The following is a 57,671-nucleotide window of genomic DNA, read 5'->3' on the forward strand; positions in this document are numbered from 1 at the left end:
ACAGACAGAGAATCATCTACATTAAGATTTTTATCTTGTAATAAAAAACTAATCGCTGCACGATTAATATTATTACGCGCTTGTAGTAAGTTAGCCCAGCTTTCATCTAGACGCTCACGTTGATCCTGTATTGTTAGTGTTTTATTCAGGTCATTCCTTGTCTCAACGATATTTGAGTAAAAAACACCCCCTGAGACAAATTGCAAAACACCAAACAACAGAAGAATGGATAATAATCCAGTCACTATTTTCATTCGGCTAAACATAGTTTCCCTTTTTATAATAAATGGTAATGAGCAAGTTATCGGCAGACTTAAGAGAAACTTTATAGGTCTCATTTCGTCTTAGTCATGTTTTTGCCCCATTAAAAAGCGGTGGTAATACTGTTTTTAATTAAAATTATAAGTATAAAAAACTTTAAAGTTATTTCCGTCAGTAGAAAAATATTATAGCTAGGTGATAGCTACTTATAAGTTAATAAATAATAAAATAGAACTTAACTAAAATTATTAGTTCTTTTTTATCTTTTAATTTTACTTAAAGTTAATTTGATGCTTTAGCACTCGCTAATAAAATAAAAAAGATAGAAATAGCTATTCCGGCAAAATTACCGGAACAGTATTTAGATTATTTTTTAAAAAATAAAAACTTATTTAGCTTGAATTGTTGCGCTATCGACTAATTCCATTTCTTCACTGTTGAGTAATTTTTCAATATCCACAAGAATAAGCATTCTTTCATCTAAAGTACCTAAACCTGTTAAATACTCAGTAGACATTGTGACCGCAAACTCTGGCGCGGGGCAGATCTGCTCTGGTTTTAGCGTAAGAACATCAGAAACGCCATCAACAACAATTCCTACAATTCGATTTAATAAGTTAACCACAATAACAACAGTATTGTCATTATAAGTTATACTTTCTTGTGAAAATTTAATACGCAGATCAACTATCGGAACAATAACGCCCCGTAAATTAGTTACGCCTTTAATAAAGCTAGGTGAATTAGCAATACGTGTAACTTGGTCATATCCGCGAATTTCTTGAACCTTTAAAATATCAATTCCATATTCTTCATCGCCCAGCGTAAAAATTAGAAATCCTTGTCCAACAGTTTCACCGGATAATTTCTCGAAATGTTCCGAAGCCATAATCTTATTTTATCCTCACTATTAAATGACTGCGCTTGCAGTTGTATTCTTTTTCTTATTCGTCATTTGTGTATGACTTAAACGTTGCAATTCTGGTACATCAAGAATTAAAGCCACACTACCGTCGCCCATAATTGTTGCAGCAGATATACCAGGAACTTTTCGGTAATTGCTTTCTATATTTTTAACAACAACTTGATGCTGGCCAACTAATTGATCTACCAATAAAGCATAACGACGTCCGGCACTCTGAACAATAACCGCAATTGCTTGGGTAATATCAGTTTGAGCGCCTTCAATATTAAAAGTACGATGCAGTTCAATCAGTGGTAAATATTCCCCTCTGACCTGCAATAATTTCTCATCGCCAGCCAATGGATAAATATCGTCTTCTTCCGGTTGTAAAGAACTGACTACCGTTCCTAATGGTAAAATAAAGACTTCGTCATGAACTTTAACGGACATACCATCTAAAATTGCTAATGTCAGTGGAAGTAAAATACGAATGCGCGTTCCTTTACCCACTTCAAAACTGATTTGAATTTGACCACCCATCTCTTGGATATTTCGTTTTACAACATCCATACCCACACCACGACCAGAAACATCTGTTACTACTTCTGCGGTAGAGAAACCTGGTGCAAAAATCAGCATAGAAACTTCTTCGTTGCTCATATTTTCAGAAACTGCAAGCCCAGAGGAAATCGCTTTTTTCAAAATACGTTCGCGGTTTAATCCAGCACCATCATCAGTCACTTCAATACAAATATTACCGCCTTGATGTTCCGCAGACAGGGTTAATTGCCCCGCTTCCGGTTTCCCTGCCGCAACACGATCGGCTGGCATTTCAATACCGTGATCAAGACTGTTACGTACTAAGTGAGTTAAAGGATCGATAATTTTTTCAATTAAGCTTTTATCAAGTTCTGTTGAGCTACCAATCATATTTAGCTCAACTTTCTTATTCATTTTACCTGCAACATCACGCACAACTCGAGGGAAGCGACTGAAAACATATTCCATCGGCATCATACGAATTGACATAACAGATTCTTGTAAATCACGAGAATTACGCTGTAACTGAGCAATACAACTTAGTAAATCACTATATATTGCTGGCTCAAGACTACCACTGTGCTGTGCCAACATTGACTGAGTGATAACCAGTTCACCCACTAAGTTAATTAATTGGTCAACTTTTTCAACGGCAACACGAATACTGCTTGATTCTGTTTTCGGTGCAGCAGCTGCAACAGGTCTTTTCGCTGGTGCTGCTGGTGCTCTAGCAGGTTCTGCCGATGGCGTCACTTCTTCAGCAACGGTTTTTTGTACAGGCGCTGGTTGCTCAACTTGGATTTCAACATGAGCATCATCAACAGATGTTGTACTTTCTTCTGTAACTGTGTTTTTTTCTGGTGCTTTTTCTGCAGCAGCCACTTTTTTAAACGAGATTTGTTCAGGTTCAATCACAAAACAAAGTACAGCGCTGATATCTTCTTCTGTTGCAGTGGTTTTCAATATTGCTTCAAGACCATGATGCTGTTTTTCAACTTGGCTAACTTCACCAAGATGTTTTAATTCATCAAGCATTAAATCAATATCTGTCTCTTTAAGATCAGACAAAATAATATGATGATAATAATGTCCATCAGCCGCCATCGTCGATGCGACTTCGACCATAGTTTCTACGGCTTCACTTTGCACATTTTCAACGTCAGATGACAAAACAGGAGTTTCAGTCATTGTGGCCTGTGAGTCTGAAGCTTCAGATCCAGCAACAGCCTCAACGTGAGGAGCGGATTGTTCTTCTTTTACATCGAGAGCCAGCTGACGCAACTTCTCACAAATATAGTTAAATGTTTCCTCATCAGGTTCTTGTGAGTTTTTATGTGCATCCAATTGCTGTTGCATAATATCTTTCGCTTCCAGAAACAGGTTAATAATGTCGTCGGTGAGCGCCATCTCATGACGTCTTGCACTATCGAGCAAGTTTTCAAGCACATGAGTGGTCTGTTGAAGTTTAACGAAGCCAAATGTTGCAGCTCCTCCTTTTATGGAGTGTGCACTACGGAAAATCGCATTCATCTGTTCTTGATCTGGATTTGCAGGATCAAGTAACAGTAAATGCTGTTCCATATCAGCTAACAACTCATCTGCTTCATCAAAAAATGTTTGATAAAACTCAGTAATATCCATCGTTACTCATTCACCTTTACGCGATTACTAACAAATTAGGGTGCAGTTCCCTGCTTTGTAGTAATATTTGTCGATTGTGATGGCAAACTTTCCCCAGAAACTCCTGTTTCAACATTTTCCTTTTTTGATTCGGGAAGCTCAGATGCAGAAGACACAGACGAACCCGTCTGTGTGTTTCCTGCTTTTTCTTGTGGGGTTTCTTGCCCTGAAAGTAGAGGTTCAATTTCTGAAGTCTCTGTTACTGTCGGTGCAACCCGCTCATTTTCTTGTACAATTTTTTGTTCTGCTTGCTTCGTTAAGACCAAAATACTGATCCGTCGGTTAGCAGGTGCAAAACCATCCTCTTTGACTAAATGAACAGTTGAGGCCATGCCAACAACACGTAGCACTTTCCATTCACTCAATCCTGCACCAATTAACTCTCGACGAGAGGCATTCGCACGATCTGTCGATAGCTCCCAGTTACTATATTTAAAAGCGCCACTTGCATAAGGAATATCATCGGTATGACCCGATAAACTGATTTTGTATGGCGTGTCATTTAAAATAGGTGCTATTGCCGTCAAAATATCCTTCATATAAGGTTCAACGGTGGCACTACCAACTCTAAACATTGGTCGGCTTTCTTTATCTATAATCTGAATTCGTAACCCTTCATCCATCATGTCTATTAATAAATGAGGTTTCAGATCTTTTAACCGAGGATCATTTAAAATGACTTGCTCTAAACTGTCTTTCAAACGACGAAATTGTTGCTTTTCATTGAGCTGTTTATCTTCCTGGCCTTTTGGCAAAATATCACCTTCGTTATAGACAGGATCACGCCCTCCTCCAGGAATAGGATTGGTTGCATCCCCACTAAATCGCCCTTTTTCAATAGCGACTTTTAATGGCGTGCGGAAATATTCGGCTACACGAGTTAATTCTTGTGGGCTAGAGATTGAAAGTAACCACATTACCAGAAAGAAAGCCATCATTGCGGTCATAAAGTCAGCATAAGCTATCTTCCATGCACCACCATGAGCATTGTGTTGCTTTCTCCCTCGCTTTTTAACTCGAATGATCTGTGAATTACTCTTCATAATTACTCTTCTTTCATTGCATCAGGATTTGCCTGCATAGGTGTCCGTACCTGACGTACATGTTCTTCCAATTCAATAAAAGAAGGTCTGTCTGCCAGAAAGAGGGTTTTACGTCCAAATTCAACCGCTATCTGTGGCGCATATCCATTCATGCTAGATAACAATGTTGTTTTGATGCACTCCATCATTTTCATTTGCTGACTAGAGCGCTGTCTGAGTCTAGAAGCTAATGGTGAAATAAAGCCATAAGCTAATAAAATACCTAAGAAAGTACCAACCATTGCATGTCCAATTAATACGCCCATTTCACCCGCAGGTCTATCCGCAGCACCTAACGCATTAACAACACCCATAACCGCAGCAACGATACCAAACGCAGGTAGTGAATCACCCATCGCTGATAAACCTGTTGCAGGGACTTCGCTCTCTTCCTCAAAAGTTGCAATCTCTTCATCCATCAGAGATTCAATTTCATAAGGGTTCATATTTCCTGTCACCATCAGACGCATATAATCAGTAATAAAACTGAGCATATAAGCATCTTTCATAATGCGAGGATATTGAGAAAAAATATCACTTTGTTGTGGGTTTTCGATATCTCTCTCTAATGCCAACATCCCGTTTTGACGAGCTTTTGACAATAAACGAAACATGAGTGCCATTAAATCCATGTACATCGCTTTATTGTAATTTGTACTACGAAGTAATTTAGGTAGGATCTTCATTGTTGATACAATTGCTCTACCATTATTACCTACAATAAAAGCACCGATACCGGCACCAAAGATGATTATAAATTCGGCTGGCTGGTACAATGCGCCTAAACTACCACCGACGAGAAGATATCCCCCGATGACGGCGCTCATAACCACGATATATCCTAAGAGTACTAACACGCGATATCCCTTTAGCTAATTTCGTTATAGAGAGAATGGCGAACATAGCAGCAAGAGATAGGAGGGGAAGAGGAAACGGCTCAGGTTATAGATAACTAAGCTCTATAACCTGATATTTAACTTTCAATCTCGAATCACATTGCAAACTGTTCAAGACCATCCAACAGTTGTAAGTTAATATCGGCAGGATTGGCGGAAAGTTTACGTTTTTTTATTGCGCGAGAAGGTGGCTGGCAAAGACTACAAACATAATTGCTAGCTGGTTGGTGTGCGTGTGTAATAAATGAACCATTACATTTGGTACAAACAGAAAGTTGCAACATGCCACTTTCAACAAAACGTACTAATGTCCATGCTCTTGTTAGTGCTAAAATAGGTTCTTGATCTTTAACAGGCGGACATTGTTCTAAGTATAAACGATAAGCTTTAACAACAGCCTCAACACCAACACAACCGCCATTTTTTAATAAAAAGCGATAAGCGTTATAAAACATTGAGGAATGGATATTTTGTTCCCATGTCATAAACCAATCCGTTGAAAATGGCAGCATTCCTTTTGGAGGGGGGCTCCCTCTTAATTCTTTGTATAATTTAATTAAACGCCCCCGACTTAATTGAGTTTCACTTTCAAGCATTTGCAAGCGGGCACCCAAGGTGATTAATTCCATTGCTAAGCGAATATCTTTCGCTTCTCGGACGATACTTTTCTCACTCATTGTTATGCCCGCTTCTTTGTCGCAGTAGTATCTTGTTCCGATAACTGACGAAACAAGTTAGAAGAAAGAAGAATACCAGTATGAATTTGTTGTAAATCATCCACTCTAGATTCTTTAGTGAGTTGTTCTATTGTTTCGCTGTCTTCAAACCGGAAATTACAGATTAGTTGGTTTGTTTCAGCCAACTTAACCAATTGAGGCAATGTAAGCTCTGCCAGTGCATCCGCCATCGCATCACTAATCCCAAGCCGAAACATTGCGGAAGCCTTTTCTTGGTTAATTAACCTTTGCGCTAAAAGCAAATACGATAAATTTATGTCATAAATATGCTTAAGCAATTCAACCGTACTCATCTCTTTACATCCCGTCCGATTATATTGAACAAAGAGGATCTCTCTAATGAGAAATCCCGAGGAAATTAATATAAATGTAATATTAAATTTCCAGGCCCCATTTTATGAACATGACACGTAGTAACACTACCTTGTATTACTTAGTTACGGTCATTTTCAAAAGTAGCGAAAAAAACATTTAAATTAAAAGTAAACTTTAAATGCTCGCCAATATAGCTCGTTAAGAATAATCCTAACGCGACAACTTTACTCCTTAACGATTAAGTTATTCAACGGATAAAGTAGTCTAATTTAAATACTATGTGAGTCACATCACAAAAAGATAATCATTATTATGGAATTAGTTCATTAACTATTCAAGTGATAAAAGTAATAAAACTTGGTGTAAATTAATAAGCTAATCTACCCAAATTAAAATATTAATGATAATTTTTTATTTTATACGATCTATTAAACTTATAAACCTAAAAATACAGCATAAAAATTTGACAAATCCGCAATTGTAGATTTTTTTGATCACAGTAACATATATTGATATATCTCCTCCTCATCTTTATCTAAACAAGCCCCCCAAATTTAATAAGTATTTCTATAGATATTATTTTTTTCATCATTTACGTAAACCTTCAGAAATGATCACTTTTTATTTACAATTTGTTTAAAAAACAACCCATTCTAATTATTTATAGTTATCCTAAATTTTTTTATTATTTTACAAATTAAATTATCCTTTAAAATCAATGTGATAATTTGATGTATTTATTAAGCAGAACGATAAGTCATATAAAATTAAATTCTTAGTTATGCATCTTCCCCCTTAAATCATTGAATATTTATTTCCACATTATTAAAGTTTCAACCGTAATAATAAAATTTAATTAATGATTATTAGGCACTATTTAACACTTAAATTACAGAACTCTTAATAAGAGTTTTATTGGCTGTAAATTAGTCACAGAGAAATAATATCCACATATAAGTAAGTTTTATTTATGAATTGCGGTGTATTTTTTGAACAATTTAAATTTAAAATTGCCACAAGTTTAATATAAAAACAAAAGAATACTTTTTATTTAATTAAATAAAAAAAACCGTAATTTAATTATCAATTAATTATGGAATATAAAAATAATACAACATTTAACTTAAGTTAAATTTAAAAAAACAAGCATTTTTTTATAAAATAAAGTCATAATTTATTAATATAAAAAATCAAATTAAAACTCTCTTATTTTTCACTGAATATAGATATATATTAATAAAATAATCTACAATTAATTAAAAATATAATAACCAATAAAAAAATAAGAGAAAAAAAGCAGGCTTATAAATCATGTCTTATATAACCACACTTTTTTTTATAAAAAAAGACACTTTTTGAAATATAAATTTCAATTTCATAAAAAAAAGATCCCAAGATCTCCAATACAAAGTAATTAATTCATAAAATAATAAGGCAAAATATAAATTCTGTTTTTTCCTGTTATCAGCATTATCTCCGCACAATAAACGGCTGTAATGGCAAATATGGCAACCTAAAGTTAACACTTGTACACATCAACTTTTTCAATGTAAAGGCAGGAAAACAAATATGATCAAAATAACATCTTATTGATTACTCTATTAGCATTAGTGTGAACTAAAGAATATCAAATGTTACCTTTTAGCCCAAAACAGCCCCTAGCAGTAATTGGTTTTACTCTTACCAATGATGAGCATTGTTTCACTTTCCCTCTTATCATGCGGTTAGCCTCTTTTTTTCAACCTAGCTAGCACAAGTATCAAGACATTACAGAGCCAAAAGTGCTGACTTAGTAACAACACCATTACTTAACAAAAGTTGATGTTGATGGGCTTAGAGAGTATAAAGATTCAAATATCGGTATATCTTTACTTAAAGCGCTAAAATATATCTCTAAATATTCCTCTATTCTAACCACTAATTTGACTCATCTTATTAGCCTTTTTATGAGTAATTTTACGTTTAAAAAGACTTTTCCTCTCTATCAAAACCTAATAAAAATATTGATGTATCTAAATAATCAAGACTTATATCTCATTTATTAGATTAGTCTTAAAAACCAATAACAGAGCTTAGTATTCTATATCTCAAATGTGTTCTAAATTTTTGGAAAATGAAGGTTTTGAAAAATATTGTAACCGTATTTTTCAAAAGTAATAATTGAGATTATTCATGGTGTGAATGCAAACACTTTGTGTATTGCTTTCAGTTCTGTTGAAATGAGTTACATCGTTTTTTAGTAAGCAAACATGAAATGATTGTTCACCCTTTTATACCAGCAATTTTTTAAATTAGTGTTCCTCTTATAGTTTTTTTATCATTTTTGGTAAATCGAAAAAGATCGGAGCCACAATTATCCTTTATATATATTTTCACAGCAAATACTAATGACGCATCTATTTCATACTAAGATAATTCTCCTTCTGTAATAAGTAAGATTTACGTCCTTGACAAATTTATAAACAATATAATTTTGAAATTATTATTTTATTGAATGGAAAGAGTGGTGTGGTTTTTCTACTCTTATTATAAGATTACTTATTGGTATCAATTTTTCTACATGACCTTTACAAAAAATCCTACAATTTTTCAAAAGATTTTCATTCATAATTGATTAGTGATTACAAACAACATACCACAGCAATTCATCAGCTTTACTGTAGCGGTCTAAACTCACCGTTTTCCTGAATTCTTCCTCATTTTTTGAAAGTCTAATTTGATTAAATTAAAAATATTACTCAAAAAATCACACTTAAATTAAATATAATAGAAAATATTGATAAAATTTTCGCCAAATACATTGAAATAATTTGAGAGTATAATTTAGGTATTAAAAAAAAATCCAATATAATCAATGAAAAACACCGCTTTTTCCCCAAAATTCTATACTGCGCTAAGCCCCTTAATAACGATTTTTTGTCCTACAATACTCCTAAGTACCTCATTTAATAAGCAAACTATGGGTAGCAATCGCTTACTTGATTTTAGTTTTTCCTGTTTATTAAAAACAAAATAAACAGAGATAAATCAAATCAGTCTAAAAAGAGCGATTAATAAAGATGAGAAATAACGTCAAATACATCCAAACTCTGTTCAACATTTTTCATTCATAACTCATTATATACGGGTTAACCACAATACAAATAATTGTATATTAATCAATTTAGGTAAAAATGTTTGTTTTTATTAAAACGAAAATGAATATATCCCACCCTATTGCGTATTTTAATTAGTTTTTTTGAGCACATTTTTCTATTTTTTATTCCATAAAGTAATAGTTACAAAAAATAATAATTACATGAACAAAATACTTTATTTCTATATATCAGTAATAATACGTAGTCCATGATTAAGATCTCATTATTCTCATCAGAGAAGCGAGTTTTAGAATTAAGTATTATGTTGATGCTCTTAATAATTTGAGACTTAGATAGGCAAAAATGAATGGTTTACTAAGAACAGACAAAACATGTGGCTGGTGCGAATAAACATTATCGGCTACACAACAGCTTGAAATATGACAGATCTATTACTTACAAATTACAAAGTTATATTCTTTATAACTTTTATCAATATTCATATTCCTTTTTGAAATAATTTTGTAATTTGATATCTATCTAGTCTCTATACGACAAAAAAGCGCCCTATATTCAATATAGGGCACCTCGATTAGAAAGACATTATCTTAAAAAGATCCGTCAAGCAGGATGCTCTGCCGCTATCTTCCAATTAATTGCACTGACACTCTTTTCTAAACTTACTCTGCAAACAATCGCTTCTATCTCTTTTTGCTCGGCAGGTGTTGCTAGCAATTCAGCACACACTTCTAGCTGACTAGGCATCAATGTATCAGCACTGCTTAAAGACTGTAATCGAACATGTAATCCATTTATTGCTTGTAAAATGAGTGTTCTAACTAAAACTTCATCTTCTTCATGACAAATAATTCGTATTGAGTAGCGTTGTTCTATATCTATTGCTTGATGTTGTGGCTGAGCGTTTATCCGCTGAGCTGCTTCTCGTAGTAAGATATTCGCACAAAGAATAAGAAGTGTTGCTATAGTTGCCAATTGATATAAACCTAGACCACATAACACGCCAATTCCTGCTGAACACCAAAGCGTTGCGGCAGTATTAAGTCCACGTATATTCATTCCTTCACGCATGATCACACCAGCACCAAGAAATCCAATACCTGAAACAACTTGAGCTGCGATCCGACCGGGACTATCTGGCGAAGTTTCTATTGAACTTAAAATAAAAACAGCGGCACCGGTTGCAACTAAAGCATTTGTTCTTAAACCGGCCATTCTTTGTCGCCATTGACGTTCAGCACCAATCAAAGCACCAAGACACATTGCAATCATGAGATTTAAAATATAAGGCGTCATCGTCATGTTTATTTCCTCTACATGATGATTAAAATCGATATGAAAATTTTGCTCTGATAGTTCAGAGTGTTGAAATTAATTCATCGCCTTAGGTGGAGGAAATAAAGAGAAAAAAATGTAGCACATGAAGTTACCCTTCTTATGTTAGCGGCATAAGGGAAATTATTTGGGTAAGTGCATAATAGGAATATATAAGAAAGGAATATTACAATGCACTGCCCACCAAAATGGTAAGCAGTTTTAGTGAAGAAAACAGCTTACCTATTATTTTGAATAAAATTATTCTCAGTTAATGGGGTTATCATTAACCTACAACTTTCTGTCTCCACTATGTTTTCTCCTAACTAAAATTTGGCAAAAGTATAAGTAGCTGATTTGAAAATGTAAATGAACCGTACCTAAACGTCAGTCACTTTTGCTGTATTGGTCTAACAAATGTTCCTTCACCGCCCTCTTTTTCATTAAAAAACCAAATTCCTTTTGGATATTCAGGGAGTGATACTAAATACATTATGCCTTCATTAAATTCTTCAATAAGTAGGATAGTTCCTTCACGATCGTCAATACCATCAGTTTTCACAACAACGTTATCATTAACCTGCATTTTCTCTCCTGATAAATATTATCATTCTCTTTTTCTTTATTTTACCCATAAAGAAAAAGCCTGCCACCATAAGGTGACAGGCTTGAAGAAAATTTTTAAAAGGCTTTAAATTACAGAGCTGTTACGTTAGCAGCTGCTGGACCTTTTGCACCGTTTTCAATTGTGAATTCTACGTTCTGACCTTCAGCCAGAGTTTTGAAACCGTTACCTTGAATGGCAGAAAAGTGAACGAATACGTCTTTGCTTCCGTCTGCTGGAGTAATAAAACCAAAGCCTTTAGACTCGTTGAACCACTTAACTTGACCTTTCATTTTGTCAGACATGTGACTTTCCTATATATCAATAAAACGTTGCCTTCTCGGCATCTACTGGCCTGAACTACCTATAACTTATGGGCACACATGAAGAAAACGGTCAAAAAGCGATGCTGTTTAAAACTCATTAACTTAGAATGTCAATCATAAATCAGGTCTGTATTGAGGCCTTACTCATTAACGCATGAGACAAGTTTAATAGCAATAGTTTTATGCGTCTAAAGATTAAAAAAATGCGAATTGCACATTAAAAATACAATTCTTCCTCTATTTTTATCACTGTGCATAAAATTTATTTGATATTTTATCTCTATTATTAACAATGACTAAGAATATTCTTAATGGTCTAACAATAACAGTTAATACCAGAATTTAAAAAAACTGTTCTACCCGCTTATCTTGTCCCCGTGATAATCTAGTAATAAGAAACAAGTTTGCAACATTCATCTCTTAAGGTGTTTACAATGAATGTATTAAAAGAAATCTTAGAGCGTGATTTAGACCGGATCAATACAGCAGAAAAAAGAGACGGGAAACCACATTTTAATAGTCAGTTTTTAAAAAACCATATCTGGTTATGTATCAGCATGGTTCTCTCTTATATATTGCTCGCTGCGTTATTAATTTATTCACCTTACTTTGGTGTTATCTCGCTCATTCTCTTTACTGTCATGTTCTTAGTTATGGCAGGTATCTTGTTATTTGATATAAAACCTATCTATAAATTTGAAGATATTGGTGTTCTCGATTTGAGAGTTTGCTATAACGGTGAATGGTATACCTTTGAAAAACTCTCTGATGAAGCCATAAATGAAATTCACCAGCACCCTGCAATATCTAAACAAATAAAAGAAGACATTCGCGAGATTATTAGTAAAAAACAAGAAATTCATTTTTACGATGTGTACCTGATGGCATTTGATCCCGTACAACAATCAATTTCAGCATCACAATTATCCCCTCAAACCTAATTGATCCTCCGTGTTACACACAAAAACACGGAGAATAACTTCTATTATTTAGCCACTTTGTTGATAAACCAACCAAACAGATATTTAATCCACTTTTAACGTTGACACTCTGATATATCATCGTTATTATGCGCCTCGTTCTCACGAGAACTCGCTTCCTCCATAGTTCAGTCGGTAGAACGGCGGACTGTTAATCCGTATGTCACTGGTTCAAGTCCAGTTGGAGGAGCCAAATTTAGAAAAGCCCGCGCTATTGCAGTGCGGGCTTTTTGCTTTCTACATTCTTATCATCTAAATCAGCTACCTAAATCCAATCTGTATCGTTATCTTGCTTGATTAATAAATAGCTAATTTATATCTAGTACGATAAAGACCTAACCTGCTATTCCAACAATTTCGTGTTTTAGGTGTTTTTTATACGCGTCAACATCTTGCTCAATTTGCGGTTGTTTCACCACATCAAACATTCCGAAGGTTTTTAATCCTTCCATACCTAAAAATTGATTCGCTTTATGGAATGGAAAATAGACAGCATCAATCCCTTTTCCTTCAAAGAACTGTTCTTGTTCTTCAAAAGATTCAAAAGGTGCATTCCAAGTTACAGAAAGAAGATACTTTTTGCCTTGTAATAATCCACCCGAACCATATTTTTTCGAAGGATCTTTTCGTGTACGACCATCATCAATATACATTTTGCCGTACCCAGCACTAAATACATCATCAATGTATTTTTTTAAGATCCAAGGGCCTTCCATCCACCATGCTGGCATTTGATAAATAATGACATCGGCCCATAAGTATTTATCAACTTCTTCGTTATTATCATAACCATCATCAATGCGTGTTGATTGCACATTTATCTGATGCGAAGACAACAAATCTGTGGCGACTTGCGTTAAATGATCGTTGAGTTTCCCTTCAGAACCATCAAACTCTTTTGCAGCATTAATAATAAAAACGTTAGTCACTTCTAAACTCCTTGTATACACATATTTAATAAGCAAACTGTAACGCAATTACTCATCACTGCTTTAACTCATTTCTCCATTATTCTTGCCTAATAATCCAAAGATACCGTTTCAGTTTCTGATTCTTTTAATCGTTGAATATCTTTTAAAGGTGATAAACCAAATAATCGATGATATTCACGGCTAAATTGTGAGGGGCTTTCATAACCGACGATAAATGCTGCTTTAGAAACATCACTCATTTCAATCAGCATGATCCTTCTTGCTTCATTCAGCCGTAACCACTTTTGATATTGCAACGGCGTCATGCCAGTTCGTTTTTTAAAGTGAAAATGAAATGATGAGGTGCTCATACCCACTAACGTTGTAAGATCTTCAATCCGAATTGTTTCGTGATAATGTTGTTTAATCCAATCAAGCGCATGACTAATTTGCCGACACTGAGGATGTTGTGATGCTAACAGTTGCTGACGCGCACCATCATTCGATCTTAATAAGTAATAAAGGATCTCTTTTTGGATCAAAGGTGCAATAAAAGGTGCATCTTCTGGTGTATCTATTAGTTTTATAAGCCTTGTTACTGCTTGTAAAATTGGCGCGGTTGCTTGAACAATTTGTTGAGCGCTGATCTCGTTATTTTCTTGTAGTAATTCAAACTTATTTTCAGCTAGCAGTTCAGGTAATAGAGCGAGGTCTAATTTTAGCAACATTGCTAAAAAAGGCGTTTCTTTTGACGCTTCACAGACTTTAGCAAAAGTAGGTATATCTGATGATGTTAAAAGCATATTCATAGGACGATAACAGTTTGTCTCTAGCCCTATCGTTATTTGCTTTGCACCTTGTGCAGCAATAGCCAAACTGGGTTCATACATCCAGCCTTCAGACTCTGTAATAGAAGTATACCGACATAACGCTAAACCAGAAACAGAGGTATCCCATCCCCCTTCTTTATCTTTTGTATATAGAAGAAGTGTTTTTTTAAATTGCTCAAACTCTAATACCATCGGTACTGATAAATTCGTAGTATCCATCGTCTCGGGATCTTCAATTAGTCTTTAAATTCGTCAGATTGTATAACTAAACAGTATGAAAAACTTTCTTTTAAAAAAACGCTTTATCTTTTCTTTCCAATGTAAGACACATTTCAGCGAGTAGAAATGAAATTTCGAATATTATTTCTATTGATAACCATTTATTTTTTATACATTTTTGTCAAAAAAGAAACAATCTGATGCACTCTTGAGCAAACGGTTATTTTTTTCCTTTTTTTACTTTACAAGGTGAGCGAGGATAGCTATTATTCGCCTCGTTCTCACGAGAACTCGCTTCCTCCATAGTTCAGTCGGTAGAACGGCGGACTGTTAATCCGTATGTCACTGGTTCAAGTCCAGTTGGAGGAGCCAAATTTAGAAAAGCCCACGCTATCACAGTGTGGGCTTTTTGCTTTCTACTCATCAGTGATTTTTATTCCTCTATTTCTTATTTATTTCCTTTGTATCCTCTACATATTCATCTTATGCATCTGTTATTTCTGTTCTGTGTTAACTCAAAATCATCAATAAAAAAACACCTTTTTATAAAACTATTTCAATCAACATAGTTCTATTGACTGTTTTTTAAACGTAAAACCACCTTATTTGATTTAAAAACTATAAATTAGTTATTTTTTAACCACTTAAACTATTATTTCACTTTTTTTACTTTACAAAGTTCATCACCCTCGCTATTATTCGTCTCGTTCTCACGAGAACTCGCTTCCTCCATAGTTCAGTCGGTAGAACGGCGGACTGTTAATCCGTATGTCACTGGTTCAAGTCCAGTTGGAGGAGCCAAATTTAGAAAAGCCCGCGCTATTACAGTGCGGGCTTTTTGCTTTCCACCTTCTCTATTATCAATACCTTTCTCATTTTTCTATCTATTTTATTTTTCAAAGCCCAACATGGTCTCAAATACGTTATCTCTTTATTTTTTATCTTTATTTTTATTCTTCAGTGTGAAAAAAATAGCCATTTAAACGAGTTCACCACCTCATTATTAGATTATCTGTTTTAGAAACACACAATATGTTGTTTATCTATGCACTTAAACAAATATCGTCGATTGTCCTTTGACATATCAAATCACCCACTATATGATACACGCCACTTAATGATGTTCCTCCATAGTTCAGTCGGTAGAACGGCGGACTGTTAATCCGTATGTCACTGGTTCGAGTCCAGTTGGAGGAGCCATTTCTTTTTGTGTCACCCTCATAACCTCTTGATTTTATTCTCTGTTTCACCTTACATAATTTCAAAAACATAATAAAAAAATACGATTAAATGGTAGCTATTTAATCGTTTTCGTATTAGCATTCGTTTCCGGCTTGACTATCTAGTCCAATCCAATCCTTGATCTTTCGATTTTCCTAAGACACACGGAGCCGGTATATGACCACTGCACAACCTATCACCCTCACTATTCGCCGTCCTGATGATTGGCATGTTCACTTTCGTGATGATGACATGCTAAAAACTGTTGTTCCTTATACCAGTCGCTATTTTGGCAGAGCTATTGTCATGCCAAACCTTGTTCCACCTGTTACAACGATTGAAGCGGCTCGCACTTACCGTGATCGCATCAAAGCGGCTATTCCTGCCAGCGATAACTTCGAACCGTTAATGACTTGCTATTTAACAGATAGCACATTGCCTTCAGAAGTAGAGCAAGGTTTCTTACAAGGTGTTTTTACTGCTTGTAAACTTTATCCTGCGAATGCAACAACTAACTCAAGTCATGGTGTATCCGATATCACAAAGATTTATCCAATCTTAAGTGTGATGGAAAAAATCGGTATGCCATTGCTGATCCACGGCGAAGTAACTGCTTCAAGCATTGATATTTTTGATAGAGAAGCACGTTTCATCGATAGCGTTATGTCTCCTGTACGCAAGCAATTTCCTGAGCTAAAGATTGTTTTTGAACATATTACAACTAAAGAAGCCGCTCAGTATGTATTAGAAGGAAATGAATTTCTCGGTGCTACCATTACTCCGCAACATTTGATGTTTAACCGCAATCATATGTTGGTTGGCGGTGTTAAACCTCACCTATATTGCTTGCCTATTCTTAAACGCAACGTTCACCAAGAAGCACTAAGAGAAGCAGTTGCATCAGGAAACTCTCGCTTTTTCTTAGGTACAGATTCAGCACCTCACTTACAACACCGCAAAGAATCATCTTGTGGTTGTGCCGGGGTATTTAATGCACCAACCGCACTGGCAGCCTACGCAACCGTATTTAAAGAACTCAATGCATTACAACACTTTGAAGCCTTCTGTTCTCTAAATGGTCCACGTTTTTATGGTTTACCCGTTAATGAAGGGACAATCACATTAACTGAAAAAACTGTTGAGGCTCCAGCACAAATCCTTTGTGGTAATGAAGCGCTTATTCCTTTCTTAGCGAATGAAAATATTCATTGGGATATCACTGTCGATTAATTCTCCCCCTTGATATATATCTAAAATGCACCATATAACATTTGTTCGACTGTTAATGGTGCATTACTCTTTTATCAGAGCCAGTACACATTTTTTTGTTATAACCAAAATTTATCTTTTTAATCACGATAAATCTCGTATACTGAAAAGTAACCACTTTGTGTGGGAGCTTCTCTCTTAGTCAAAACCGGTTGTATGATTAGGAGGTATTATGAGTAGAAAAAATGAAGTTATTCAGACACATCCTGTTGTAGGCTGGGACATCAGTACCGTTGACATCTACGATGCCATGATGTTGCGTTTACATTATCTTCCTGAAAACGAACATCATCCAGAAAATGCAGTTGTAGATAAGACACTTTGGCTCACAACAGACATAGCTAAGCAGTTGATTCATATTCTTCAAGCTGGCATTGATAAAATTGAATCATCTGAAGATTCTGTTTCAGACAACACCAAACATTAATAAAAAGATCTAGAAAAGTTAGCGAACGTAAAACAGGAGTACTTGGTACTCCTGTTCTCATTTTATCTCTCTACAATCCCCTATCACATATTATTTATATCAATATATAAACCAGCTCTTACTGCATGCAAATAATTGTCGATATTAATAAATCAACTTTCATTTAATGAAAAAATAATCATAACCTTTTTATTCGATATATCTTCAGAAAAATAACATATAAGCCGAATTGACATAAAATAAGGTTATCTTTATTTTAATAAATTAAAACAGCTACAAACAAGGAAGTTATTTGTGAAAGTATTAATTATTGATGAATGTTTTTTTACTCGTAATGGTATAAAACATTATTTTTCGAAGAGAAATGTAAGACATGAGATAATTGACACATCATCTATACAAGAAGCCAATAATTATATTAATCACTCAATGCCAGATATTATATTTATTGATCTCACAAGATATTGTCGAGAAGTAGCACATTGCCCGCACTTGCAACTTTTTTTTATTTCAACAAGAAGCTGTCGGCTTTATCTTTATATTGATGCTAACTATCCAGACAAAGAAAGACCTATCGCATTGACAAATAACTGTTTTATCCTTCCGAAGAAGATACTTCCTTGGGTGCTTGAAAAGACATCTTTGTTCACTTCTCGATGCCAAGTTTACTTTCCGACCTATAAACATTCATTATGTTCTATTTTTAGTTCACAAGAACAAAAAATTATTAATTATTGGATGAATGAAATACCTAATCATCAAATTGCTAAAAAACTATCCATTAGTAGTAGTACAGTATATTCACACAAAAGGCATATTACCGAAAAAATTAATGTGAAAAATCGAATTGAATTATTTTTCATATATAATATTTTAAAATACATATATGAGAAATAATCCTATTACATTTCAATAAAAAAAATAAACAGAAGAAAAAAGGAATCCAATTCCTATTATTACTCCCTGTAAATGAGGTGGCTAATATGCGTGCTGACCACCTTAAATTTATTATAATACTATGTATGTAGGATACATATGATATTAAAATAATTAAACTGATATAGCTCTATCTTATAAAAGATAAAGTAAACTGATTTGTTATTCAATCACTTCACTCTTCTTTTAATAAAGAGTGAAGTGATTATTTAAAATACCAAATCGATAATTAAACTATGCGCTCAATCTTAGCAGGTAAACCTTGACGCACAGATGCACCAGATACCCAATCTAACCATGTATTAGTGATTTGACGTGTTGGATCAGCAAACCCTAAATCATTAAGGTTGATACCGTTGCCAATGCCTTTATCCATCGGTAATGGTTGTTCATCTAAATAATGCTGACGAGAGCCTAACTCTTGATGCCCATATCCATGTTCAATCGCTAAAACGCCCGGCATTACGCCATCAAGTAAACTAATCTCAGCTTCCACTTGTCCACCGGGTGTAACAATGCGAACTTTATCACCATGATTAACACCCCATTTTTTACCATCTTGAGGATTAATTGCGACTAAGTTACTCGGTTTTACCATTCTTAAACGCTGGATCATGCCTGTTGAACTACTCACCACATGAGACTTAAAGGACATCAATTTTAATGGCCACTGCTCTTCAGGATAATGCTGATGAATATCACTACCATCCGATAAACGTGGTGGATAATAAGTCGGGCAACCACTATAACGTTCACCTGTTATTGCATGATGGTTTTTAGCCACTTCTTCATTCCAGATTTGTAATGGTTTTTTCCACTGAGGCCCCGTTTCTTCACCATTCCACGCTTTGTCATAAGGGGCAAAACGACCCCCTCGTGTATAGATATACGCAACTTGAAGAACTTCTTCATTTTTTAATGTTGATGTTATCGCAGGTAAAATACGGTCTACACCACTTAATAAAATATCTTCATTGGTTGCAGGGGCAACAGGTTTTTCCCCCATAAACGCCATATTAGCGGCAACGCGTAAATAGTAATCTTCTGCACTATTGATTGGATAGAAGTTACCATCCATATCTTCGATTGCTTTCTCACCAAAGCCTGGTAAATCTAAGGCTTTTGCAACAGCAATACAGAATGTTTCCATTGAAATTGGCTGACCATCAGCTGTTTTTGCAACACGAGGTTCAACAATCGGCCAGCGTGCTGTACTTGCTTTAGTTTGAACACCAGACCAAGGCGCACTAAATCCCCAACTCTCAAAGTTATGCGTATCAGGAACAATATAATCTGCCAACGCTGTTGTTTCATTCATAAAAGCATCAATACCAATAATCAAAGGTAGGTGCTTCGGATCTTTCAAGCGCTCTTCCATCACTTGGCGAATACCCGCAATCCCATAAATAGGGTTGGTCATATTCGTTATCCATGCTTTTAATGAATAAGGATAACCTGCTAATGCAGAGCCTAGCTGCTCAGTTAATTGTCCAGCAGCAAACGGATACCAAGGTGCTTTTGCTGGATATGGGGATTCCCCTTTCTCTATACGCTCACGGTATTCATCAGATTTCTCATAGGCTGCTTTGCTGCGTGATAACACCATGCCTTTTGGTTTAACTTTACCTTTAAAGCTATCCATTTTGTAACATGGCCCATCGGTTGCACCATTAAACTTACCGCCACCAACAGATACTCCACCTTTAAGGTTTAAGTTACCTATTAGCGCATTAAGCATAATCACGCTCCATGCAGTATAGAAACCATTACCGCCCATCATACCGCCATGAGAGATAACCGCCGCTTTTCGGCCATAAGCGGTAAATTCACGACCTAATGCAGCGATTGTTGTTTCTGGTACTTTACAACGCTCACTATATTCTGCCAGTGTCATACGTTTAGCCGCTTCATCAAGTAATTGGAAACTTGATTTAACCGTAACGGTAGCACCCGTTTTTAATGTCACAGTATGCGTAGCAAACAATTGTGCTTTATTAACTTGGGTCGATGGAACTAATTCACCTTCAAGTGATAAAACCAAGGTTTGCTCTTCCCCTTCTGCAACATCATTAAAATGTGCAGTTGTCAGCATTTGTCCTGACAAAGGATGTTTTTCATCACTGATCACAAGGTGGGTCGCATTCGTCCAGCTCTTCTCACCCACATTTTTCATTGAAACTTCGCTTGGTACTGACAGATATTCTGCATTGTAACGATTGTTTTCAATGATCCAGCGGATCATCCCCATAACTAAAGCGGCATCCGTTCCCGGTTGAACTGGAACCCAATGTCCATGATCGTTAGCTAATGTTGTTGTTAAAGGTAAAGCAGGAGCAACAACCACATAGTTAAACGAATCACGAATACGTGCGTTAGCTAACTGACGACCTTGACGCTTAAATGGGTTACCTGATTGTGCTGGAGATGTTCCTAAAAACAGTGCAAATTCAACGTAATCCCAGTCAGGCTTAACGTGGGCGTTTTTATCTAAATCGTTCATTAACGCACCAGAGCCAGCACGGTACGCCAATCCACAATAAGAGCCATGAGCACCAAAGTTTTTACTACCAAATGAGTTTTGAGCAAAGCGACGAATAAACGTATCTCGCCCATCATCACCCGCATTTGTCATTAATAATTGGTTAGCTTTAGGGCCTAAAGCGGGTTGCTTTGGATCGATTAAAGTATCTAAATCACGAATGGTACGTAAACCATCAACATGGCCTTCACCAAAGAGATCGCCACCTTCAACAATTTCTTGGATCAACTGCTCAAAACTAATGCGCTTCCATTTACCTTCACCGCGCTTACCCACGCGTTTCATCGGCTCAAGAATACGTGTTGGGCTATCAAGGCTTTCCATCATGGTTGCACCACGAGCACACGCAGTAGAGCGGTTTTCTAAACCACTTTCACCACCCATTTTTTCAAATGCTTCTTTAATTGGCATGTTATAGCCAAAATGATGGTCATGAGAAAGTGGGTGATAAGGATTACCTGCAATACGTAAAACTTTATTATTGGCTCTATCAACACGGGCACGAACGCCGCATTGTGTCCAGCACCCAAAACATTGCGTCATACAAACAGATTGCTCTGTATTCGCTTGCCATTTTGCGTCTTTTACAACTTTACCTTCGGGTAATAAAGAGTTTCCGTTGATCCTATCAAGTGTCACTTTGCCTGATGTGCCATCAACTAAACCATCTATGGCACGTTTAGCAACATCACGGTAGCTGGCAGCAAATGCGGCAATACCACCGATAACTAACCCACCTTTAAGCCATTGACGTCTTGTAAACTTAGCCATGCTGCACTCTCCTGACAACCCAACGAATACTTTCTCTAAATAAAATAGTTAACGCTATCCACAATCCAAATGTACCAACAATTGCCATCAATCCATCATTACCTAGCGTAAACTCATAAGGGTTTGTAATTATGTTATATTTTGGAATGTATTGAGCACCCATCAACATCAACCAACGTAATACCCACGCAAGTCCCATTGATACAAATGCCATGATGGTAATAAACGCAACCGAACGTACTTGTTTTGCCATCAAAAGTCCCATCGCAACAGAGATACTCCATAGAGCGATAACGCCCATGGCACTCCACCAGCCAAGGCTTCCCATTACTAATTGTTCTCTAATTGCCTGACCTGAAATCGTATCGCCTGCAACCCAAAAGCCCGTACATACTGCTAATAACATCAGTGAACTCACAAACCACATCGCTAATTCACGCTGATGTACAGGTTCACGACGTGTGCCTAATGCGAGTAATGTCGGTAGTACTTGCATTGCACTAAAGAACAACAGTATTGGTAACCAGTAGGTATACAACACAGGTCTTGCTTTTAAGATAGAGGCTTCGCGACCTGTATATAACAGCAAACCAATTGCAGTTAATGAGCAAGCTAATGCTACCCAACGAGTTAATTTGTATTCACGCTTCCAGACTAGACGAACGACCATCGCAGCAAAGTAAAGCATGCTAAATACTGAGAACAACGGCAGTAATAGTGATCCCCATGCCATCCAAGACCACGGTGTTGGATAAGCATAGAAATGCCACACGCGTGCTGTTTGGTGTAAATCTGCCGTTAAAGCAAGAGGTGCCGTAATGCCAGCGGTTACCGCAATAAAGACAGCAACCGCTTCTAAACGTTGATTACCTGCACCGCCTTTCCAGCACTGCCAGCACGCATAAAGCGTTGCACTACAAGCAATACCGATAAAAAAGAAATATTGCACAGCCCAAGGTAACCAAAAATATTCTTGAGGGATCGCGATGACTTCTTGAATTTGAGAAATTTGCGGGATCATGAGTGAACCTCCTGCTGCCATAATGCGGGTTGTCCTTGACCTGCTAACGGTTGTACAAATGCATCATCGAGGCCGAGATAGAAAACTTGTGGCAATGTACCGCTTTCTGGTTTTAATACTTTAAGCTCTTTTTCATGTGTACGTAGCATTTTGCTGATAGCGCTATTAGGATCTTTCATATCGCCGATAATACGAGCACCGCCAACACAAGATTCAACGCACGCAGGCAATAATCCAACTTCGAGGCGATGTGCACAGAAAGTGCATTTATCTGCTGTTTGTGTTGAGTGATTAATAAAACGGGCGTCATAAGGACATGCTTGAACACAATAAGCACAACCGACACAACGTTCATTATCAACGACGACAATGCCGTCTTTACGTTGGAAAGTCGCTTGAACAGGACAAACTGGCACACAAGGTGGTTCATCACAATGGTTACACAATCTAGGCAGTAAGACGTTGGTTATCCCCTCTTGCCCCTTGATAGCAACCTGATATTGGTTTACTGTCGTCCTAAATTGTCCTTGAGGCGTCTGATTTTCGATGTTGCAGCTCACAGTACAGGACTGGCATCCTACACAACGGCGTAAATCAATCAGCATACCGTAGCGTTTATCTTCCGAGCCCTCACGACGCTCAGGTGATAATTTAATGCCGGCTTCAGCTAAAGGAACCAGTGAAGCACCTGCAGTAAGGACCCCTAATTGTTGTAAAAATTTTCGTTTTCCAAGATCCATATTTGTCTCCAGCATCACTCAATAACACAATCTCACTATGAGTGAAGGAAATAGAAATTAAAAAGTATGTGTTTTGTTATAAGTGCATTGTAAAAATTACTGAAGATGACACCTATTGTGGTTTACCACATACCAAGTGCGAACTTGATCCAAGACAATATTTAACATTAGATATTTATGACGATAAAACAGACAATTGGGATAAGAAACGCAGTAAGTATCGGGTTATTACTGCTCTTTTTTGTACTTCCTCTACAAGCCACAGCAAAAGAGTGGACAATCGGTGTTTTAGCACTACGTGGTGATGCGTCCACTCAAAGACACTGGCATCCACTTGTTGATACATTAAATGAACAATTTCCGTCAGAAAATTTTGTGTTAATGCCATTAAATCTGGAGGAGATGAAATTAGCAGTTGCGAAGAAAAGTGTTGATTTCTTACTCACAAATCCTGCGCAATTTATTCAATTAGATAATGCATTTCCATTACGCTGGTTGCTCTCTTTACGTTCTGGCTATGAGCCTGATAACACGACACGAAATGTCATTGGGAGCCTAATTCTCGTCCGTAACGATAGCCCGATTACTTCTGCACATGAATTAATCGGAAAACGCGTTGGCGCCATTGCCCCTGATGCCTTTGGCGGCTATCTTTTAGGTTACAAAGCGCTACGAGAAGACGGTATTGATCCTGATAAAGATTTCACATTGCGTTTCACGGGTTTTCCGGCTGATGCTTTACTTTATCTATTACGAGATGAAGATATTAATGCAGCAATTATTCCCGTCTGTTTACTGGAAAATATGGATAGCGAAGGGCTTATTCGTAAAAGTGATTACCGCCCCTTGATTTCCTATCAAACCAATACGCCATGTTTAACCAGTACACCGCTCTACCCTAATTGGTCATTCGCAGCACTAGATACTGTACCTGATGAACTTGTTGATAAAGTCACTCGCGTTTTACTCACCGATGATAGTAAACCGATGAAATGGGGAGCCCCTGCTTCACATACACAAGTTGAAAAGTTATTAAGGGAAGTCAACCAACATCCTCGCCAAAGACAGCTTTGGCAAGATGCGCAAAGTTGGGCTATTCAGCACCAATTTATTATTGGTCTTTCATTGGCTGCTATCCTTTTTCTCATCCTAAACCAAGTCTGGATCAGCTATTTAGTTAGGCGTCGTAGTCGCCAACTGGAACACGCTCACAATCGATTAAGACAGCAAAAAGAAGAGTTAGAACACGCTCAACGCTTAAATATATTGGGAGAAATGGCATCAGGATTTGCTCATGAGCTTAATCAGCCACTTTCTGCTATTAAAAGCTATGCGCAAGGGAGCGTTATTCGCCTCAAAAGAGAGAATGAATCGCACCCATTGCTACCTGCATTGCAACAAATAGATAAGCAGGCGCAACGCGGCGCTGATATCATTAGAAATCTGCGTTTATGGGTTGGAAAACAAACACCTAACACTGATACTATTTTGCTTTCTCATCAAAATATTGCAGAGTGTATCCAACATATTTGGAAACTTTTACGTGTAGAAGACAAATACCCACAGGTTTCACTGATCACCCATATTGATGAACATGATACCCTGTGTTTACCCGAAACATTATTAGAGCAAATTTTATCGAATTTAATCACCAACAGTCTCCAAGCTGGCGCTAACGAACTAAAAATTAGCACCCATAAGGCTCCTGATAGGTTACTTATAGTCATTGAAGATGATGCGGGTGGAATGAGCCACAGCCAACTTGAACAGCCCTTTTCCCCATTCCAAACAACAAAAACGGAAGGACTTGGGTTAGGTTTGGTGATTTGCCAACGTTTATTGCTTTCTCAAGGTGCTGATATTCATATTGAAAACCAAAAGAATGAACAAAATAAAGTTGGAATAAAAATCACACTTATTTTCCCTAACAAAAATAAATAACGGAGAAAAAATGCCAATAATTCATCTTGTTGATGATGATCTTGCTGTCACTGATGCTTGTCAGTTTTTATTAGAAAGCTTAGGTTATTCAGCCCATGTCTGGAATGATAGCGAGTTCTTTATCAACAATGTCAATCTCTATCAGCAAGGTGTTGTATTGTTAGATATGAGAATGCCAAAACCCGATGGCAGGCAAGTCCACCAGCATTTAATTGATAAGCACAGCACCCTTTCTGTGATTTTTTTAACTGGTCATGGCGATATCCCCATGGCAGTTGAAGAGATCAAAAAAGGAGCTATCGACTTTCTACAAAAACCCGTTGATAGCAATGCATTGTTATCTGCTTTAGATGCAGCATTTCTTGAAACCAATACGCGTTTTACCGCACATGATATTCGTCGCCGTTATGCTTCATTAACCCCAAGAGAAAAAGATATTGCCTATTATGTTATTCAAGGATTAATGAACCGAGAAATTGCAGAAGTTGCTTGTGTTTCAATAAGAACTGTCGAAGTTCATCGAGCAAAAGTGATGGACAAAATGGCAGCTAAAAATATTGCCGAATTGGTGACGGCATTACAAGGCATCGAAATAATTTCACCTAATTTATGACAAAATTTCTGATCTGCACCAAAAAGTGTCACAATATAAGATATTCATTGGAAAAATAGTAAATAGATAGGCTTATGATAAAGTCACCTCCATTTAAAAAATCATTTTTGCAGCCTAAATATTGGCTGACTTGGTTCGGGATCGGATTACTCTATATTCTGGTTCTCCTTCCTTATCCTGTCATTTATTGGCTAGGTACGCGCCTAGGCCGTTTTTCGAAAGTTTTTTTAAAAAAACGCGTCCAAATAGCGGAACGTAATCTTGAGCTCTGTTTTCCACAGATGCCGAAAAGTGAGCGAGAAGCCTTAGTTAATAAAAATTTTGAATCTGTTGGTATGGGATTATTCGAAACAGGTATGGCGTGGTTTTGGCCAGAATGGCGTGTCAAACGTTGGTTTAAAGTCAGCGGGCTTGAAAATATCCAAAAGGTTAAAGACTCAGGACAAGGGATCTTACTTATTGGCATCCATTTTCTAACACTTGAACTTGGTGCTAGGATTTTTGGTATTTATAACCCTGGAGTCGGCGTTTACCGCCCTAACGATAATCCCGTTATGGACTGGCTACAAACATGGGGTCGATTACGTTCTAATAAATTTATGATTGACAGAAAAGATGTCAAAGGCATGATCCGTAGTTTAAAAGCAGGTGAAATTATTTGGTATGCACCTGACCATGATTATGGTCCTCGTAAAAGTGTTTTTGTGCCTTTGTTTGCAGTTGATAAAGCGGCAACAACAACGGGAACTTATATTCTGGCAAAAACGAGCAAGCCCGCATTAATTCCATTTACCCCAAAACGCTTACCTGAAGGCAAGGGTTATGAATTAATTATATCGCCACCTGTTGCTGATTTTCCTATTGATAATGAGGAAAATAGCGCGAAGGCGATGAATAAAGTCGTTGAACAAGAGATTTTACGCGCGCCAGACCAATATATGTGGTTACATCGTCGCTTTAAAACTCGTCCAGAAGGTGACGCTTCTTTATATAACGAAATAAAAAAAGTACACTAAGTACACTAACGACAAAGTGGCTGTTTTGAAATAAAACAGCCACTTTGTTATATTATAATGCACTGAAATAACAATAATAAAATCAATAACAGTGTAAGCTATAAACTCCTGCAAAACACATTATAAGAGCAAGACCTATCGCACTTATTCTGTATCATGGCTATATTCTTATTCATCATAAAATAAGAAAACCGACTTGTTGTTGCCACGCTCAACATCGCTACGGTTATTGTCAGTCTATTTTCTTGGTTTACTCTCTCGTTCTCGGCTAAAGGAGTAACATGGATCTCAAGCCCCGAAATAACTCTTGGAAACGTAATCTCTATATTGTCTGGTTTGGCTGTTTTTTAACTGGCGCCGGTTTTAGTTTGATCATGCCCTTTCTTCCTTTATATGTAGAAGAATTGGGTATAACCGATCACGAAGAGCTTAACCTTTGGACAGGTGTTGCATTTAGTATTACTTTCCTTTTTTCTGCCATTGCAGCACCTTTTTGGGGAAAATTATCAGATAGAAAAGGCCGAAAATTAATGCTGCTACGTTCTGCCCTTGGTATGGCGATTGTGATGGTATTAATTGGGTTTGCTCAAAATATATGGCAATTATTAGTACTGCGAGCCTTGCTGGGTATATTAGGTGGCTTTGTTCCGAATGCAAATGCGTTAATTGCCACTCAAGTTCCAGTTAAAAAAAGCGGCTGGGCATTAGGAACACTTTCAACAGGCGCAGTGAGTGGCGCATTAATAGGTCCTTTAATTGGCGGTATGCTTGCCGACCTCTATGGTTTACGTCCTGTATTCTTTATTACTTCTGCCGTTTTATTTATTTGCTTTTTAGTCACCCTTTTTTTTGTAAGTGAAAACTTTACACCTGTTTCTAAAAAAGACGCACTGACCACCAAACAGGTATTCTCATCACTTAAAAATAAAAGACTTGTTGTATGCCTATTTTTCACTACGATGATCATTCAAGTAGCAACGGGCTCTGTTACGCCTATTTTGACACTTTATATTCGTGAATTAACAGGTTCAGTTAGCAACCTTGCCTTTATTAGTGGTGTTGTCGCCTCGGTACCCGGTATTGCTGCACTTATTAGCGCACCTCGTTTTGGTAAATTAGGTGACCGAATTGGTCCTGATAAAGTCCTTCTTTTTACCCTCGGACTCTCTATTTTTATGTTAATTCCAATGGCACTAGTCAGTAGTTATTGGGAGCTTGGCGCGCTACGTTTTTTACTTGGGGCGGTCAACGCAGCCATGTTACCTGCGGTACAAACGCTTATTCTTTATAACATTACCCCTGTTATTGCGGGTCGAATTTTCAGCTATAACCAAGCACTAAGAGATGTTGGAAATGTTACAGGACCGTTAATGGGGGCTTTTGTCGCTGCAAGCTATGGATTTAGAGCTGTTTTTTATTTCACCGCAGCCGTTGTCTTTTTTAATCTAATTTATTCTTGGTTAAGCTTTAGAACACCACAAGAAAAGTAGTCAAAAAATCTACAAATTAGATTAGTTAATAGTTTTTTTTCTTCAAAAAATTACACTTTTACATTTAAAGGCCTAATTGTTATTTTTTTTATTCTATTTTTTGTAATTTATTGTTTATTAAGAATATTCTTGCCACCTATTTGTTAAGACCTATAAAATCTTCTTGTCCTCTTTTTTCAAAAAATTGCAAGGTTAACTATTGCAAAATGAGATTTTTATCGACTTTTGCACCAAAAAATGGTTTATAAAGTATTAAATATACTTTTAGTCACTAAATTCTGACAAAAGTATGTTAAAAATATATTAATTAAATGCAGTGGATATTGATAACAGAATGAAATAATTTTGTTTCGCCACTAGCTGATATTTTGTTCTTTTTACTTGCAAACGACCTGTAGAGGTTTTTTTTGGGAATTTAAGATGCAATCTACTCACTCAAAATCTAGCCGAACTTTCTTTGGCCACCCATATCCATTAAGCTCCCTTTTCTTCACCGAAATGTGGGAACGCTTTTCTTTCTATGGTATTCGCCCATTATTAATTCTATTTATGGCGGCAACCGTTTATGAGGGTGGCATGGAAATCCCCAGAGAGCAGGCATCTGCTATTGTGGGTATTTTCGCAGGCGGTGTTTATTTAACATCGCTACCAGGAGGTTGGCTGGCTGATAACTGGTTAGGCCAGCGCCTAGCTGTATGGTATGGCTCTATCTTTATTGCGTTAGGGCACCTATCCATCGCACTTTCAGCGTTTTGGTCACAAGATCTGTTCTTTATCGGTTTATTACTGATTGTATTGGGGACAGGGCTATTTAAAACCTGCGTAACTGTGATGGTAGGAACCTTATATAAAAGGGATGATACTCGCCGTGATGGTGGATTCTCCTTATTTTATATGGGTATCAATATGGGCTCATTTATTGCACCACTCATCACGGGTTTCTTAGTACGTGATTATGGCTGGCATTGGGGCTTCGGTATCGGTGGGATTGGTATGCTTGTTGCGTTACTGATTTTCCGCTTTTACGCAGTACCTACCATGCGTCGCTTTGATAGCGAAGTCGGTTTAGATTCAAGTTGGGATCGCCCAACCGTTGTTCGTCGTAATGTCGGTCAATGGATCTTAGCGTTATCTGTCGTTCTTATAGCAATTGTTGGTCTTATTATTTCTGGTGTTATTCCTTTTAACCCAGTTGTTGTGGCTAACTTTATGGTCTATGTAATTTCAGGTAGTGTTATCGCTTATTTTATCTATTTATTCCTATTTGCTGGATTAAGTAGTAGTGACCGTTCTCGCTTATTTGTTTGTTTCCTCTTATTGGTTTCAGCAGCCCTTTTCTGGTCTGCATTCGAACAAAAACCAACATCATTTAACTTATTTGCCAACGACTACACTGACTTAAACTTTATGGGTTTTGAGATCCCAGCAGTTTGGTTCCAGTCTGTTAACGCCCTGTTTATTATTATTCTTGCACCTGTATTTAGCTGGTTATGGCCAATGATGGCACGTAAGAATATGAATTTAAGCAGTATGACTAAGTTTGTGATTGGTATTTTATTTGCAGCGGGTGGCTTTACCGTCATGATGTTTGCATCTGAAAGCGTTATTGCAACAGGACAAGGCGTTTCACCACTTTGGTTAATTGGCAGTATCTTATTACTGACATTAGGTGAATTATGCTTAAGCCCAATTGGGCTTGCCACAATGACTATTTTAGCGCCAGCTAAAATGCGCGGTCAGGTGATGGGATTATGGTTCTGTGCAAGTGCATTAGGTAATTTGGCAGCAGGTTTAATGGGTGGAAATATCCGTCCAGACAAACTGGATGTAATGCCTGATTTCTTCTCTCATGTTTCTATCGCTCTGGTTATTTGTGCTGTTGTTCTTGCTGCACTGATTATTCCAGTTCGTAAACTTTTACAAAGTGCAGATAGCAAAGAGAAAGCACAAGCTTAATCTAATGCGTTAATTATTAAAGCCATGCCTAATTACTTAGGCATGGCTTTTTGCTTTTATATCCTACAATTTGTAACACTGTTTTTAAGTATTGCACCCAATATTTAAAACACTTAATCTCATTACCTTCTATTCATTGGCAGTTTATCACTAAGGTAATACGATGACAGTTCTTCCTATTTATTATGTTAATGCTTTTTCCTCTCTGCCTTTTTCAGGAAATCCCGCAGCTGTCATTTTGTTAGACGAGTGGTTACCTGATGACACCTTAATTACACTTGCTAGTGAGATTAATTTACCTGAAACCGCTTTTTTAGTTGGTGATCATATTCGTTGGTTTACACCTAAAATTGAAGTTCCTCTTTGTGGACACGCAACATTAGCCACAGCTTTTGTACTAAAAACGATAAAACAGTCTCCTAATAAGCTCTTTAAATTCCAATCTCTTTCAGGTGAGCTCACTATTTCTTGCCAAGGCTCTCTCTTTACACTTAATTTTCCAGCTATATCCGCGACATTAAATAACGATATAAAATCAGCGCTTGAAGAAAAATTAGTATTACAAATAGATGAAGTTTGGCAAGCGCGCGATCGTTATGTTTGCTTTTTATCTGATCCAGAAACCGTCATTAACTACCAACCGGATTTCACTCAAATCGCACAGTTGCCTTTACCTGGCGTTATTATCACATCTAAAGGTAATGCTCCTTTTGACTTTATTTCTCGCTTCTTTGCACCCGTGAAAGGCGTGAATGAAGATCCTGTTACAGGCACATCGCATTGTGTATTAGCACCAATTTGGGGTAATAAACTCAATAAAACACAGTTACAAGCAAGACAAGTTTCAGAACGAGGTGGAAATATCGATTGTGAATTAAAAGATAATCGAGTTTTACTAACAGGAGATGCTGCACTCTTTTTAACTGGTGAAATAACCTTTTAATTACAGACGGCATAATCAGCCATTCATCTACTTTGCTTTCAATTTACTCTATTTTATACTGTGAGGAATTTCTCCCTACAGTATAAAAGAAGAAGGCTTTATTGTTATGTCCATCTCTGACTTATCTCCTGAGCTACAAGATAAAATTAAAAATTCAGTCACTCGTGTATCTAAAGTCATATTCCCCACCACGACTAATCATCACTCAACACTCTTTGGTGGTACTGCATTAGCTTGGATGGATGAAGTTTCATTTATTACCGCCACCCGCTTTAGCCGTAAACGCCTAGTGACGGTTTCAACTGAAAAAATAAATTTTAACCACCCTATTCCATCGGGTACGATTATTGAATTAGTGGGTGAAGTTATTCGTGTTGGACGTACAAGTTTGACGGTAAATGTTTCTATTTTTCTTGAAGATATGTATGCAGAAGGCCGTGAAGAAGTTATCCATGGTCAGTTTAATTTCGTTGCGGTTGATCATGACGGTAAACCAACGCCATTATTCGATAAATAGCATCTTATAGAGAGATTTGTCATACTTTGTATCTCTATTAATTAAAAACTGTATTATTTTATTATGTGATTTATTATTTTGAATAATAACAAAGCATTAAGAACATTAATTTAAATGGATATTTTTCAATCAATATAAAATATCCAATAAAATCAATAGATAATAAGATTACTAACATGTAAGACAAGAGTTATCCACAGTTAATGTGGATAACTGATTAAGTTCAAAAATCAGAGAACACAGATTTTTGTTACTGCAAATTCAATCTGACAAATGGTCAGTTTCCTTCCTACAGTTGCACTTTCAGCAATAACAATATCCGCAGATTGTGAATACTGTCGCCCCACTTCAAGCGCTAACTCAATAGTGGGCTCAATCAGTAATATCACCCCAATCTGTTTAATATCAACAGGAAAGTCTGCAAGTGATCTAAGTTGTACCACTTGTTTTATCTTACTTTTAGCAATCTCTTGTGCTTTTTCTGTTGCGACCTGATTAACTCTTGTTTGTTTTTCAAAAGCGCCACCACCCGAATGAAGAAAGATCATAATTTACTCATTATAGAAAACAAAGGCTGTTACCTTTATTATTCAAATCCAAGCCATAAAAGCCAGCAGATAGATAAAAAAGAAACAGCCTTATCTCTATTTTTCATTCTATTGAGCACAATATAAAAGTGCTTTACCAACCATAAGAAACACCTCCGCCGACAACACCGCGATCTTCTGTATTCCATGAAGCAGAGACACGAATAATGGCACTTTCTGTTATTTGATACTGAGCACCTGTTGCAAGGGCATTAGCATCGCGATAATTACCCACACCCACTCCTAAACTAAAAGTATGATTAGTCACATAAGGAATATTGGCCATTGCCGCAACAGAGGCAATACCTGCACTTGCCCTTTTGTCAGCTTTATCTATTTTGTTATCCATATTATTGAGCGCAACATCATTATCAATAAAGATATTCTTAATCTTATTGTTGATATATTCATTCGCAATAGAAATAGAGTCTTTTTTTGACGAATCAATGTATTCTCTTAGGGACTCATCTCTTTCATTGATAACAGTATTGGTGATATTGATATATTCATTTCCTTTTTGAGTAATATATTTTTCACGCTCTTTTGTAATTTTTTCGTTATTTCTATTTATTGCACCCTCAATACCTGAGGAAATTTTACTGATTTCTATATCAGTATAATTATTGGCATTTTTTTCAGATTTTATAACTCGCCCTTCTGTCAATGATGTTATTTCATCTCGGGTATTCTTGATATGGTCTACTGTTTTTTCATGATGTTCATTGACTTTAAAATCAGTGTATTCTTTACCACTATTCTCAACTTCAACAATTCTATTATTGGTATATTCTTTAATATTATTTTCAGACTTGGTAATTTTATCATTGGTATTTTTCTCAATATTACCTTTCATTTCATCCACTCGATTATTAGTATAATCTTCAACGCCTGATTTTATTTCATCATATTTATTTTCACTATAGATATGAAATTCGTTTTTTACTTCATTGATATAATTAATCGTATTCTCTTGATGTTTTTCTATTTTACTATCAGTATATTGATTTGCTTTCTTCTCTGCACTATTGGCTAATTCATTTGCTTTTGTTTCACTTCTTTTTAGTACCTCCTCATTTGCTTTAGCAATATCGCCTTTTATTATTTTATTGTTATCATTTATTTGATTATTTGTCTCTTTAAGAATGCGATCTTTTTCTTGCTCAATTCTATTATAAATATTCTGATTATTGTCATTAATACGTTTATCTGCTTCAATAAGAATATTATCTTTTTCTTTTCTTAATTGAGAAACATTAACAGCATCATTATCTTCTGTACCTGCTGCTACATTAATAATTTGTCGCTGATTTTTATCACTGCCAATTGATAATGTATTATTGCGATTATTACTACTGTTATCGCCCAATATAATTGCATTACTTGCTGATCCTGAAGATTTGCTACCAATAATAACTGAATTATCTGCATTATCAGAAAGGCGACTGCCACTACCTAAAATAACCCCATTTTCAGCATTATTTATTGCCCCTTTCCCTATACTAATTGAATCTTTATTTTCACTATAAGCTTGAGAGCCAATAGAAAGAGAACCGTCACCGATTGCCATTGCACCACTTCCCAATGACATCGCATTATCTCCTATTGCTGTACTTTTATGACCTATTGCCGTTGCATTTTTACCTTCTGCTCCCGCATTAGCGCCAATTGCGGTTGATTGGTCTGAATGTGCCCATGTATTATATCCAACCGCGGTCGATTCATTACCATCAGCTTTACTATTTCCACCTAATAACGTGGTATTATTGGCATAGGAAGAAGTAGATGAAAATAATATAATAACTAATAGTTTTATCTTAAAATTTATATTACAAGCCATACCTATATCACTCCAAAATTAATAAACTCACATATAGAGTAATATGTATTTTATTTTTTACACATTATATATCTTATAAAATAACTTAATAACTCTTGACGATTCTATTAAATATAAATAGTAACATCATTAGATAATTTTAAATTTAATAAAAAAACAAATAACTAATTTTTATTTTTAAAATAAAATCAATCACTAAAGAAAAATCATAAATAATGAAAAATAAAAATAAACATGAAAAATTAAAATAATAAGTATTTTAATGAAATTAAAATATTCTGGAATTTGAGATAGAGATCAAATAAAAAAACAACGTTATTTTTTATCTTTTAGTGATATAATTAATTTATATTAAAATAGTATCTAAGTAAAAACCCCTAAACATAGTTACGTTTAGGGATTTTGCTTTACTCAATAAATTTCGCTTCTGCAATTAATAATTTATCAATTGATGATTGGCATAAATAAGGCCTCAGAGCATCAAATTTCTTTTCTGACCATTGGTAAATTTTTAAAGATAAAAGTTGCTCAATAACCTTTGGCTCAAAACGATATTTAAGATGTCGTGCGGGTGTTCCTCCAACAATGCTATAAGGTTCAACATCTTTGGAAACAACGCTATTAGCCGCAACAATAGCACCTTCTCCAACCGTCACACCAGGCATTATCATTGCACGCATTCCTATCCATGCACCATCATGAATATGAGTATCACCTTTACCAATATATGCCTCTTCAATTTTATCCATAAAAGGATAAAGAGAGAACCAATCCATACGATGTGTATGGTTTCCTCCCATTAATATGACGGCTTGCGCACCAATACAGACATAATCGCCAACATATAATTTATCAATTTCCCACAATGGTTCCCATTGCAGGCTAACTTCATCACCATAAAGATAGCGAACAACAGAGGTTTCAAAACCCTCATCCCAACAATCACTGTAATAGCTGTGTTGTCCTTTGATGATAATATTTTTATTTTTAACCGTTTCGTGTAGGTATTCTACACGCGACCAATGTTTATTTTTCATAATATGACTCGCAATAAATTAATGAGTCATCAAAGAATGCTTAATTCTCTGATGATGTGTTCGCATTCAAAACACATCGTCTTAAGCAATCCTTGGTTGAAGCAATAAGGGATTTTTTTTCATCTTATTTACGACCAATTATTACAACGCAATTCAATTATGCTTGCTATTTATGCGCATCATCATAACGGTTATTAAAGAAAAAGCCACGGTTCCCCTGAATAACACACTGTTATTCCCCGTGGCTTGGTATCACTATTTAAAAAAGTCTTTGCTACCATGAGGCGCACAACGTAAATATTGAGGCGCCACTTTTATGGTTTGTTTGAGTTTTTCCGCCGCATGCCAAGGCCAACGAGGATCATAAAGAATACCTCGGCCTAAAGCGATAAAATCAGCCTGCTCTGTAAGTAAAATGGCTTCGGCTTGTTCTGGCTCAGTAATTAGACCAACAGTAATAACAGGTAGTTGCGTTTCATTATAAATTGCTTGAGCAAATGGTACTTGATAATTAGGACCTAGTTTAATTTCTTGTTTTTCTGATAATCCACCAGAAGAAACATGAATATAATGGCAACCTAATTCTTCAAGATGTTGTGTTAACGCAATCGCACTTTCTAAGTCCCAACCGCCTTCAACCCAATCTGTCGCAGAAATTCTGACACCAACACAAACATTATCAGAAACTGCATTTTTCACAGCGACAAAGACATCCACTAATAACCGACTACGATTATTAAAATCGCCACCGTATTGATCCGTTCTGTGATTTGATAATGGAGATAAGAATTCATGCAATAAATATCCATGAGCACCGTGGATCTCAATTACATCAAATCCTGCTGACTCCGCTCTTCTCGCGGCATCAACAAAAGCTTGTTTTATTTCTTCAATTTCATCAATAGCCAGAGCATGAGGCTGATGATTCTTTCCAAAAGGAATTTCTGAAGGTGCAACTTTCTGCCATCCATTAGGAGAATCTGGCGCTAATGACGCTCCGCCATTCCAAGGTAAATCGGTCGATGCTTTACGTCCTGCATGTGCAATCTGTATACCAATTTTTGCAGATGAATATTGCTTAACATTATCAACAAGCTTTTTTAATTCACTGCCATGTTGATCAGACCAAATACCTAAATCTTTATAACTAATACGACCTCTAGGCTCAACCGCTGTTGCTTCAACAATCACTAGCGAAGCACCTGATAATGCTAGCTGCCCGTAATGCATCGTGTGCCATGCTGTCGGGTAACCTTCTTGTGCTGAATATTGGCACATAGGTGCAACGATAATACGGTTATCTAACTGATGGGGGCCTAGTTTTTTAGGGGAGAACAACAAACTCATTTAAAGCCTCCTGCTATCAATAAGAATTTATGCAAAGAAAAATATCTTCGCTTTTCGATATACCATTTAAATATACAAGTTTAAGGCTATCGGATCTTATTCATTTAGGCGATGGTTTACTTCACATTGTGAAAAACAAAGAGATCAGCATCAATTGCTGATCTCTTTTTTAATTAATCATTAGATTTGGCTGGTTTCACCAATAACAGTGAAAAGCGTCTTGCGATCGGCAAGACGAATAAAACAGTAGGAAAAGCAATCATCCAAGAGATCCCCCAAGAAGTTAACCACGGGGAGATAACGTACGTTCCCATTCCTAACGATTTGACGGTACTAATAAAAGCAACAATACCTGACATGATAAAAGAAAGGAAAAAGGGAACAAGAAAAATCATTGCTCGAGTAGGAAGTTTAGGAATACCTAAAAAGTAATTTTTGTCATGAAAAGACATAGATAAAGACTCCAATAATACGATTGTACAACAGCACATAACTGCCGATACAACAGGCTAAAAAAGTTATATGCGTTGATTAACGTAAACGCTTACGAGTCTTTTTGACCAAACTGAGAGCTAGTTTATTAATAAATATTTCTTTGTCAACTAAATTATTCTCATTATCATTTAGGTGATAATTGATAAAATTAAGATTAGTGAAAGATGAGAAAACACGATACGGTTTTCTCATCTTTTCCCTACCAATCTCGTGTTGCAATTAACTCTTCTATATCAGCATTTTCAAAACCATATTCATCAGCGATAACGCAAAAATCCTCAGCAATACACTCTCTTGCTACTGTTTCAATTTCGCTATTTTCTTCATAAAACTCTTCAGCTAACTCATTAAATTGATCTGTTGTTTCTTGCGTTAAAATATAAAGTTCTGCCAAATTTTTAGGTGAAGTCGCTTCTATTTTTACACAAAGTGCTTTTAGTAAATCTTGCCCTTTCTTTACAAGGTGTGTTGGATAATAATTATCATTGTCCATTCCCTTTAAAAAATAATGTGCTGCAAGTACTTTATTTTTAATCATGAAAAATATCCTTATCTAAGTATTTGTCTTAAGGTCATTAAAGTGCACTTATTATCTTAATTACGGGAAAGTATATTACGTTTATTAATTAAATGTCTCGCTTTTATTTCTATGAATTTATAGAATTCTGACCAGCAAACGGAAAATAGGCAATTAATTAAAATGGCTAAAAAAATACGATTTATATTTCTTTTTTTGACGATTGCACTACTCTCTTTTTTGATCATTAATAAATATTTTCAAAACTCACCTTTAGCGACATGGTACTTCTATGACAATAACGGTGAATATATTACAGGTCATTACTACCCACCAGCAGAAGATGATGCAACAGATGCCGTGATTTCCATTCCAGAAAAACCAACTAAAGAAGGTTTAACAATAACACATTGGGATACTTGCAGTATTGAACTGAACATTGATAATAAAACGCTTAATATTTCTTATTTTACTGATGGTCTTATTCAGGCCTCATTATCAACAAAAACCACACCTTATGTTGTATTAACTGAGCTGTATTTTTATCAACCTGATGATATGCATTGGTCGATAAATCGATTAGAGGATGGAACATACAAAGGTTGGGTTTGGGATAACGTTGCAAATCAGCTTATTTCCTTTCGTTATCAGGAAGATAAAACAACAATTATTGACGGTACAAAATATACATTGATGCCAGAAAGTTATTGGCTATTTCAGCGTTGGGCTAATGGCGTTTTGGTGGAAGAGTACACATTAGATGATTTACCAGCAAAAGATAACTTTATTCCTGATATAGATAAACAGAGGCTGATTCAAGTAAAAGCAGAGCTTCAAACCACGGTGAATGAATTAGTGGCGCCATTAAATTTACCATTTAACTTAATGTTGTGGGATAACTCACTTTGTCAGTGATAACATCATGTGAAATGCTCCCAGAGGGTTGGGAGCATTTCTGACACAGAATGATTTAATTTATACTAAATAACACCATCTAATTTCATGTAAATTCCTTTTATTAAAAAATAAATTCCTTTCAAGTAGTTAATTTTTACTGCAAGAGTATAGATGAATAGAGTAAATAATTTAAATCTAATAAAAATGTTGCACAACAGGGATATATTAAAACAGTTATCCATTTTCAATAAAAGAATAAGACATGAATTTAATAGTTATATTATTCAATAAAATTGATATTTTATATTTATATTATTTTAAATATAAAAACTTATTTAGTTAATGTTAATTTTTAATAATCTTCACTTTTAAATCCAAAGTAACTTAAATAAAGTATTTAAGTTACCTTAGCATAATAGAGCAAGGTATTTATTATTCACATTGGGTTAATTATACTAATTCTATCTAAAATAGATCTTTAAATTTAACATTAAATGCCTTAACGTGATAAATATGAAATAAATAGCATACTTATCTCAATCCATTCCTAAAAATTCTAGTCATTTATTTTTAGTAAACCGTATTAAATAAAAATTTATCTTACATTAAGAGTTCATTAATCAAACCTTGCTTTACATTTTATTATATTGCTCAATTTTTATTTGGCTCTTATACTTTCTTAAGACGATTTTAGGTAGGTATTATTATGAATATTTTATTAGTTGAAGACGATTTACAACTCGGTAAAGCGCTTTGTCGCGGGCTTGAAATTGCTGGTTTTCAACCATGTTGGGTCAGATTGCTTGCGGATGCTCGTGTTCAATTAAGTCAACGCCCTTTTGATTTAATGCTATTAGATTTAGGTCTACCTGATGGTGATGGGCAAGATGAACTGATTGCACTTAGAAAAAGTGGCGAGAAAATTCCGATTATTATTTTAACTGCCCGCACTCAAATTGATAATTTAGTACAAACATTAGATTCAGGCGCAGATGATTTTTTACCAAAGCCTTTTGCTATGCCTGAACTTATTTCTCGCGTAAAAGCGGTTAGTCGTAGAATGGCCGGTTTCTCTTCACAAATATGGTCTATTGGCGATTTACAGCTTAATCCAGCAAACCATCAAGTCACTTTAAATGACGAATTGCTTTTATTATCAGGTAAAGAATACCAACTATTATATGAATTAATGCGTAATACTGACAATGTGGTGCGTAAATCAGAGTTGGAACAGCGTTTATTTGGTTTAGACGATAAAATTGAGAGCAATTCCCTTGAAGTACATATGCATAATTTACGGAGAAAAATAGGCAAAGAACGTATTATCACGGTTCGTGGCGTAGGTTATTTATTAAAAAAAGAAACTAATTAAATGAAGATCCGCTCCTTCTTTATTTACACCATTGTCCTTCAGATTATCTCCATCGTTATGCTTTGGGGAGTTTGGTTAGCTTGGATACAATTTGATTATCTTGCTGAGTTCGAAAAAGTTTATAACAAACAGCAAGAAATTATTGCTGAGGGTTTTGCTAATACCTTAGAGATTGTTGCTGACCAGCCTGAAGTTCTCAAAGAAGTCGCTCATAATTTACAAGGCATGTATATCGACGCCATGCTTAATGGTGAAGATGATGAACTACAATATTTACCGTGGTTTATTGCCTTAGATGAAAATAATACTCTGATTTATACTAATCGTCCTGAGTTGCCTATCCCTACAAGAGTACTTTCATTAGCATCAGAAAAAGTGTCTGTCGCAGGTGAAAAGTGGATACTCTCTTTTAGCTGGGGAGAAAAACATAAAATAAAAGTGTTTATCGGTGAATCTGTTGAAGACAGAGGCCATGTTATTGGTAACCCTGTTGAAGGCACCTTTGTTCCTTTTCTATTTATTCTCGCAACTGTTATTTTTGCAATCTTAATTACTGCTTATTTTAGTTTACGCCCTTTAAGACAAGCAGCAGAACTTATTTCTAATCGTAAACCACGTAATTTAACGCCTATTAATGTCAGTCAGCAATTTAAAGAAATTCGCCCTATCTTTAAAGAACTAAACCAATTAATGGCAAGAATTGACGCTGCTAATATTCGTGAAAAACAATTTATGGCAGATGCCGCCCATGAATTAAGAACACCAATAGCTGCGGTTATTGCTCAATTACATCTGCTTTCTTTAGTCGATGATCAGCAAGAGCGTGAAGAAATTATTGATGATATGAAACAATCTCTTGATAGAGCAGCAGCACTTTCTCATCAATTAATAGATCTGGCACGATTAGAATGTGACGATTTCCCATTAAAAATAGAATCTATTGATATCTATAACGTCATTGGAAATGCAATAGCGCAACGCGTTCCTTATGCGATTACTAAAAATATTGAGTTATCACTTAATGAAGGCCAAAGTTTAATACTTAAAACAGATAAACAGGCTTTACTCTCTATATTTAATAATCTGCTTGATAATGCCATTAAATATTGCCCTGAAGGTAGCCAAGTTGAGGTAACTATTGAGAATCGATACGCCGAAGGGATACATGTTATCGTGCGTGATAATGGCCCTGGTGTCGCAAAAGAACATATTAATGTTCTATTTTCACGTTTTTATCGCGTTCCTGGCTCTAACGAAACAGGTAGCGGATTAGGTCTATCTATTGCACAAAATCTCGCTAATAAAATTCAAGCATCACTAATTGTTACTGAAGGACTGAATAATAAAGGAATTGGCTTTATTATTGTTCTACCTTTAGAAGCTAAATCATCAGAAAACGATTAATAAATAGATAGATAACCGATATTCCAGAATAAAGGAGGTAATTATACCTCCTTTTTATTTTATCGCGATGAGGCTCTAATGAGTGTTATCCCCAAAGATTAATTAACCAACGTAGACTTGCTGTCACTATTGCTGCACTAAGCACAATCATAATAAAGGGCTTTTTCTGCCAAGTAAGTACTCCCGCAACACCAACACCAATAATTTTTGAAATATCAGCAAGTTGGTCACCATCAAAAAATGTCGATGTCATCGCTACCGAAAACAAAATAACAATCGCAGATAATGAGAGGAGCTCTTTAACCCTCTCTGATACACCTGCTTTATTATTGAGTAATATTCCAGAAAGACGCATGGCGTATGTACCAACAGCAAGAATAATAATTCCTGTAATAATAGAAGCTGTGGACATTATATTTTCCTTATCACAAACAGTACGCCTAATAGCGATAATAAAACAGGTATTCCAGCAGGAAGGAATAATGTGGTTACGAGTGCAATAATGCTCCCTATGATTGCAGCATGACGTGTTAGTTTATTTTTTAATGCTGGCAAACTTAATGCGAGAATAATAGCTGGAAACATCGCATCCAGCCCTAGCATCTTTATATCTACGATAAATGACCCCAAGTAAACACCAAGCATGGTTCCCAAAGGCCAAACAAGTAAAATTCCTAACCCACAAGCCCAAAATGCTAATTTATTTTGTTCAGCGGTACGTTGAGATAAACCAAATACAACACTCTCATCATTTAATATATGAAAACCTAATAATGATTTAAGCCCTTTTCCCGGTAAATCCTTTACTGCCATGCTAAAAGGAATATGTCGTGCATTCACCATTAATCCCGCAAGAGCCGCATATATTGCACTTCCTCCCATCGCCACAACGCCAATAAAAAGAAATTCAGAAGCGCCCGCTAAAACAAAAATGGATAACACCAACGGCACCCAAAAATCAAAACCCTGTGTGTGAGCTAAAGCACCATAAGAGATACCGACAATACCGTCAGCTAATGAAACAAGCACAATATCTCTAAGTACGTTATTATCAAGACGACTGTTAATTTGCATAGAATGTAGTATTTTTTATCGAACAATTCGTTCATTATGTTGAACGATTTATTTTTTTGCAAGATGATTTTTGAAGGAAGCTATGATGTCATCGCCTTGTGCGCCTATTGAAATTATTTCTCAAGCACTAGCTAGAGAAAGAAAAAAAGCAGGTCTTTCACTTGCTGAAATAGCAAGACGAGCAGGTGTTGCAAAATCAACATTATCTCAATTAGAAGCGGGACAAGGAAATCCAAGTATTGAAACACTTTGGGCAATTTGTGTTGCATTAAATATTCCTTTTTCTCAACTTATTTCAGCACCACAACCTGAAGTTAAGGTGATCCGTAAAGGTGATGGCTTTAAAATTAGCGCAGAAAAAGCGTACTATCATGCTTTTTTACTTTCATCCTGTCCTGTAGGCGCAAAGCGCGATATATACACCGTGATTGCACAACCTGGGAAAGATAGAGTCTCTGATCCTCACAGTAAAAATGTGACTGAACATATTATTATTATCAGTGGAAGCGCAATGGTAGGTACTTTAGATAATCAACAAGAATTACAACCCGGTGATTATATTTGCTATCCCGGTGACGTCACTCATGTATTACGAGCTTTAGAGCCAGATACAACTGCCGTCATGATTATTGAGCATCATAATTAACATAGTAAAACGAATTAACATAGTAAATGGTAAATTTATCGCACTGCTATATAGCAATAAAAATCTGAAAGCAGTGCGATAAATTCGATAGAGAATGTCTATCTAGACAATTATTTTTTAAGTGCTTTATCAAGGTAAATATCTCGTAATCGTTGAGATAAATGCCCAACGGCTCCCTGATTTATATCTTCATTGTCGATTGAAATAACTGGCCAAATTAATGTAGTCGCGGAGCTAATAAAAGCTTCTTTTGCTTTTTTCGCTTCATCAAGTGTAAATCGGCGTTCTGTTATTTTAAGCCCTTCTTCTTGCGCCAATTGAATAATCGCTTGGCGTGTAATACCAGGCAAAATATCCTGACTTAGCGGACGTGTAATAATTTCATTATCACGATTAACAATAAAAAAGTTACTTGAACTGCCTTCTGTTATATAGCCATCTTTAATTAAAATAGCATCGTCAGCACCTTGTTGATGTGCATGGTGTTTTGCTAAACACGCCGCTAATAATGCCACTGTTTTAATATCGCAACGTTGCCAACGAATATCTTCAACACTGATTACTGAAATCCCTTTTTTTGCATTAGGATGATTAACAACTGTTGAATGTTGTACAAAAGCAACTATTGTGGAAGGAACAGATGAAGATGGAAAATCAAAAAAACGAGAGGAATCAGCACCTCGTGTTATTTGTAAATAAATAAGCCCTTCATGAAGATTATTCTTTTCGATAAGTTCATGATGAACATCAACTAGCAACTCTTTGGTAATAGGAAGCGATAAACCTAATTCTTTGCATGAACGCTGTAAGCGTTGAAAATGCCCATTAAAGTCAATGAGCTGACCATCAATAACAGCAGTAACTTCATAAACGGCATCTGCAAATAAAAAACCACGGTCAAAAACAGATATTTTAGCCTGCTCTTTAGGTACAAAGTGACTGTCTAAATACACGATATCAGACATTTTACCTCCGTTATAAATTTTATTAACAAGTTATCTCAATTCACTACCTTACTCCTTCAATTTTCTATTTTAAAGATGCTCCCCTCATCCCTACCTCTTTTTAATTATAGTTTTATGTAACTAAGTCATGTTATATAAGCAAAAATTGCTATAATTTAACTTATGTATCAAATATAAGGATAAGAGGTGGCTATGTTAGATATTAATAAAAATAATTTATCTCAGCTAACAGAGAAACTGGTTAAAAAACAATGTACTTTAATGACTGTTATTGCCACATTGGGCTTTATTGCAGGTTTTATCTGTATAATTAACCCTCTTTCTTCTGGCATTGTTATCAGTGTATTACTCGGTGTTGTATTTTTTGCCTGTGCGATATCCAGCATTATTGGTGGTTTTAATGCTCAAATTTCTTCTGGTTGGTCAATGTTGATTACGTTATTAGCGGGTTTTATTTATCTTCTGCTTGGCTATATTTTTATCACTGATCCACTAAAAGGTATGCTTAGTCCTGATGAATCCCCTAATGATTTTGGTAAAAATCATTAAGTTAAGGTGGATACACATCTTGTCATATGATCAAATGGTTTCGCGAAAAATCAATAATCAGACAACAAGATGTGCGAACTCGATATTTTACACGACTCTCTTTACCAATTCTGCCCCGAATTACACTTAAAACGACTCAACAGCTTAACGTTGGCTTGCCACGCATTACTTGACTGTAAAACTCTCACTCTTACCGAACTTGGCCGTAACCTGCCAACCAAAGCGAGAACAAAACATAACATCAAACGAATCGACCGATTGTTAGGTAATCGTCACCTCCACAAAGAGCGACTCGCTGTATACCGTTGGCATGCTAGCTTTATCTGTTCGGGCAATACGATGCCCATTGTACTTGTTGACTGGTCTGATATTCGTGAGCAAAAACGACTTATGGTATTGCGAGCTTCAGTCGCACTACACGGTCGTTCTGTTACTCTTTATGAGAAAGCGTTCCCGCTTTCAGAGCAATGTTCAAAGAAAGCTCATGACCAATTTCTAGCCGACCTTGCGAGCATTCTACCGAGTAACACCACACCGCTCATTGTCAGTGATGCTGGCTTTAAAGTGCCATGGTATAAATCCGTTGAGAAGCTGGGTTGGTACTGGTTAAGTCGAGTAAGAGGAAAAGTACAATATGCAGACCTAGGAGCGGAAAACTGGAAACCTATCAGCAACTTACATGATATGTCATCTAGTCACTCAAAGACTTTAGGCTATAAGAGGCTGACTAAAAGCAATCCAATCTCATGCCAAATTCTATTGTATAAATCTCGCTCTAAAGGCCGAAAAAATCAGCGCTCGACACGGACTCATTGTCACCACCCGTCACCTAAAATCTACTCAGCGTCGGCAAAGGAGCCATGGGTTCTAGCAACTAACTTACCTGTTGAAATTCGAACACCCAAACAACTTGTTAATATCTATTCGAAGCGAATGCAGATTGAAGAAACCTTCCGAGACTTGAAAAGTCCTGCCTACGGACTAGGCCTACGCCATAGCCGAACGAGCAGCTCAGAGCGTTTTGATATCATGCTGCTAATCGCCCTGATGCTTCAACTAACATGTTGGCTTGCGGGCGTTCATGCTCAGAAACAAGGTTGGGACAAGCACTTCCAGGCTAACACAGTCAGAAATCGAAACGTACTCTCAACAGTTCGCTTAGGCATGGAAGTTTTGCGGCATTCTGGCTACACAATAACAAGGGAAGACTTACTCGTGGCTGCAACCCTACTAGCTCAAAATTTATTCACACATGGTTACGCTTTGGGGAAATTATGAGGGGATCTCTCAGTGCTTAGTCTCGCCTTTTTTATCGGCTTCCTATTTATTTTTGCGGGTATACTGCGTCTAAATATAGGCTTTAAACAAATCAAAGATAATTTTTATGGCTGGTTTAATATCTTGGTTGGATTTTTAGATTTAGTGATTGCCTATTTCTTAATTGCTTTTGGCCCTGAAACCTCAGTCGCACTCGTCATGGCGTTAATTGGTATACAACTTATTTTAAGCTCTATCACCATTTTATCGATAATAAGTGCGATAAAACGAATGACTCACTAATTCACTATTTAGTGATAATAATCTTATTGATGAAACATAGATAAAGAGCCACACAAGGTGGCTCTTAAGTAGGAAACAGAATAGATTTGTATTAAGCACAAGGTAAGCGCAGAGATACCGTGTACATATTTTCTCCACAGAGGTAACAATTTCCTGTTTTTTCAAATACCATCACTTGGATACCGAGTTGCCCTACTTCAATATTAGGCAATGCATCAGCCAAAATACTCTCTAATGCAGGCTCAACGATTTCAACCATATTAATAGGATCGTTATTAGGTGTTGTATCGTGTAAGAAATTACCTAAGCGAGGATCATCAGCGTAGATTTCTAATGTTGAGCGATATACCAACGTTCTTTCACTGCTATTTACCTTAGAATAACCATTAAAAATGATAACCATTTTTTGGATATTCATTTTCGCTACACGATTTTTAATTTGTAAACATAAAGAAGGAACAAGTCTAATATTGACAGAATTAAAGTAGCGATCACAAATCTGAGGAATAGTGACACTAATGCAAGGCTTGGGTGCAATATTTTTAATTTGCTTACTGCATTCCCCAGTTAAAGAGTTATCAACAATAATACGCTCACGTCGAGAAAAACAGATATTATCGAAGATATCAACAGTGAAGAAAGAAATGTAATGAATGCCATTTGTTAATGACTGGTTCTCTAATCTCACAGAAACGGCTGATTTATCAGTACATGGCAACATCTTAAGTTGATCATTAAAATAAAATCCAACTTGGGTGCTTTCACTAATATCACGACCTAAAATAAGATTAGCGTTAACGCAATAGTTCTCACTATGATAGCTGAGAATACCATTTAATGTTGCAGGCACTTTAGGAGAAGGTAATTTCTCCGTTGTCATTTCAACATAATAATCTCTGGATTTAATTGGCTTATCTAGATCTTCACTATTTTCAGTTTCGGCATGAAATATAGCGACTTGTTTCGGTTCACTCTTTTTAAATTTGACTTTAAAATTCGCAATACCGTATTTATTCGTTTTGCTAATATTAATTTTCTCGCCATCAGAATTATAGATTTCTGGCTCAACAGCCAATGTACTATTCTCTACATCGTAAGTTAATTTAACCTCTTTATTTTGAACATCTTCACCTTCTTTATCTTGAAGATGTACCACAAAACTTTTAGAAACACTCTCCCACTGACTTGGCCATTGCATAGATTCTGAACGTATTGTCAACAAGTCATCAAATTGTTCACAATTACTCGATGAACAGTCAGTGTTAGGATTGGTTTTAGGTGGGGTAACACGAATTTGTATTGGTGTTGCATAATAAACAATATTCTCATTATCCTCATCTTTTAAGATCAATTGTAATGACGCCACACCACTTCGATTACCCGTTAAAGAGATTTCTGTTTTGCTGTTATCCACTATTGTGATGTAGACATCTTTGTTGTTTGGTAAAATTAAAATACCTTTCGGACTTGTACGCCATTCAGCTAAACGTAGATTAATCCCCGTTACACTAACTTCATATTTGATAACTCGATTCAGTTTTACTTCGTTATCAGGCTCATCAGGAGATGATTTTATCTGATTGAATTTAATATCCACATCAGCATCAATAACGGTTTGAGCATGGGCACCATAAACAGGTGGTGTTAGTGCTATTGCGCTTTTCTCACCTTGTAAAATTTTTTGTAAACGTTCTTCTTTTGTTTCGATATTCATTGAGTGATTTCCTTTCTTTTTCCGATTCCATTTTTAGCTTAAAGCAAAAAATTTGAGTGAAAATCACAATAGAAAAAAGTCAACTAAGCATTGTTGTTAGATGAAAGTAAAAAAGAGAAAATAAACAATAAGATAAAGAAAGTTTTCAATAGAAAACCCTCTACTTGATCGATAAAAAACATCTTTAAAATAAAAAATAATTTAAATTTTAAAATATTTTTGTATAAAGCTATTGACTGTTATGGAAATGTGATTAAAATCAATCTTAGAAAATATTTGTGACATGAATCACATTTTATTAATAGGACACTTAATATGAAATCAATGACTTCTTTTATTACTAACCTGCACCAAGTTGTTGTAAAATTATCATCAACTCGTTTACTGTAATTATTTGATTTAAAATAAAATACAGCATAAAGCCAGAAATAGCACCCTCATCGCACAAAAGACTATTTCTGGCTTTTATTCACTCTGCTACGCTTAATTATCATCTCGTTTACCCTCACATTTGTCGTAACAAAAAATTCACCTTCTTGAACTAAGCTCTCGTTTCTATACTCTTAATATACGACCCACATTAACTATGAGGATATTTTATGCAGCAGCAACTGCTTACATGGATACGTCAATTCAATGAAGAGTATGCCCAAGTCGCTTCTCTCCTACTCGTTTTAGCCATTATTTTTCTTGTCGCAATCATTCTTCATTTTATTTTGCACAAGTTGGTCTTACCTAAAATTTCCAAAGCCATAAGTCAGTACGATCAGAAATGGCAACTTTCTCTAGAAATAAATAAACTATTTAGTCGTTTTGCTTTTTTAATCCAAGGCGTTGTTGTTAATATCCAAGCGCTGGTGTGGATGGGAGCAGGTAAAACACAAGAGATCCTCACCACCAGCGCCCAAGCGTGGTGCTTAATTTTTGGCTTGTTAATGCTTTTCTCTATTATGGATCTCTGTATGCAGATCATGAGAAATTCATCCTCATTTGGCCGATTACCATTAAAAGGTATTTTTCAAAGCTTAAAACTCGCCGCCTCTGTGCTGATTGGGATAATGATTATTTCCCTACTTATTGGCAAATCACCTCTTATTTTACTCAGTGGTTTAGGCGCCATGACGGCTGTATTAATGTTGGTGTTTAAAGATCCTATTATGGGATTAGTCGCTGGTATTCAATTATCTGCAAACAACATGATAAGCCTTGGTGACTGGTTAGAAATGCCTAAATATGGTGCTGATGGCGCCGTCATTGATATTAGTTTAACAACGGTTAAAGTGCGTAATTGGGATAATACAGTTACAACTATTCCAACTTATTCTCTAATTTCAGATTCCTTTAAAAACTGGCAAGCAATGACAAAATCAGGAGGACGTCGTATTAAACGAAGTCTTGCTCTTGATATTAACAGCATCCATTTTTTAGATAAAAAGCAACTTGATGATCTAGAAAAGGCCCACTTGTTGGCTCCTTATATAAAAAATAAGGAAAGTGAAATTAATCAATTCAATGCAACCTTGGGCAATGAATATCAAACACCATTAAATCAACGTGGCATGACCAATATTGGAACCTTCCGTGCATATGTTGAAGCTTATTTAAAAAACCATCCTAATGTTCATAAGCAAATGACAATTATGGTAAGACAATTAGCCCCAACCTCGGATGGGCTTCCCATTGAAATTTACGCTTTTACGAACACCACCGTTTGGGTTCAATACGAGGCGATTCAATCAGATATCTTTGATCATATCTTTGCTATTTTGCCTCAATTTGGCTTAAGAGTTCACCAATCTCCAACCGGAAATGATGTAAGAGCACTCAGATTACCTGTCGAAAATAATCCGTAATAAATCATTTTTGTATAAAGTAAAAAAGGAGAATTATTCTTCTTTTTTACTTTTCTTATTAACAAATATTTTTAATCTCTTATTTTGTTATCATGTTAACAATCTTGTTTTTCTATATATTAATAATAATCGCTATATTATTTTTTATACATCGATTGATTGTTTAATCCTATTTATTTGATATTTTATTTACCACTAAAGTGGTATTTATCAAAAAATGTAACCATTTGTTTAATAATTATTTTTTTAGATAACGTTATTAACATTTTTTATATTGATATAAATCATTATAGGTAGAAGGGTTATAACTTAACATATATATACAACTTTACTTGTTGTGAAAAATGTTAGGGTAATGTCAATGTCAAAAATTAAAAATAATACTTCTATTACTGAAATGAGTCGGCGTGGATTCATTCAGTCTGCAGCTGTTATTTCTGGTGCTGCTGCTGTTGCAGGAACGGTTTCATTACCATTCGCTGCTAATGCTCAAACTCCCCAGGGTATTCGTCCTGATGAGACATCTGAAACTATCAAATACAGTGCATGCTTAGTGAACTGTGGTAGCCGTTGTCCATTAAAAGTTCATGTGAAAGATGGCGTTATTCGTCGTATTTCTAATGAAACTATGTATGACGATTCAACATTTGGTCTTCACCAAATTCGTCCGTGTCTGCGTGGTCGTTCTGTACGTTGGAAAACGTATAATCCCGATCGTTTAAAATACCCAATGAAGCGTGTTGGTAAGCGTGGTGAAGGTAAATTTGAGCGTATTTCTTGGGATGAAGCCACTTCAATCATCGCGGAAAAATTAAAATATACCATCGAAAAATACGGTAATGAGTCTATTTATTACCAATATGGTACAGGCTCTACAGGTGCAAACTTACATGGTAGAACGGCATGTAAACGCTTATTAAGTACTGTTGGTGGTTTTTTAAGTGACTATGGTACTTATTCATACTCTCAATTAACCGGTATTGTGCCTTATGTTTATGGCGACATGCTGGAATCACTGTTAACAGAAATTGAGAATTCAGATTTAGTTGTGATGTTTGGTCATAACCTTGCTGAAACACGTATGTCTGGTGGTGGTCAGTTCTATGAAACGTTAAATGCGTTAGATAAGAGCAAAAGTAAAGTTATCATTATTGACCCTCGCCGTACCGACAGTGTGACAACATTAGGTGCAGAATGGATCCCTATTTATCCGGGTACTGATGCTGCGTTAGTCGCTGCATTAGGCTATGTGATGATCCAAGAAGGCCTCACCGATGAAGATTTCTTACGTGAATATTGTGTCGGTTGGGATAAACAAACATTACCTGCATCAGCACCTGAAAATGGCTCTTATAAAGATTACATTTTAGGTAATGGCCCTGATGGCATTGCAAAAACACCAGAGTGGGCAAGCAAATTAACGGGTATTTCTGTTGCACGTATTATCCAATTAGCGCGTGAAATTGGCGGTGCAAGAGCTGCGTGGATCTCTCAAGGTTGGGGTATTCAGCGTACTTCAAATGGTGAACAAGCCTGTCGTGCGATTATGATGCTACCATTAATGTCAGGTCATATTGGTCGCCCTGGTACAAATACAGGTTGTTGGGGTGGTAACGTTGCTTATCCAGTTGCAAGTTTTGCTCTACCTAACCCAGTTAAGACCTTGATCCCAACATTTATGTGGTCTGAAGCAATTGCTCGCGGTGAGCAACTTACCAGCAAAAATGCGGGTGTCAGAAATAAAGATAAGCTCGATACGGGTATTAAATTTATGTGGTGTTATTCCAGTAACGTGATTGGTAACCAACACGCTGACTTGAATAAAACACATGATTTACTGCAAGATGAATCAAAATGTGAGTTTATTTTAGTGTGGGATAACCACATGACACCATCTGCAAAATACGCTGATATCTTACTGCCAGATGTGACAACCGTTGAGACAAACGATCTTATCAATAACTCTTACGCAAGTGGTGCTTACCACTATGTCGTCCGTTTGCAAAATGCGATTAAGCCACTTTGGGAAAACCGCCCTTGCTATGATGTCTTAACTGATATTGCAGAAAAGATGGGCACCAAAGAGCAATTCACCGAAGGACGTACTTACGAAGAGTGGATTGAATATTGCTATAACCAAATGCGTGAGAAAAATCCAGCACTGCCTACATTTGCAGAAACTAATGATGTAGGAATTATCGATCGTAAATTACCTAACCGTAATCAATACGTTGCACTTGAAGCATTCCGTCAAGATCCTATCGCGAATCCATTAAAAACAGCGTCAGGTAAGATTGAAATTTATTCTGAAAAGCTTATGCAAGATACCGATGGCTGGATTTTACCAGAAGGCGATCGTATTCCTGCAATTCCAGAATATTGTAAAAATGAAGAAGGCGTTGAAAACGTTGAGCTTAAAGAGAAATTCCCTCTGCAAATGACGGGTTTCCACGATAAAGGGCACGTTCACTCAAGCTACTATAACGTTGCTATGTTACGTGAAGCTATTCCTCATCAATTCTGGTTAAACCCAATTGATGCAGCTGAACGTGGATTAAAATCTGGCGATATTGCTGAGATTTATAATGCTCGTGGTCGTTTAAATATTCTCGTCAAAGTTACAGATCGTGTATTACCTGGTGTGATTGCAGTACCGCAAGGTGCATGGCGCTCACTTGATACAACAGGTGTAGATACAGGTGGATGTATTAATACATTAACAAGCTGGCACCCATCGCCGTTTGCTAAAGGAAATCCACAACATACAAACCTTGTTGAAGTGAAACGTGCATAAGGAGTTAACTCATGAAGCAATATGGTTTTTATTTTGACTCCACTAAATGCACTGGCTGTAAAACCTGTCAAGTCAGTTGCAAGGATGAAAAAGATTTAGATTTAGGCCCTAAATTCCGCCGTGTTTATGAATACGGTGGTGGTAGCTGGGCAAAACAAGACGGGATCTGGACACAAAATATCTATAGTTATTATTTATCCATTTCTTGTAACCATTGTTCAAACCCTACTTGCGTTGCAGGTTGTCCAACTGGCGCTATGCATAAACGTGAAGAAGATGGTTTAGTGGTTGTTAACCAAGATATTTGTGTTGGTTGCCGTTATTGCGAATTGCGTTGCCCTTATGGTGCACCACAATTCGATGAGAAGAAAAAACTCATGTCTAAGTGTGATGGTTGCTACGAACGTGTAGCACAAGGCATGAAACCGGTTTGTGTTGAGTCTTGTCCTCAACGTGCACTTGATTTTGATGATATTGAAGTGATCAGAGCAAAACATGGTACTGAATGTGGTATTGCACCAATGCCTGATCCTAGCTTGACCAATCCAAATATCGTGATCAAAGCTCACAAAGAAGCGAAACCTTCTGGTGATAAAACCGGCTCAGTTCAAAATGCGGCGGAGGTATAAACCATGCATGAACTTCCTCTAGTCTTTTTTACTGTTTTAGGTTCGTCAGCAGCAGGCCTGTTTCTTATTGCTTATATCAGTAAAAAATTAGGTCAAATTGATGAAAACCAACTACGCAACGCTAATATTTTAGCCCTGATTTTAACATTAGTTGGCTTAGGTATTGGTGGATTACACGTTGGTCAGCCACTGCGTTTTTTCAATATGCTCTTAGGCGTTGGCCGTTCTCCAATGAGTAATGAAGCGTTTTTAAGTGGTGTGTTTACAGGTTTTGCTTTTGCAACTGTTGCACTCACTATGATGAAAAAATGGAAGGGCTTACGTGAAATTTGTAACCTACTTACCGTTGTTTTTGGTCTAGCATTTGTTTGGTCAATTCCACAAGTTTACCATATTCCTACAATTGCTAACTGGAACACAGACTACACCACATTGCAATTTTGGATGACGCTATTAGTTGGCGGTGGTGTATTAGCAATGGCAACAGGTGCAAGACGTTTAGGCGCATTGTCCTTTATTATCGGTGCCATTATCACTTTTGCTACTCGCTCTGGTTATGTGAGTTTCCTTGGCTTTACAGGTCCAGAACTGAGCGCTGATCAATCTCTATTTTGGGGATTCCAATTAGCCGTATTAGCATTAGGTGTGGTTATCGTAGGATTTACTGCAGTAAAAGCCCAAGTATCAAAAATGACGCTGGCAACTTGTGCAGCCGCAGTTATTATTGCAGAGTTATCAGGTCGTATTGCCTTCTATAACTTATGGCATATTACAATGTAGTCTTAATTTTCTTACAAAGTAATCCGTAAGAGAAATAAACGAAGATGCATACCTTTTTAGGTATGCATTTTTTTAGAATGAAGAGCCAGGTTGCTGTAAAAAATCTAATTCTTCGGGTGTAGATGTTCTGCCTAAAATTTCATTACGATGAGGATAACGACCATATTTATCAATAATTTCTTTATGTCGCAGTTCATATTGATATGTATTTTCATCATTAAGCTGAGAAAACAAGGTAACCGCATCTTGATGAATTTTGGGTGATTCTGAATGCATAAATGGCATGATAATAAACTTACGTTTAACGGGTGTTAAAGTCAGATATTCAGATAACCGGGTGGCTTCTTGCGCTAAGATTAATGCCATATTATCTTGGGCGAAAGCTTTTGGCGTATCACGCCAAATATTACGTGAGAACTGATCAAGAATAATAATCTCAGCTAAGCGCCCTTCTATCGTTTCTCTCCATGATGCCAGCTCGCCACGACTCGCACTTAAACATAATTCACCAAATCTACGGCTAATTTCTTTATCAAACTGAATATCTTTTTTAAACCATTGCTCTGGTGTGCATTCTTCAAACCAAAACGTCAAAGTTGATTGATAAGGGATCATAAAAACTACCACGCTAGTTATTTATTAATCAAAACAGCGTTTATTTTCATCAAAATAAACGTTATTGACGGGTTACTACTTTGGTAAGTTACCATTTTAATATAGTGACGGCTATTAACCCCTATCCGAAAAGGATATAAAAATAAATCCCCTTTTCAATCTTAAAAGGGGATTTTAAATGCTTCCTAGCTAACGCTTAAATCCATTAAGTCGCGCCATCCATAAGCTCATTTATCTACAAGTATGTATAAAATGGCATTCATCCCATTTATTACATTCTGTCGATATCATGATGTAATATAATTAACCTGTGCATTTTACAAACATTGAATTTATCTCTTCATCACTATCCTGCCTTAAAAATCAGCATTTAAAAATTTTAATTTTTATAATAAAACCACTAAAAAAGATCGATACCATTTTGTTCTATTTTTAATAACCCTCTTTTCAAAACAATAAAGGTTGTTACAAATAATAAGCTAAATCAATCTACTACATTTTATTTTTTTGATTTTTAGGCTTTAACCTTGTTATTATCTTGTGTGACTACACCGTAAAGAAATCGGAGATCAAAAATGAGATGAATGTTTAAAATTTGCACATTAGTAATGACATTTATTGAAAAGTTTGCCCTATTCCTCTGTTTCTTTAACAATTTTGGAGTACAATTGTTGCAGTCTATTTACTGAATGATCTGTTATGTCTGCTATCTCTATTATTGGAATAAGCTACCTTATTGGGGCTGTAATATCGTTTATTATTACTTTCTTTTTAACCAAAGATCCTAGCCTAGCCATGCGCCTTTTAAGTGCATTATTAATAGCCTTAACTTGGCCTCTTAGCTTCCCTATGGCACTTATCTTCTCTATTTTTAGTTAATTTTCCAAAACAAAACGGATAATGTAGTTATATTCTATTAAATTAGAATAATAACTATTTATTATTCTACGGATAATTACTTATATTAATTTAATTATAAAAATAACACATTTAGCTTAGATTTTATTAAAGAAAAAATATTTAATTGTTGGTTTAAAACTTAAATGACATCAAATTACGCTATATATCAATCAGTTAAAGCTGAATCAATTTTTCAAAAATATAGATACCCGTTTAAATACACTTTATAAGTTATAATGTTTTTATAAATTTACAATCAAACTTAATTTCATTACAGTATCTAATGTAAATTGGTTAAATGCCTTTCTTTTTATATTACCGAAAATAAATTATTAATCAGAGCCTAAATATGTTTAGCGAAAATGTCATTACAGATATTATCTATTGGATTGAAGAGAATTTAGAAAAAGATCTCAAACTCGAAAATGTCTCACAGAAATCAGGATATTCGAAATGGCATCTTCAACGTATGTTTAAAGAACAAACAGGTCTGACATTAGCCTCTTATATTCGAGCAAGGCGTCTTTCGTGTGCTGCAGTCGAATTACGTTTACAAAGAACGCCACTACTTGATATTGCGTTAAAATATCGTTTTGATTCTCAGCAGACATTCTCAAGAGCGTTTAAAAAACTGTTTAATATAACGCCTTATAATTATCGTAGAAAAGAGAATTGGCAAGCTCACGGCTTTACACTACCGTTAAGAAAATTTAGTGGTTTTAACCTCGATATTGAAATTGTCACAATAGACTCTCTTCCACTGATCGGTATAGAGCATACCTATAAAGCGAATATGATTGATTGGAATTTTAGTACAGAAAAAGCGCGGGAAGATTACTGGAAAGTGTTCTTTCAAAATGCACTTTATAAACATGATAAAGTCTATGCGGTACATAATATTTTATCTAAGAAAAATGATGAATTAACCGTTAAATATTCAACTATGATGGGTAATACGCCTGAAATTTATAATGCTCAATTGACTCATCGAACTCAGATAGAAAACACAAGATATTTAAAATTTAGTATTCCTGAAGCATTATTAAAATTAGATTATAAAGATATCATCTATAACACCTATGGTATTTTACTTAGAAAACTCAATATACCAAGAAAGAACGGTGCTCCAGATATTGAAGAGTATATTTTTAAAGATGAATATCCTATTTCAATTCTTTTAAACAAACCTGCATCACTATTAAAAGATGTTAATTATTATATTCCTATTGAAGTAGATGATAAGGATAAAGGAAAAATAAAAGAGTAGTTTTATCTTATTGCTGATAAGCCACCTATAAAATAGGTGGCTTTTTTATAAAAAAATTATTTCAGGATCGTTTTTATCACGACTTTTAATATAGTCAAATTAAATAACTCTGAACTAAATAAGTAAGTTTCTCATTTTATTATTTGAAGTGAAAAACTTCTCAGTAGCGATATTTATTGAAAATAAGAAATGAATGCTTTGCCACAGTCCTCTGCTCATTTCGGTGTTAATTTCAAGAAATAAACAACTTGGCTATATATTATTTATAATTCATTATAAATTAATCAGAGGTGATTTTTTTACTCTTGATTGGGTACTTAAATTTTAATATCCTATAGCTATATAGGAAAAATATGCACTTTCAGTATCACCTTCCAAAGTGAACCCTTCTTTAGTATGCCGGCTCGTTCCTAACCTTCCCCATCCACTATTATTTGTCACAACAATAACGAAAACTGTATTAGGAAAAGGAATAGGGAATTTATAATCCCACGATCTTCCATCATGAAACCATTCTTCTTTACCCCATTGTTGAATGATTCCCGTATCTCCGCATTTCAACCATCCGTTAACATCTTTTTTAGCTGTATTTTTAGAACCGCTATTACCTACTAATGCATAGTTCCCTTTCGGTTGATATTTACTATCAGACTCACCTTTGGAATAGCTATATCCAGAAACTAAATAATTCCCTTTTGGCTGATATTTACCATCCGATTCTCCCTTAGAATAACTATA

At 35.9% G+C, this 57,671-nt stretch carries 51 protein-coding genes and 4 tRNA genes (2 of these 55 cut by a window edge); 28 read left to right on the top strand and 27 right to left on the bottom strand.

All coding sequences use genetic code 11. The features are described 5' to 3' along the window. The 10 genes from F1325_RS11850 to cspE form a co-directional block, all read right to left on the bottom strand. Nucleotides 1-266 carry the 5' portion of a methyl-accepting chemotaxis protein gene (locus tag F1325_RS11850; protein WP_160230501.1) on the bottom strand. It extends 1,441 nt beyond the left edge of the window, so 266 of the gene's 1,707 nt are visible here — the first part of the coding sequence; the start codon lies at nucleotides 264-266; the stop codon falls past the left edge of the window. 383 nt (nucleotides 267-649) lie between these two features. After that, nucleotides 650-1,150 carry a chemotaxis protein CheW gene (cheW, locus tag F1325_RS11855; RefSeq protein ID WP_109373809.1) on the bottom strand — a complete coding sequence of 167 codons (501 nt, stop codon included), beginning with the start codon at nucleotides 1,148-1,150 and terminating at the stop codon, nucleotides 650-652. A 21-nt stretch (nucleotides 1,151-1,171) separates the two neighbouring features. Then, nucleotides 1,172-3,346, bottom strand: coding sequence for a chemotaxis protein CheA (gene cheA / locus F1325_RS11860; RefSeq protein ID WP_160230502.1), 2,175 nt, complete (start codon nucleotides 3,344-3,346; stop codon nucleotides 1,172-1,174). Between the two features lie 35 nt (nucleotides 3,347-3,381). Then, entirely contained in the window at nucleotides 3,382-4,428 is a 1,047-nt protein-coding gene (motB, locus tag F1325_RS11865) for a flagellar motor protein MotB (protein ID WP_109373811.1), read from the bottom strand. Between the two features lie 2 nt (nucleotides 4,429-4,430). After that, nucleotides 4,431-5,324 carry a flagellar motor stator protein MotA gene (gene motA / locus F1325_RS11870; protein ID WP_036912690.1) on the bottom strand — a complete coding sequence of 298 codons (894 nt, stop codon included), beginning with the start codon at nucleotides 5,322-5,324 and terminating at the stop codon, nucleotides 4,431-4,433. 134 nt (nucleotides 5,325-5,458) lie between these two features. After that, a complete protein-coding gene (flhC, locus tag F1325_RS11875; RefSeq protein ID WP_006533207.1) occupies nucleotides 5,459-6,040 on the bottom strand; it encodes a flagellar transcriptional regulator FlhC in 582 nt (193 codons plus the stop codon). A gap of 2 nt (nucleotides 6,041-6,042) precedes the next feature. After that, nucleotides 6,043-6,393 (bottom strand): flagellar transcriptional regulator FlhD, encoded by a 351-nt coding sequence (flhD, locus tag F1325_RS11880; RefSeq protein WP_072063484.1) that lies wholly within the window; start codon nucleotides 6,391-6,393, stop codon nucleotides 6,043-6,045. Nucleotides 6,394-10,113: 3,720 nt separating this feature from the next. Beyond that, nucleotides 10,114-10,812, bottom strand: a complete 699-nt coding sequence (locus F1325_RS11885; protein WP_109373812.1) for an MgtC family protein — start codon at nucleotides 10,810-10,812, stop codon at nucleotides 10,114-10,116. A 403-nt stretch (nucleotides 10,813-11,215) separates the two neighbouring features. Continuing rightward, a complete protein-coding gene (gene dsrB, locus F1325_RS11890; protein ID WP_099075784.1) occupies nucleotides 11,216-11,410 on the bottom strand; it encodes a protein DsrB in 195 nt (64 codons plus the stop codon). 110 nt (nucleotides 11,411-11,520) lie between these two features. Then, complete coding sequence (cspE, locus tag F1325_RS11895; protein ID WP_004243573.1) at nucleotides 11,521-11,733, bottom strand: transcription antiterminator/RNA stability regulator CspE; 213 nt, start codon at nucleotides 11,731-11,733, stop codon at nucleotides 11,521-11,523. Nucleotides 11,734-12,188: 455 nt separating this feature from the next. On the opposite strand from cspE, the gene F1325_RS11900 reads away from it, so the two are divergent. Beyond that, nucleotides 12,189-12,695: a YlaC family protein gene (locus tag F1325_RS11900; protein WP_109373813.1), complete on the top strand. Its 507-nt coding sequence runs from the start codon at nucleotides 12,189-12,191 to the stop codon at nucleotides 12,693-12,695. 156 nt (nucleotides 12,696-12,851) lie between these two features. Further along, nucleotides 12,852-12,927 (top strand) — tRNA-Asn (locus F1325_RS11905). A gap of 142 nt (nucleotides 12,928-13,069) precedes the next feature. On the opposite strand, the gene F1325_RS11910 is transcribed toward F1325_RS11905, so the two are convergent. Both F1325_RS11910 and F1325_RS11915 read right to left on the bottom strand, forming a co-directional pair. Then, a complete protein-coding gene (locus tag F1325_RS11910; protein WP_160230503.1) occupies nucleotides 13,070-13,663 on the bottom strand; it encodes an NAD(P)H-dependent oxidoreductase in 594 nt (197 codons plus the stop codon). Between the two features lie 89 nt (nucleotides 13,664-13,752). Then, a complete protein-coding gene (locus F1325_RS11915) occupies nucleotides 13,753-14,694 on the bottom strand; it encodes an AraC family transcriptional regulator (protein ID WP_232805435.1) in 942 nt (313 codons plus the stop codon). 296 nt (nucleotides 14,695-14,990) lie between these two features. On the opposite strand from F1325_RS11915, the gene F1325_RS11920 reads away from it, so the two are divergent. The 6 genes from F1325_RS11920 to F1325_RS11945 all read left to right on the top strand — a co-directional run bounded on the left by F1325_RS11920 (nucleotide 14,991) and on the right by F1325_RS11945 (nucleotide 18,508). After that, a tRNA-Asn gene (locus F1325_RS11920) sits at nucleotides 14,991-15,066 on the top strand. A 353-nt stretch (nucleotides 15,067-15,419) separates the two neighbouring features. Next, nucleotides 15,420-15,495: transfer RNA gene (locus tag F1325_RS11925), tRNA-Asn, on the top strand. 323 nt (nucleotides 15,496-15,818) lie between these two features. Beyond that, a tRNA-Asn gene (locus tag F1325_RS11930) sits at nucleotides 15,819-15,894 on the top strand. Nucleotides 15,895-16,092: 198 nt separating this feature from the next. Beyond that, nucleotides 16,093-17,145, top strand: a complete 1,053-nt coding sequence (pyrC, locus tag F1325_RS11935; protein ID WP_109373814.1) for a dihydroorotase — start codon at nucleotides 16,093-16,095, stop codon at nucleotides 17,143-17,145. A 211-nt stretch (nucleotides 17,146-17,356) separates the two neighbouring features. Continuing rightward, on the top strand, nucleotides 17,357-17,611 hold the full coding sequence (gene bssS / locus F1325_RS11940; protein ID WP_064720401.1) for a biofilm formation regulator BssS: 255 nt from the start codon (nucleotides 17,357-17,359) through the stop codon (nucleotides 17,609-17,611). A gap of 294 nt (nucleotides 17,612-17,905) precedes the next feature. Continuing rightward, entirely contained in the window at nucleotides 17,906-18,508 is a 603-nt protein-coding gene (locus F1325_RS11945) for a response regulator transcription factor (RefSeq protein WP_160230504.1), read from the top strand. Nucleotides 18,509-18,776: 268 nt separating this feature from the next. Here the strand turns inward: F1325_RS11945 and ttrA are convergent, their stop codons facing one another. Genes ttrA through ttrB form a run of 3 tightly spaced genes read right to left on the bottom strand, consistent with a single transcriptional unit; the run spans nucleotide 18,777 to nucleotide 23,618 of the window. Continuing rightward, nucleotides 18,777-21,857, bottom strand: coding sequence for a tetrathionate reductase subunit TtrA (gene ttrA / locus F1325_RS11950; protein WP_109373816.1), 3,081 nt, complete (start codon nucleotides 21,855-21,857; stop codon nucleotides 18,777-18,779). Next, on the bottom strand, nucleotides 21,850-22,878 hold the full coding sequence (ttrC, locus tag F1325_RS11955) for a tetrathionate reductase subunit TtrC (RefSeq protein WP_109373817.1): 1,029 nt from the start codon (nucleotides 22,876-22,878) through the stop codon (nucleotides 21,850-21,852). Before ttrC ends, ttrA begins: the two co-directional genes overlap by 8 nt. Continuing rightward, on the bottom strand, nucleotides 22,875-23,618 hold the full coding sequence (ttrB, locus tag F1325_RS11960; protein WP_160230505.1) for a tetrathionate reductase subunit TtrB: 744 nt from the start codon (nucleotides 23,616-23,618) through the stop codon (nucleotides 22,875-22,877). Before ttrB ends, ttrC begins: the two co-directional genes overlap by 4 nt. A gap of 177 nt (nucleotides 23,619-23,795) precedes the next feature. Between ttrB and ttrS the strand changes: the two genes are divergently transcribed. The 7 genes from ttrS to F1325_RS11995 all read left to right on the top strand — a co-directional run bounded on the left by ttrS (nucleotide 23,796) and on the right by F1325_RS11995 (nucleotide 32,094). Then, nucleotides 23,796-25,559, top strand: a complete 1,764-nt coding sequence (gene ttrS, locus F1325_RS11965) for a tetrathionate respiration histidine kinase TtrS (protein WP_109373818.1) — start codon at nucleotides 23,796-23,798, stop codon at nucleotides 25,557-25,559. A gap of 10 nt (nucleotides 25,560-25,569) precedes the next feature. After that, entirely contained in the window at nucleotides 25,570-26,172 is a 603-nt protein-coding gene (ttrR, locus tag F1325_RS11970; protein ID WP_109373819.1) for a tetrathionate respiration response regulator TtrR, read from the top strand. A 74-nt stretch (nucleotides 26,173-26,246) separates the two neighbouring features. After that, nucleotides 26,247-27,188: a Kdo(2)-lipid IV(A) acyltransferase gene (locus F1325_RS11975; protein ID WP_109373820.1), complete on the top strand. Its 942-nt coding sequence runs from the start codon at nucleotides 26,247-26,249 to the stop codon at nucleotides 27,186-27,188. Nucleotides 27,189-27,469: 281 nt separating this feature from the next. Next, nucleotides 27,470-28,678, top strand: coding sequence for a multidrug efflux MFS transporter MdtG (gene mdtG / locus F1325_RS11980; RefSeq protein ID WP_109373821.1), 1,209 nt, complete (start codon nucleotides 27,470-27,472; stop codon nucleotides 28,676-28,678). Between the two features lie 420 nt (nucleotides 28,679-29,098). Beyond that, on the top strand, nucleotides 29,099-30,634 hold the full coding sequence (locus tag F1325_RS11985) for a peptide MFS transporter (RefSeq protein WP_099075795.1): 1,536 nt from the start codon (nucleotides 29,099-29,101) through the stop codon (nucleotides 30,632-30,634). Between the two features lie 163 nt (nucleotides 30,635-30,797). Further along, complete coding sequence (locus F1325_RS11990) at nucleotides 30,798-31,577, top strand: PhzF family phenazine biosynthesis protein (RefSeq protein WP_160230506.1); 780 nt, start codon at nucleotides 30,798-30,800, stop codon at nucleotides 31,575-31,577. A gap of 106 nt (nucleotides 31,578-31,683) precedes the next feature. Then, nucleotides 31,684-32,094, top strand: a complete 411-nt coding sequence (locus F1325_RS11995; RefSeq protein WP_023581781.1) for an acyl-CoA thioesterase — start codon at nucleotides 31,684-31,686, stop codon at nucleotides 32,092-32,094. 230 nt (nucleotides 32,095-32,324) lie between these two features. On the opposite strand, the gene F1325_RS12000 is transcribed toward F1325_RS11995, so the two are convergent. The 6 genes from F1325_RS12000 to F1325_RS12025 all read right to left on the bottom strand — a co-directional run bounded on the left by F1325_RS12000 (nucleotide 32,325) and on the right by F1325_RS12025 (nucleotide 37,935). After that, the gene (locus F1325_RS12000) at nucleotides 32,325-32,642 is read right to left on the bottom strand and encodes a hypothetical protein (RefSeq protein WP_160230507.1); all 318 of its coding nucleotides are present in this window, start codon (nucleotides 32,640-32,642) and stop codon (nucleotides 32,325-32,327) included. 133 nt (nucleotides 32,643-32,775) lie between these two features. Continuing rightward, nucleotides 32,776-34,518 carry a YadA-like family protein gene (locus tag F1325_RS12005; RefSeq protein ID WP_160230508.1) on the bottom strand — a complete coding sequence of 581 codons (1,743 nt, stop codon included), beginning with the start codon at nucleotides 34,516-34,518 and terminating at the stop codon, nucleotides 32,776-32,778. Nucleotides 34,519-34,925: 407 nt separating this feature from the next. Beyond that, nucleotides 34,926-35,555: a CatB-related O-acetyltransferase gene (locus F1325_RS12010; RefSeq protein WP_109373825.1), complete on the bottom strand. Its 630-nt coding sequence runs from the start codon at nucleotides 35,553-35,555 to the stop codon at nucleotides 34,926-34,928. A gap of 255 nt (nucleotides 35,556-35,810) precedes the next feature. Continuing rightward, nucleotides 35,811-36,902, bottom strand: coding sequence for an NADH:flavin oxidoreductase/NADH oxidase (locus tag F1325_RS12015; protein WP_160230509.1), 1,092 nt, complete (start codon nucleotides 36,900-36,902; stop codon nucleotides 35,811-35,813). Between the two features lie 173 nt (nucleotides 36,903-37,075). Continuing rightward, nucleotides 37,076-37,354, bottom strand: a complete 279-nt coding sequence (locus F1325_RS12020) for a DUF2798 domain-containing protein (protein ID WP_109373827.1) — start codon at nucleotides 37,352-37,354, stop codon at nucleotides 37,076-37,078. Between the two features lie 242 nt (nucleotides 37,355-37,596). Continuing rightward, nucleotides 37,597-37,935 (bottom strand): DUF5713 family protein, encoded by a 339-nt coding sequence (locus F1325_RS12025; protein ID WP_109373828.1) that lies wholly within the window; start codon nucleotides 37,933-37,935, stop codon nucleotides 37,597-37,599. Nucleotides 37,936-38,097: 162 nt separating this feature from the next. On the opposite strand from F1325_RS12025, the gene F1325_RS12030 reads away from it, so the two are divergent. The 3 genes from F1325_RS12030 (at nucleotide 38,098) to F1325_RS12040 (ending at nucleotide 41,587) form a co-directional block, all read left to right on the top strand. Next, nucleotides 38,098-38,829: a hypothetical protein gene (locus F1325_RS12030; protein ID WP_109373829.1), complete on the top strand. Its 732-nt coding sequence runs from the start codon at nucleotides 38,098-38,100 to the stop codon at nucleotides 38,827-38,829. A gap of 688 nt (nucleotides 38,830-39,517) precedes the next feature. Next, complete coding sequence (locus tag F1325_RS12035; protein ID WP_109373830.1) at nucleotides 39,518-40,183, top strand: response regulator; 666 nt, start codon at nucleotides 39,518-39,520, stop codon at nucleotides 40,181-40,183. After that, nucleotides 40,184-41,587: an ATP-binding protein gene (locus tag F1325_RS12040; protein ID WP_109373831.1), complete on the top strand. Its 1,404-nt coding sequence runs from the start codon at nucleotides 40,184-40,186 to the stop codon at nucleotides 41,585-41,587. An 85-nt stretch (nucleotides 41,588-41,672) separates the two neighbouring features. On the opposite strand, the gene F1325_RS12045 is transcribed toward F1325_RS12040, so the two are convergent. Both F1325_RS12045 and F1325_RS12050 read right to left on the bottom strand, forming a co-directional pair. Beyond that, nucleotides 41,673-42,002 (bottom strand): AzlD domain-containing protein, encoded by a 330-nt coding sequence (locus F1325_RS12045; RefSeq protein ID WP_109373832.1) that lies wholly within the window; start codon nucleotides 42,000-42,002, stop codon nucleotides 41,673-41,675. Next, entirely contained in the window at nucleotides 41,999-42,661 is a 663-nt protein-coding gene (locus F1325_RS12050) for an AzlC family ABC transporter permease (RefSeq protein WP_109373833.1), read from the bottom strand. The genes F1325_RS12045 and F1325_RS12050 overlap by 4 nt, the downstream gene beginning before the upstream one ends. Nucleotides 42,662-42,746: 85 nt before the next feature. Between F1325_RS12050 and F1325_RS12055 the strand changes: the two genes are divergently transcribed. Continuing rightward, nucleotides 42,747-43,307 carry a helix-turn-helix domain-containing protein gene (locus F1325_RS12055; RefSeq protein ID WP_109373834.1) on the top strand — a complete coding sequence of 187 codons (561 nt, stop codon included), beginning with the start codon at nucleotides 42,747-42,749 and terminating at the stop codon, nucleotides 43,305-43,307. 110 nt (nucleotides 43,308-43,417) lie between these two features. On the opposite strand, the gene F1325_RS12060 is transcribed toward F1325_RS12055, so the two are convergent. Beyond that, nucleotides 43,418-44,272, bottom strand: coding sequence for a D-amino-acid transaminase (locus F1325_RS12060; protein ID WP_109373835.1), 855 nt, complete (start codon nucleotides 44,270-44,272; stop codon nucleotides 43,418-43,420). Nucleotides 44,273-44,464: 192 nt separating this feature from the next. On the opposite strand from F1325_RS12060, the gene F1325_RS12065 reads away from it, so the two are divergent. From F1325_RS12065 to F1325_RS12075, 3 genes are all read left to right on the top strand, one after another. Continuing rightward, nucleotides 44,465-44,821 (top strand): DUF308 domain-containing protein, encoded by a 357-nt coding sequence (locus tag F1325_RS12065; protein WP_244313520.1) that lies wholly within the window; start codon nucleotides 44,465-44,467, stop codon nucleotides 44,819-44,821. A 69-nt stretch (nucleotides 44,822-44,890) separates the two neighbouring features. Next, entirely contained in the window at nucleotides 44,891-46,099 is a 1,209-nt protein-coding gene (locus tag F1325_RS12070; protein WP_001339197.1) for an IS4-like element ISVsa5 family transposase, read from the top strand. A 12-nt stretch (nucleotides 46,100-46,111) separates the two neighbouring features. Continuing rightward, nucleotides 46,112-46,381, top strand: a complete 270-nt coding sequence (locus tag F1325_RS12075; protein WP_244313521.1) for a DUF308 domain-containing protein — start codon at nucleotides 46,112-46,114, stop codon at nucleotides 46,379-46,381. Between the two features lie 91 nt (nucleotides 46,382-46,472). On the opposite strand, the gene F1325_RS12080 is transcribed toward F1325_RS12075, so the two are convergent. Continuing rightward, entirely contained in the window at nucleotides 46,473-48,095 is a 1,623-nt protein-coding gene (locus tag F1325_RS12080; RefSeq protein WP_160230510.1) for a hypothetical protein, read from the bottom strand. 599 nt (nucleotides 48,096-48,694) lie between these two features. Between F1325_RS12080 and F1325_RS12085 the strand changes: the two genes are divergently transcribed. From F1325_RS12085 to F1325_RS12100, 4 genes are all read left to right on the top strand, one after another. Next, the gene (locus tag F1325_RS12085) at nucleotides 48,695-49,948 is read left to right on the top strand and encodes a mechanosensitive ion channel family protein (RefSeq protein WP_109373838.1); all 1,254 of its coding nucleotides are present in this window, start codon (nucleotides 48,695-48,697) and stop codon (nucleotides 49,946-49,948) included. Between the two features lie 361 nt (nucleotides 49,949-50,309). Next, on the top strand, nucleotides 50,310-52,742 hold the full coding sequence (locus F1325_RS12090; protein ID WP_160230511.1) for a DMSO/selenate family reductase complex A subunit: 2,433 nt from the start codon (nucleotides 50,310-50,312) through the stop codon (nucleotides 52,740-52,742). An 11-nt stretch (nucleotides 52,743-52,753) separates the two neighbouring features. Then, entirely contained in the window at nucleotides 52,754-53,371 is a 618-nt protein-coding gene (locus F1325_RS12095) for a DMSO/selenate family reductase complex B subunit (protein WP_023581764.1), read from the top strand. A 3-nt stretch (nucleotides 53,372-53,374) separates the two neighbouring features. Then, complete coding sequence (locus F1325_RS12100; RefSeq protein WP_109373839.1) at nucleotides 53,375-54,151, top strand: dimethyl sulfoxide reductase anchor subunit family protein; 777 nt, start codon at nucleotides 53,375-53,377, stop codon at nucleotides 54,149-54,151. Between the two features lie 72 nt (nucleotides 54,152-54,223). Here the strand turns inward: F1325_RS12100 and F1325_RS12105 are convergent, their stop codons facing one another. Further along, nucleotides 54,224-54,766: a DUF924 family protein gene (locus tag F1325_RS12105; protein ID WP_160230512.1), complete on the bottom strand. Its 543-nt coding sequence runs from the start codon at nucleotides 54,764-54,766 to the stop codon at nucleotides 54,224-54,226. 699 nt (nucleotides 54,767-55,465) lie between these two features. Between F1325_RS12105 and F1325_RS12110 the strand changes: the two genes are divergently transcribed. Together F1325_RS12110 and F1325_RS12115 are read left to right on the top strand one after the other, a co-directional pair. Continuing rightward, the gene (locus tag F1325_RS12110; RefSeq protein WP_036912664.1) at nucleotides 55,466-55,645 is read left to right on the top strand and encodes a GhoT/OrtT family toxin; all 180 of its coding nucleotides are present in this window, start codon (nucleotides 55,466-55,468) and stop codon (nucleotides 55,643-55,645) included. A 370-nt stretch (nucleotides 55,646-56,015) separates the two neighbouring features. Beyond that, nucleotides 56,016-56,933, top strand: coding sequence for a helix-turn-helix domain-containing protein (locus F1325_RS12115; RefSeq protein WP_109373841.1), 918 nt, complete (start codon nucleotides 56,016-56,018; stop codon nucleotides 56,931-56,933). Nucleotides 56,934-57,257: 324 nt separating this feature from the next. Here the strand turns inward: F1325_RS12115 and F1325_RS19400 are convergent, their stop codons facing one another. Then, nucleotides 57,258-57,671, bottom strand: partial view of a pyocin knob domain-containing protein gene (locus F1325_RS19400; RefSeq protein ID WP_244313565.1) — the final stretch only. Its footprint extends 807 nt past the window's final position; the window shows 414 of its 1,221 coding nt (coding positions 808-1,221); its start codon lies off the right edge, out of view — the gene reads right to left on this strand; it ends in the stop codon at nucleotides 57,258-57,260.

Origin of the sequence: Proteus columbae (assembly GCF_009914335.1) — a bacterium.
Taxonomy (GTDB): domain Bacteria; phylum Pseudomonadota; class Gammaproteobacteria; order Enterobacterales; family Enterobacteriaceae; genus Proteus.

What these genes read in the sequence shown, in the direction of transcription:
- cheW (WP_109373809.1), bottom strand. Translation starts at nt 1,150, where the DNA reads ATGGCTTCGGAACATTTCGAGAAATTATCCGGTGAAACTGTTGGACAA.
- cheA (WP_160230502.1), bottom strand. Translation starts at nt 3,346, where the DNA reads ATGGATATTACTGAGTTTTATCAAACATTTTTTGATGAAGCAGATGAG.
- motB (WP_109373811.1), bottom strand. Translation starts at nt 4,428, where the DNA reads ATGAAGAGTAATTCACAGATCATTCGAGTTAAAAAGCGAGGGAGAAAG.
- flhC (WP_006533207.1), bottom strand. Translation starts at nt 6,040, where the DNA reads ATGAGTGAGAAAAGTATCGTCCGAGAAGCGAAAGATATTCGCTTAGCA.
- flhD (WP_072063484.1), bottom strand. Translation starts at nt 6,393, where the DNA reads ATGAGTACGGTTGAATTGCTTAAGCATATTTATGACATAAATTTATCG.
- F1325_RS11885 (WP_109373812.1), bottom strand. Translation starts at nt 10,812, where the DNA reads ATGACGATGACGCCTTATATTTTAAATCTCATGATTGCAATGTGTCTT.
- dsrB (WP_099075784.1), bottom strand. Translation starts at nt 11,410, where the DNA reads ATGCAGGTTAATGATAACGTTGTTGTGAAAACTGATGGTATTGACGAT.
- cspE (WP_004243573.1), bottom strand. Translation starts at nt 11,733, where the DNA reads ATGTCTGACAAAATGAAAGGTCAAGTTAAGTGGTTCAACGAGTCTAAA.
- F1325_RS11900 (WP_109373813.1), top strand. Translation starts at nt 12,189, where the DNA reads ATGAATGTATTAAAAGAAATCTTAGAGCGTGATTTAGACCGGATCAAT.
- F1325_RS11915 (WP_232805435.1), bottom strand. Translation starts at nt 14,694, where the DNA reads ATGGATACTACGAATTTATCAGTACCGATGGTATTAGAGTTTGAGCAA.
- pyrC (WP_109373814.1), top strand. Translation starts at nt 16,093, where the DNA reads ATGACCACTGCACAACCTATCACCCTCACTATTCGCCGTCCTGATGAT.
- bssS (WP_064720401.1), top strand. Translation starts at nt 17,357, where the DNA reads ATGAGTAGAAAAAATGAAGTTATTCAGACACATCCTGTTGTAGGCTGG.
- ttrA (WP_109373816.1), bottom strand. Translation starts at nt 21,857, where the DNA reads ATGGCTAAGTTTACAAGACGTCAATGGCTTAAAGGTGGGTTAGTTATC.
- ttrC (WP_109373817.1), bottom strand. Translation starts at nt 22,878, where the DNA reads ATGATCCCGCAAATTTCTCAAATTCAAGAAGTCATCGCGATCCCTCAA.
- ttrB (WP_160230505.1), bottom strand. Translation starts at nt 23,618, where the DNA reads ATGGATCTTGGAAAACGAAAATTTTTACAACAATTAGGGGTCCTTACT.
- ttrS (WP_109373818.1), top strand. Translation starts at nt 23,796, where the DNA reads ATGACGATAAAACAGACAATTGGGATAAGAAACGCAGTAAGTATCGGG.
- ttrR (WP_109373819.1), top strand. Translation starts at nt 25,570, where the DNA reads ATGCCAATAATTCATCTTGTTGATGATGATCTTGCTGTCACTGATGCT.
- F1325_RS11975 (WP_109373820.1), top strand. Translation starts at nt 26,247, where the DNA reads ATGATAAAGTCACCTCCATTTAAAAAATCATTTTTGCAGCCTAAATAT.
- mdtG (WP_109373821.1), top strand. Translation starts at nt 27,470, where the DNA reads ATGGATCTCAAGCCCCGAAATAACTCTTGGAAACGTAATCTCTATATT.
- F1325_RS11985 (WP_099075795.1), top strand. Translation starts at nt 29,099, where the DNA reads ATGCAATCTACTCACTCAAAATCTAGCCGAACTTTCTTTGGCCACCCA.
- F1325_RS11990 (WP_160230506.1), top strand. Translation starts at nt 30,798, where the DNA reads ATGACAGTTCTTCCTATTTATTATGTTAATGCTTTTTCCTCTCTGCCT.
- F1325_RS11995 (WP_023581781.1), top strand. Translation starts at nt 31,684, where the DNA reads ATGTCCATCTCTGACTTATCTCCTGAGCTACAAGATAAAATTAAAAAT.
- F1325_RS12000 (WP_160230507.1), bottom strand. Translation starts at nt 32,642, where the DNA reads ATGATCTTTCTTCATTCGGGTGGTGGCGCTTTTGAAAAACAAACAAGA.
- F1325_RS12005 (WP_160230508.1), bottom strand. Translation starts at nt 34,518, where the DNA reads ATGGCTTGTAATATAAATTTTAAGATAAAACTATTAGTTATTATATTA.
- F1325_RS12010 (WP_109373825.1), bottom strand. Translation starts at nt 35,555, where the DNA reads ATGAAAAATAAACATTGGTCGCGTGTAGAATACCTACACGAAACGGTT.
- F1325_RS12015 (WP_160230509.1), bottom strand. Translation starts at nt 36,902, where the DNA reads ATGAGTTTGTTGTTCTCCCCTAAAAAACTAGGCCCCCATCAGTTAGAT.
- F1325_RS12020 (WP_109373827.1), bottom strand. Translation starts at nt 37,354, where the DNA reads ATGTCTTTTCATGACAAAAATTACTTTTTAGGTATTCCTAAACTTCCT.
- F1325_RS12025 (WP_109373828.1), bottom strand. Translation starts at nt 37,935, where the DNA reads ATGATTAAAAATAAAGTACTTGCAGCACATTATTTTTTAAAGGGAATG.
- F1325_RS12030 (WP_109373829.1), top strand. Translation starts at nt 38,098, where the DNA reads ATGGCTAAAAAAATACGATTTATATTTCTTTTTTTGACGATTGCACTA.
- F1325_RS12035 (WP_109373830.1), top strand. Translation starts at nt 39,518, where the DNA reads ATGAATATTTTATTAGTTGAAGACGATTTACAACTCGGTAAAGCGCTT.
- F1325_RS12040 (WP_109373831.1), top strand. Translation starts at nt 40,184, where the DNA reads ATGAAGATCCGCTCCTTCTTTATTTACACCATTGTCCTTCAGATTATC.
- F1325_RS12050 (WP_109373833.1), bottom strand. Translation starts at nt 42,661, where the DNA reads ATGCAAATTAACAGTCGTCTTGATAATAACGTACTTAGAGATATTGTG.
- F1325_RS12055 (WP_109373834.1), top strand. Translation starts at nt 42,747, where the DNA reads ATGTCATCGCCTTGTGCGCCTATTGAAATTATTTCTCAAGCACTAGCT.
- F1325_RS12060 (WP_109373835.1), bottom strand. Translation starts at nt 44,272, where the DNA reads ATGTCTGATATCGTGTATTTAGACAGTCACTTTGTACCTAAAGAGCAG.
- F1325_RS12065 (WP_244313520.1), top strand. Translation starts at nt 44,465, where the DNA reads ATGTTAGATATTAATAAAAATAATTTATCTCAGCTAACAGAGAAACTG.
- F1325_RS12070 (WP_001339197.1), top strand. Translation starts at nt 44,891, where the DNA reads ATGTGCGAACTCGATATTTTACACGACTCTCTTTACCAATTCTGCCCC.
- F1325_RS12080 (WP_160230510.1), bottom strand. Translation starts at nt 48,095, where the DNA reads ATGAATATCGAAACAAAAGAAGAACGTTTACAAAAAATTTTACAAGGT.
- F1325_RS12085 (WP_109373838.1), top strand. Translation starts at nt 48,695, where the DNA reads ATGCAGCAGCAACTGCTTACATGGATACGTCAATTCAATGAAGAGTAT.
- F1325_RS12090 (WP_160230511.1), top strand. Translation starts at nt 50,310, where the DNA reads ATGTCAAAAATTAAAAATAATACTTCTATTACTGAAATGAGTCGGCGT.
- F1325_RS12095 (WP_023581764.1), top strand. Translation starts at nt 52,754, where the DNA reads ATGAAGCAATATGGTTTTTATTTTGACTCCACTAAATGCACTGGCTGT.
- F1325_RS12100 (WP_109373839.1), top strand. Translation starts at nt 53,375, where the DNA reads ATGCATGAACTTCCTCTAGTCTTTTTTACTGTTTTAGGTTCGTCAGCA.
- F1325_RS12105 (WP_160230512.1), bottom strand. Translation starts at nt 54,766, where the DNA reads ATGATCCCTTATCAATCAACTTTGACGTTTTGGTTTGAAGAATGCACA.
- F1325_RS12110 (WP_036912664.1), top strand. Translation starts at nt 55,466, where the DNA reads ATGTCTGCTATCTCTATTATTGGAATAAGCTACCTTATTGGGGCTGTA.
- F1325_RS12115 (WP_109373841.1), top strand. Translation starts at nt 56,016, where the DNA reads ATGTTTAGCGAAAATGTCATTACAGATATTATCTATTGGATTGAAGAG.